This window comes from Enterobacter sp. YSU, from assembly GCF_016082135.1.
Taxonomy (GTDB): domain Bacteria; phylum Pseudomonadota; class Gammaproteobacteria; order Enterobacterales; family Enterobacteriaceae; genus Enterobacter; species Enterobacter hormaechei_C.
On sequence record NZ_CP059487.1, the window covers coordinates 3,001,285 to 3,057,837 of the forward strand.

Here is a 56,553-nt window from a genome sequence, read left to right on the forward strand (position 1 = left end):
CTAACCGATACTAATGAACCGTGAGGCTTAACCTTACAACGCCGAAGGTGTTTTGGCGAAGAGACGAAATTTTCAGCTTAGATTCAGAGTCCGAAGGATTTTGCGCTGAGACAAGGCGGCAAACGAAGGAAAGGAAGGAGCATACTGAGGTATGTGACTGACTTTACGAGAGCAGCCAACGCAGTATCAGTGCGAAAGACACAGGACAGAGCACAAGAATTTGCCTGGCGGCTGTAGCGCGGTGGTCCCACCTGACCCCATGCCGAACTCAGAAGTGAAACGCCGTAGCGCCGATGGTAGTGTGGGGTCTCCCCATGTGAGAGTAGGGAACTGCCAGGCATCAATTAAGAAGAACCCCGTACCGTAAGGTGCGGGGTTTTTTGCTTTGTACGTGGAAAACATGCCGGATGGCGGCTTCCCCTTATCCGGCCTACAATTGTTAAAACAATTTTAACAATGGTGCCGCTTTGACTCGTCCCTTTGATTATCAACAAGATTTTGCCAATATTAATTTTCGCGAACATCCCGAACGGTATCAGGTGGGCCGGGGTGAGCAGGGCGTATTGATGGTCGAGCCTTATAAAAGCGAAATCCTGCCACACTGGCGTTATAAAAATGCTGAAGTCGCAGCGCGTTCGGCAGAAGAGATCTACGCCCTCTTTGAAGAGTACCGCAGGAATAACGATTTTGTAGGTATGGATATGGCGCGTAAATTCATACAGATGGGCTGCACCCGTGCCCGGCGATACGCCAATCATAAAGGCGGTAAAAAGTATGATGAGAAGCGCCAGGTCAAACCCCTCGATCTCGATCCCGTAAAAGCAGAGGCCGCTGCGGTATTCAGAACGTGGTGGGATAAAATTCGTGCCGATGAAGATTATTTGCAGCGAAAAAAGGCGCACCAGCAAGCGTGGGGATAATTACTACGTCCGCTAATAATTCGATACCTGATCGAGTTCACAAAATCCAATGAAACATATTGGAAACATTTTATTTACCTAACGATTCGTTTTAAATCCGGTTTTACTGTTTGTGGGCAATGGCCCGCAATGTGAGACAGGGGATTTTAAAATGACAGAAACCGTAGCCAGTGCAGATACGGATAACACAAGTTTAGCAGGCAAGGATACTCGCCGTCGGGTTTGGGCAATCGTTGGAGCTTCATCGGGGAACCTTGTAGAGTGGTTTGATTTTTACGTCTATTCATTCTGTTCACTCTACTTTGCGCATATCTTTTTCCCGTCAGGGAACACCACTACGCAGCTTCTGCAAACCGCAGGCGTTTTTGCCGCCGGGTTCCTGATGCGTCCCATTGGCGGATGGCTGTTCGGCAGGATCGCCGACAGGAAAGGGCGCAAGACATCCATGCTTATCTCCGTATGCATGATGTGCGTCGGCTCGCTGGTGATTGCCTGCCTGCCCGGATATGACACTATCGGAACATGGGCACCGGCGTTGTTGCTGCTGGCACGCCTGTTCCAGGGGCTGTCAGTAGGTGGCGAATACGGCACCAGCGCGACATACATGAGCGAAGTAGCTGTTGAAGGGCGCAAAGGTTTCTATGCATCATTCCAGTATGTAACCCTCATTGGCGGTCAGCTGCTGGCGTTACTGGTTGTGGTGATCCTTCAACAAATCCTTAGCGATGAAGATTTACGCGCCTGGGGCTGGCGCATCCCGTTTGCCCTGGGGGCTGCCCTGGCGGTTGTGGCGCTGTGGTTACGCCGTCAGCTTGATGAAACCTCCCAGCAGGAGGTCAGGGCGCTGAAAGAAGCCGGTTCGATGAAAGGGCTGTGGCGAAACCGCAAAGCGTTTTTGATGGTATTAGGCTTTACCGCCGCAGGCTCGCTAAGCTTCTATACCTTCACCACCTATATGCAAAAATATCTGGTCAACACCACGGGCATGCATGCTAACGTTGCGAGTGTCGTCATGACGGTGGCGTTACTGGTCTTTATGCTCATCCAGCCGATTGTTGGCGCGCTGTCGGACAAAATAGGTCGCCGCACCTCCATGCTGATCTTTGGTGGCATGCTCACCCTGGGGACTGTTCCGCTTTTGACGGCGCTACAGCATACAACCTCTCCGTATGCCGCTTTCGCTTTGATTATGGTGGCACTTATTATTATTAGTTTTTACACGGCAATCAGTGGCATTTTGAAAGCGGAAATGTTTCCCGCACAGGTGAGGGCGCTGGGCGTAGGCCTCTCTTATGCGGTCGCTAACGCCCTGTTCGGCGGTTCGGCAGAGTATGTCGCGCTATCCCTTAAGTCATGGGGCAGTGAATCGACCTTTTTCTGGTATGTCACCATCATGGGGGCGCTGGCGTTTATTGTCTCCCTGATGCTGCATCGTAAAGGAAAAGGGATCCGCCTTTAATAATGCGCCATCTGCCAGACGGCGTAGCCGGTTGTTGCCCCGGCTACGTCCCAGGCAAAATCTTTCCAGCTCCAGCCGCTTCCCGAGGGGCGGCTATCCCAAAGTTCTTTTGATGCCCCCAGGCTGATGGAGAACATCAGGCCCATTGTGGCACTTCGATCCCGGCTATAACCCTGGTGCAGCGCATATTCATTACCCGCAGCGGACAACATTGCAGACGCCAGAAAGTGTTGAGCTTTATCCTGACCCGACCAGTTATCATTAGCCATATGGCTGCAACCGGTCAGGAAAAGAGGGATTATCAGGAAAGGCGTACGCATTAACAGACTCCATAAAAAAGCCCCGTCGATGACAGGGCTCGTGTATTACAGAATGCGGCTGATGAGGCGGTCGATACGGATCCGACGTAGACGGCGAATCAGCTTGCGAACTTTCACCGGATAATCAGCGATGCTTTGCAGATCGCGATAATGACGAACCACTGTGGTATGCGTGCGTATAAGCTCCAGCTCACGATCGCGTTTCGCGGCTAACGCATGCTGAGGATCGTGAATAAGGATGGCGTTTTCCAGATCCAGACGCCAGGCGCGTGGGTTGAGATTATTACCGGTCAGCAGCATCCACTCATCATCCACCCACATTCCTTTGAGGTGATAGCTGTTATCTTCATCTTTCCAGAGACGCACAACCAGCTGGTCCGTGTTCACATAGTACTGTAAACGGCTCAGGAAGCGGCGCAGGTTAATCTCATAGAGATAAGGCAGTGCGCCGATGATCTTGAAAGGTTGATCTTCCGGAATGAAAAAGTCATTTGCCGTTTTATCCCCGACAATAATTTCCACCTTTTTACCATCACGCAGCAGCTGAATGATATTACGCACCAGAACGGCTGGAAGGTTGAAGTACGGGGTGCAGATGGTGAGCTTATGCTCCGCGCACGGCATCAAATGGAAGATGGTCTTGTTCAGCAGGCTGGATTTTCCCAGGCCTACCAGAGGCGTAACGGACAGTTCTTCATTACTGGCATCCCCCTGAAAACGATAAACCGCATCGCGCAGTTCCTGGCGGAAGGAGCGAACGTCGTTTTTGATTTCCGGGCTTTTCGGACGATGAGGATCGTCAAGACGGTGCACACCCCGGCCATGAACCAGGTTTTTATCAACCCAGTTGAACATGATGTCGGCCATCTGCGGATTGCGGATCAGATGGTAGCGATCGTAACGGTATTTATCGAGCTGATGGAGATACACATCATTCAGGCTGGCACCGCTATAAAGGACGCTGTCATCAATGATAAATCCTTTAAAATGAAGAACGCCAAGCGCTTCACGGGTATTCACCGGTACGCCATACACCGGGATATCAATACCCGGATTTTCCTGGGCCGTGCGGCAATACCAGTCAGCATTGGTATTCGAGGCAGCGGCACCAATACGGCCGCGCTGAGCACGGTGCCAGTCAACCAGCACGCGAACATCCAGTTCTGGACGCTGACGTTTCGCTTCATAGAGCGCGTTCAGGATCGCACGCCCACCTTCATCTTGTTCAAGATAGAGCGCCACAATGCAAATACGTCGCGTAGCGCTGGCAATCTTTTCAAGAAGCGTCTCCCGGAAATGAGCGGGAGCATAAAAGAACTCTACATCATCAACTGACTGAGAAATCTTCGGTAGTTGAGCAAGGTGTTGTTGATGTTTATTACGCTTAAATTTTGACAACATCACAGTGCGTTTCTTCTCTGTTCATTGAAGGGTTGTCTGTACCAGGCAAACAACATAAGCGGACAATGATACCCCAGTGCCGCGAAAAGTGGGTAACATTTCCAGCAGCTTACTCTTGTTTATCCGTCGAAATCAGGCTGAGGGACAGAGAGACAATGCCTTCATCCAGCTGGATATCAACGTCAAAACCGAGCTTCCGCGCCAGGGTCACCATACCCCGATTGTTTGGCATAGTAATGCCATTCAGGCGTGACAATCCGTGATCGCGCGTATAACCAATGAGTTTTTCGAGCAGCCGTCTGCCCAACCCCAAACCCTTAAGATCGGAACGCACCAGTACGGCAAACTCCGCATCCACGTTATCCGGGTCGGAAATGGCACGCGTCACGCCGAGGATCTCCTCTCCCGCTCCGGAACGGCGGACCGCCACAATCGCCATTTCTCGATCGTAGTCGATCTGGGTCATATTGGCTAAATCGTCGTGGGTAAATTCATTGATTTCGCTGAAATAGCGATAGTACAAATCTTCCTTCGTCACCTGCGAGATGAACGCCCGCAGCATCGGCTCGTCTTCCGGCAGGATAGGGCGAAACAGCGCCCGTTCCCCATTTTTCATCTCCACCCACTCTTCCAGATGAAGAGGATAAGGACGAATGGCGAGACGGCTTTCCCGATCACCGATAAAGGGCGCAATATCCAGCGTCACGTCCAGCGCGGTAAATTCATTTCCGGAGGCAAGAAGGGGGTGGATATCCAGGCGCTGGATCTCCGCACAGTCAACAATGAGGTTGGAGACCTTCACCAGAAACTGGCTTAATCCGGCGATATCAAGCGGCCGCAGAGCGCTTCTCCCGCGGATTTTTTTGCTTTTGATGGCCTGAATAATCAAATAACGCGCCAGGTTCATGTTTAGAGGAGGAAGCGCGACAACCGCCTGTTCTTCTGGCCGCCACTCAACGCCGCCTTCACCCAGCATAATGAGCGGACCAAAAACCGGATCGTGTTCGACAACCACGCGTAGCTCCTGCGCACCTGCACGGTTGGCCATGCTCTGCACCAGCAGGCCGTGGATCCGGGCCTGTGGCCACGTCATTTTTACGCGATCGATAATGGCATCCGCGGCCTGTTGTACTTCTGTCGCGGTGCGCAGATACAGCATGACGCCCTGCACATCCGATTTGTGCGGAATATCGGGAGAGCGCAGCTTCAGCGCGACCGGATAACCAATCTGCTCAGCGATATGTACCGCCTCAGCGCTGTCGCCGGCAATCCAGGTGGGCAGGGTTTGCAATCCATAACTGCCAAGAATGGGTTGCACCTCATGTGTGTCAAGAGAAGCGGCGCCCTCTTCGATGGCCTGCTGCAAAAGCCTGTGCACATCCACCGAATTTGCGGTGAGATTGCCCGGCAGGGCAGGCGTTTCACGCAGCTGCTTCTGGTTGCGGCGGTATTCAACCATATGCATAAACGCGGTAATGGTGCCCTCCGGGGTACGGTAGGTTGGCAACCCGGCTTCACTAAACAGACGCCGTGCCTCCTGAGAGGAGAACTCGCCGCACCAGTTGGTCAGCAGGGTAACGTATTTGCCGCGGGGATGTTTTCGGACTGCCTCAATCAGCGCACGCGCACTTTCGCTGCCTGGCGCAACCGCGCTGGGCGAATGGATAATCATCAGCGCATCAAAGTCCTGGCTATCGAGCAAAATCGTGATCGCCTTAATGTAACGATCGCTGCTGGCATCATCGCGCAAATCGAGGGGATTATCGGGAACAACGCTTCCCGGTAACGCGTCCCGCAGGCGCTGAAGCGTCTCTTCACCCAGCATGGACAGCTTGCCGTTGCGTAGCCAGAGCTCGTCCAGCGCCAGGGCGGCGGGAGCGGCACCGTTGCTGACAATCATCAGTTTTTCACCGCGCAGGGGGCGCATGTGGCTTAACGTTTCAACGGCGGAAAAAAGCTCGTGCGTATCCTGTACCCGCAGTAAACCGGCGCGTTGGATCGCTGCATCCCATGCGGGATCCATCCCGGAACGGGAATGTAGCAGGCGCTGAGCCGCGGGGCTGCGCCCGCTTTTGATGACCAGTATCGGTTTATTTCGCGATGCGCTACGCGACGCCGACACAAAACGACGGGCGTCACTCAGGTGTTCAAGATAGAGCAGGATAGCGCTGGTTTTGCTGTCACGCGCCAGGAAATCCAGCAGCTCATCGACGTCAATGTCCAGGCTGTCGCCCAAAGCGATGAAGTAGGAAAAACCCATCTCACGCTGCTGCGCCCAGTCGAGGATGGTATTGGATACCGCAGCCGACTGCGAAATAAAGGCCAGTTTGCCTTTACGGATCGGAACCGGGGAAAAACTGGCATTCAGCCCTTGCCAGGGCGCAAGTAGGCCGAGGCTGTTTGGACCAAGAATGCGCATCTGGTAGCGGCTGGCGCAGGCCAGCAGTTCGGGCTGCTGTTCAGGAGGCGAGGAAAGAATAATGCAGGTTTTACAGCCTTTCTGACCGAGCGACTCAAGCAGTTCGAGGTTTCGTTTCGCATGTGTACAGAGCACGGCGAGATCGGGAACGAAAGGCAGGCTCTGCACATTCGGCCACGCCAGTACCCCCTGTACCGCTTTATAAGCGGGCGTAACGGGCATGACCGGGCCGTTAAACCCGCCAGCCAGCAGGTTACGCATCATCAGATACCCTGCGCGGTCCGGTTTCATCGAGGCGCCAATAACGGCAATGGATTTCGGACGGAGTAGCGCTTCTAACCCTCTCTGGCTCATGCAGGCCTCCCGTGAATGCAAGCGACCTGATGATTTTAAACGCTTTCTGTCTCTGTTGCTGTGACGCTACCCTTATGAACGGTTTTTCCCGCAAGATAACGTTCACGGAAGCAGGAGAAGTGGGAGCCCAGCGCGCCGGCCGCCTGGGTATCGCCCGCCAGATCCAGTAGCGCAATAGCGACTTCAGCGGTGCAATATTGACCGTCGGCATGCGCTTCACGCAAGCGATAGGCCGAAACGCGCGAAAGATCGACGGAAATCACCGGCAGCGCATCAAGGTAAGGGCTTTTGCGAAACATCTTTCTCGCTTCGGTCCAGGTGCCGTCGAGCATAATAAACAGCGGCGGCTTACCGGATGGTGGCGCCGTAAGCACCTGACGTTGTTCGCCTGCATATGATGCCGGGAAAACGACCATGGGCTGATAGTCCCGGCTTGCCACCAGGTCGAGCAGAGCCTGAGGTGGCTCAGTGCGCGACCACTGAAACGCTGCGGTGTTGGGCAGAATATCGGCGATCAAACGCCCCGTGTTGCTGGGCTTCATCGGTTCGGTATCGAACATGACCAGACAAAAGCGGCTTTTCGCCTCGCTCGGTGCAAGCGTTTCGCACAGACACACTTTCAGCGGTAAAAGGCAGCGCTGGCAGCGGCGAATACGATTGCCTCGGGCCAGAAAAGGGCGGGTGGCGCGCGCAAGGCGCTCGGCGCGTAATTGAAGTACAGCGTTATCAGTCATGGGCGAAAAGGCAGGAAAAACCTCATTTTCGCAGAGGAGCGAACGGGGCACAAGGTATGCCCCGTGAATGTTACAGGGATTCGTTTAACCAGCTGTCGAAAGGCGCTTTCGGTACTGCACCATTGAGCATATCGATCACTTCACCATTTTTGAAAATCATAATGGTTGGAATGCTGCGAATGCGAAAACGGGCGCTGAGTTCACGTTCCGCTTCGGTATTCACTTTGACAAAACGCATTTTCCCGCTGCGCTCTTCAGCCACGTCTTCGAAGATGGGCGCAAAGTTACGGCAGGGGCCGCACCACGGTGCCCAGAAATCGACCACAACAGGCAGATCGTCCTTGAGGAGTTTGTCCAGCGTAGCACCCGTCGCGTTAATGACATCGCCATCAAATAATTCGTGGCCACAACGCCCGCATTTCGCACCGTCATCCATCCGGTCGTCCGGAATGCGGTTTACAGCCTGACAGTTGGCACATACGGTATTCATAACTAACCTCTGATAGAGCCGTGGAACAACGGCAGAACGCCGATAATGTTTCTGATATGTTACATATTATCAGTGAGCTTGTATGAAACGACAATGCGTTTTATTCAATGGGAACAATAGTCACAGGCTTTTGTACGAAATTATGGCTATGAGCTTGCACATCGGGTAATCTGCGCGCTTCGCGCAGCGCTGGTGGAGAAAAGCATGAACGACGAAATGAAAAACAAAAGCGGCAAGGTCAAAGTGATGTATGTCCGCAGTGATGATGACTCTGATAAACGCACCCAAAATCCGCGTACCGGAAAAGGTGGCGGGCGTCCGGCGTCTTCTCGTGCAGACGGTGGCCGTCGCCCCGCCCGCGATGACAGAAATAACCGCGGCGATGACCGCAAACGTGATGACCGTAAGCGTGACGATCGCAAACGCGATGATGTTGTCCGTGACGGTGGATCGCCATGGCGTACCGTTTCTCGCGCGCCCGGTGAAGAGGCGACCGAAAAAGCCGATCACGGCGGTATCAGCGGAAAAAGCTTTATCGATCCGGAAGTGCTGCGTCGTCAGCGTGCGGAAGAGACCCGTGTCTACGGTGAGAACGCCTGTCAGGCCCTGTTCCAGAGCCGCCCGGAGTGTATCGTTCGTGCATGGTTTATTCAGAGCGTGACCCCGCGCTTCAAAGAAGCGCTGCGCTGGATGGCGGCGAACCGCAAAGCCTATCACGTGGTTGACGATGCCGAGCTGACAAAAGCGTCCGGGACTGAACACCACGGCGGCGTCTGCTTCCTGATCAAAAAACGTAACGGCACTACCGTGCAGCAGTGGGTCAGCCAGGCGGATGCCGATGACTGCGTGCTGGCACTGGAAGATGTGGGTAACCCGCATAACCTGGGCGCTATGATGCGTAGCTGCGCGCACTTTGGCGTGAAAGGCGTTCTATTGCAGGATGCCGCGCTGCTGGAATCCGGTGCGGCGATTCGTACTGCGGAAGGCGGTGCAGAGCATGTTCAGCCGATCACCGGCGACAGCGTGCTGGAAGCCCTGGAGCAATTCCGTAAAGCGGGCTACACCATTGTCACCACCTCAAGCCGTGCCGCTACGCCGCTGTTTAAAGCGACGCTGCCGCGCAAAATGGTGCTGGTGTTAGGTCAGGAGCGTGATGGTCTGTCTGATGCGGCACTCTCAAGCGCTGACCTGAGCGTCTCTATCGACGGCACAGGCAACGTTGAAAGCCTGAACGTATCCGTTGCGACCGGCGTGCTGCTGGCGGAATGGTGGCGTCAGAACAAGGCATAAGCCTTTTATGTGCCGGGCCTGACCCGGCACATTCAAACCCTACTCGCTCTCTGCGGGTAACACAGGCATCCAGTCAATCGGCTTTTCGCCACGCTTTTCCAGCCACTCATTCGTCAGAACAAAATGATTACTGCCAAAGAAACCGCGATGCGCAGACAGCGGCGACGGGTGCGGTGCCTTCAGCACGTGGTGACGCTGACGATCGATAATCGCCCCTTTCTTTTGGGCATGCGAACCCCAGAGTAAAAACACGACGCCTTCACGATGCTCATTGATCAGGCTGATAACCTTATCGGTAAAGGTTTCCCATCCCAGACTGGCGTGGGAGTGTGCCTGACCCGCCCGGACAGTTAATACGGTATTCAGCAACAGCACGCCCTGGCGCGCCCAGCTTTCCAGATAACCGTGATCAGGGCGGGTGAAACCAGGAATCGTTCCTTCCAGCTCTTTATACATATTCAGCAGAGAAGGGGGGATGGCCACGCCCGGACGCACGGAAAATGCCAGTCCGTGAGCCTGCCCGGGGCCGTGGTACGGATCCTGCCCCAGGATAACCACCTTTACATCACTCAGTTCGGTGTAGCGGAAGGCGTTAAACACATCTTTCTGCGGCGGATAAATTGTCTGGCCGGCCTGCCGTTCAGCCGCAACGGTACTGAGGGTGTTAATAAAATAGGGCTGCTGCTTCTCTTCTGCCAGCACGTCATGCCAGGTTAAAGGTGTTGTCATCTCGCTCTCCTGCGAATCTCATTCTGTGTCTAGCTTACCTGTTAAACCCCAATGAGCAAAATTACCCGCGGAAAAGCAGGCTAAGTGTCTCAATTTATGTTGAAAACCAGGCAGGATAAGTTGAATTGGTAAACCTTTAAAATTGATCTAAAACAAAAAATACAGACCACACTCTTTGTGTGGTTGGTGGTTTTGTTGATTTAAATCAATAAATCACCCGGGTCTGAATGTTATATATACACACAACAAACAATGGTTTTACCAATTGGCCGCAAAAGGCCAGCATCAGTTAATGTAGCCTAAGGGAGGCAACACATGATTACAGGTATCCAGATTACTAAAGCTGCAAATGACGATCTGCTGAACTCTTTCTGGCTGCTGGACAGCGAGAAAAACGAAGCGCGCTGTGTAGTAGCGAAAGCAGGTTTTGCGGAAGACGAAATCGTTCCGGTGAGCAAACTGGGCGAAATTGAATACCGTGAAATTCCAATGCAAGTGCAACCAGAAGTACGCGTGGAAGGCGGTCAGCACCTGAACGTTAACGTCCTGCGTCGCGAAACGCTGATGGATGCCGTTGAGCACCCGGAAAAATACCCGCAGCTGACCATCCGTGTGTCTGGCTATGCGGTGCGTTTCAACTCTCTGACCCCGGAACAGCAGCGCGACGTTATCGCGCGTACCTTTACTGAAAGCCTGTAAGGTTTCAGCTTCGGGGGTGGAATAAAAAAGCCGGGAATGTCCCGGCTTTTTTTACTCTTCCGTTTTTGTCTCTGGCGCAGCAGAACTTGGCTTACGGCGCTTACCAATATTTTTGGTATCGCGGTGGCGCTGTTTAACGCGCGGCTTCTCTTTTTCTTTCTCTTTTCTCTCAGCACGTTTCGCGAGCGCTTTCTTGGACGGTTTACCCGTCATTTTTTCACTCGGCGCACGTGTGGTCGGACGAAGCCCGTCAATCACGCGAGCTTTCAGCGGCTCCTCAACGTAGCGGCCAATTTTCTGTAGCAGCAAATGGTCGTGCGCTTCTACCAGAGAGATAGCAATACCTTTGCGGCCCGCACGGCCGGTACGACCAATACGGTGCAGGTAAGTATCACCGCTGCGCGGCATATCAAAGTTGATTACGTGGCTCACGTCCGGGATGTCGATCCCACGCGCGGCAACATCGGTGGCAACCAGCACATTCACGCGGCCATCGGTCAGGCGCTTAATCCCTTCGGTTCGCTTAACCTGCGCCATTTCACCTTCGAGATAGCAGTTGTTAATGCCGGCGTTGCGCAGCATTTCTGCCAGCTCATGCACGCGCTCACGTTTGCGTACGAAGACGATGGTACGGGTTGCCTCTTCCTGCTTCAGCAGGTGTTTCAACAACTCAACCTTATGCTCAAGGTTATCTGCGCGGTAGTACCACTGGTGGATCTTCTTACGCTCACGGGTCGATGGCGTAGCGGACACTTCCACCGGATCTTCCAGCAGACGTTCGGCGAAATCTTTAATGGCATCCCCTTCAAGGGTTGCCGAGAACAGCATTGTCTGATTACGCCAGCGCGTTTCACCCGCGATGTGTTCGATATCCTGGGCAAAGCCCATGTCCAGCATGCGGTCAGCTTCATCGAGAATCAGCGTTTCCACCGCGCGGCAGTCGAAGTTCTCTTCTTTTATGTATTGCAGCAGACGGCCCGTCGTCGCGACAACGATATCCTGGTTTTCGCTGAACACTTCGGCGTGGTTCATATACGCTACGCCGCCGGTGATGGTCGCGATATCCAGATGGGTGTTCGCCGCCAGCTCACGCGCGTGTTCGGCAACCTGCATCGCCAGTTCACGGGTCGGGGTCAGGATCAAAATGCGCGGCGGGCCTGATTTTTTACGCGGAAAGTCGAGCAAATGCTGCAACACAGGCAGCAAGTAGGCTGCTGTCTTCCCCGTGCCGGTTGGCGCAGAACCGAGCACATCGCGGCCCTCAAGCGCAGGCGGAATGGCCGCGGCCTGAATGGCGGTCGGGCGTGTAAAGCCTTTGCTCTCAAGGGCATTGAGCAGGCTTTCATCGAGTTCAAGTTCGGAAAAAGTCGTTACAGTCATGTTCTACCTCTGTGTGGGGCGCTGATTATAGACGTTACGGCTGTAATCTTCATCTGTTTGTATGGATATCGCTTTTCGACCACTTCGCTTTCCCCTATGCTACTCCAGTTTCACTCAGAAGGTTGTCCTGACATGTCTCAACTCAAAGCGCAGTTGCGCCGCGATGGTTTTACGTTTAAACAGTTTTTTGTGGCGCACGATCGTTGTGCGATGAAAGTCGGCACAGACGGTATTTTACTGGGTGCATGGGCGCCTGTCGCAGGTGTAAAACGCATTCTGGATATTGGTACGGGCAGCGGACTTCAGGCGCTGATGCTGGCGCAGCGAACGGAAGAACACGTCACGATCGACGCCGTTGAGCTTGATCCTCAGGCGTCCCGGCAGGCAAGTGAAAACGCTGCCGACTCTCCGTGGGCAGATCGCATCAGGGTAGAATGCGCCGATGTCCTGACCTGGGCGCCGGAGCAAACCGCGCGTTACGATTTGATTGTCAGCAATCCGCCGTATTTCACGCCAGGCGTGGAATGTGGAACGCCAGAACGCGAGCAGGCACGTTACACCGGCTCGCTCGATCACAAGGCGCTACTGACCAGTGCGGCGGAGCTTATCTCGGAAGAGGGATTTTTCTGCGTGGTCTTGCCTGAAAGCACGGGTAATACCTTCATTGAGATCGCACGGGGGATCGGCTGGAATCTGCGTCTTCGTACCGATATTTCGGATACGGAAGGACGCTTACCGCACCGCGTGTTGCTGGCGCTCTCGCCGAAAGAGGGGGAATGCTTTATCGACAGGATGGTCATTCGTGGGCCAGACCAGCGTTATTCCGAAGATTACACTGCCCTGACCCAGGCCTTTTATCTGTTTATGTGAACCTGCGGCGTCAACACCGACGGGCCGGACATTTCAAGCGGTTCGGGATAGTCCAGCGTATAATGCAGGCCACGGCTCTCTTTGCGCATCACCGCACAGCGCACAATCAGCTCGGCAACCTGCACAAGGTTGCGCAGCTCCAGCAGATTATTAGAAACGCGGAAGTTGGCGTAATATTCATCAATTTCCTGCTGCAACATCATGATGCGGCGTAACGCGCGTTCCAGACGCTTCGTTGTGCGTACAATCCCGACATAATCCCACATGAAAAGCCGCAGCTCGTGCCAGTTATGCTGGATAACCACCAGTTCGTCCGGGTTTTCTACCCGACTTTCATCCCATGCCGGCAAGTGTGTTGTCGGACGTGCATAGGGCATGCGTTTGGTAATATCTTCCGCAGCCGACCACCCATACACCAGACACTCCAGCAGCGAGTTTGAGGCCATGCGATTCGCACCATGCAGGCCGGTGTAGCTGACCTCGCCGATCGCATACAAACCATCCACGTCGGTACGACCATGATCGTCAACCATCACCCCGCCACAGGTATAGTGTGCGGCAGGTACAATCGGCACCGGATCGCGGGTTAAATCAATACCCAGACTCAGCAGCTTTTCATAAATCATCGGGAAGTGCTGGCGAATAAAGTCTTCCGGTTTATGGCTAATGTCCAGATACATACAGTCGACGCCAAGCCGCTTCATCTCGTGGTCAATGGCGCGGGCCACGATATCCCGCGGGGCAAGTTCACCTCGGGGGTCGAAGTCCGGCATAAACCGTGAACCGTCCGGACGCTTCAGATACGCGCCTTCGCCGCGCAACGCTTCAGTTAACAGGAAGTTACGTGCCTGCGGGTGGAACAGGGCGGTAGGATGGAACTGATTAAACTCCATATTCGCCACGCGGCAGCCTGCGCGCCAGGCCATGGCGATACCGTCTCCGGAGGCGATATCCGGGTTTGTCGTGTACTGGTAAACCTTGGAGGCGCCGCCGGTCGCCAGCACAACGGCTTTTGCCTGGCAGGTTTCCACCTTCTCTTTATTCCGATTCCACACCCATGCGCCGACAACACGGCGCGTGCCGGGCAGGCCAATCTTATCGGAAATAATCAGGTCGACGGCGTTGCTGCGCTCCAGCACCCGAATATTAGGATGGCTGAGGGCTTTGCTGACCAGCGTGGTTTCAACCGCTTTTCCGGTTGCATCAGCAGCGTGCAGAATACGGCGGTGGCTGTGCCCGCCTTCACGGGTCAGGTGATAGCTCTCTTCACCATTAGGCTGAACATGCGTATCAAACAGCACGCCCTGATCGATAAGCCATTGCACGCAGTGGCGGGCATTGCTGGCGACAAACTCTGCCGCATGCTCATCCACGATCCCGGCGCCGGCAATCAGGGTGTCTTCTACGTGCGAGGCTATACTATCCGTTTCATCAAACACGGCGGCAATACCGCCTTGTGCATAGAAGGTGGAACCTTCGCTCATCGGCCCTTTACTCAGCACGATTACGTTCTGATGTTCCGCCAGGCGCAGTGCGAGGGATAGGCCGGCAGCACCGCTGCCGATGATCAGTACATCACAATGAAGTTCAGGCGTCGTGTTCATGATGTTTGTTTAATTTACTAAACATGGTGTGGGGAGAATAGCATTGTGATGCGAGATATCGCACGTTTTTTTTGTTGTGTGTTGCAATGACTAAACGGAAGGCCAGAAGTTAAATCTGCGCTAAATGGCCGGAAATATTTTGCGAAGCAGATCGTTAGCTTCAGATTTTGTGGTGAAATAAAGCCTGTGTTGCGTTACTCTTCTGACGATAAAGTTGATGATTCTTGTCAGAAAGCGGGTGCGTATCGTGAACAGACTTATAATGAGAGAAAATGAACGGTCTGCGGCGCGATGAACAAAAACAAAGGCGTTACGGAACTTATTGAAGAACAGACACTCTAATTCGGTGCTTGCTCAAAGTGCAATGTTGTTAGAGTGGCGTTTCGATAACGCGTGGAATTTGGTTTGGGGAGACATTACCTCGGATGAGCGAGCAGTTAACGGACCAGGTCCTGGTTGAACGGGTCCAGAAGGGAGATCAGAAAGCTTTTAACCTACTGGTGGTGCGCTACCAGCATAAGGTAGCGAGTCTGGTTTCCCGCTATGTACCGTCAGGCGATGTTCCTGATGTGGTGCAAGAGTCTTTTATTAAGGCCTATCGCGCGCTGGATTCATTCCGGGGGGATAGTGCTTTTTATACCTGGCTGTATCGTATTGCAGTCAATACGGCTAAGAATTATTTGGTTGCTCAGGGCCGTCGTCCGCCTTCTAGTGATGTCGACGCTATCGACGCAGAAAACTTCGAAAGTGGCGGCGCGCTGAAAGAAATTTCGAACCCTGAGAACTTAATGTTGTCAGAAGAACTGAGACAAATCGTTTTTCGCACGATCGAGTCGCTCCCGGAAGATTTACGCATGGCAATTACGTTACGGGAGCTGGATGGCCTAAGCTATGAAGAGATAGCCGCCATCATGGATTGTCCGGTCGGCACGGTTCGTTCACGAATTTTCCGTGCGCGAGAAGCCATTGATAATAAAGTTCAACCGCTTATCAGGCGTTGACGATAGCGGGATACTGGAAAAGGTATTAGGCATGCAGAAAGAAAAACTTTCCGCTTTAATGGATGGTGAAACGCTGGATAATGAGCTGCTCGATGAGTTGTCTCATTCTCCCGAAATGCAACAGACCTGGGAGAGCTATCATCTCATCCGCGACTCTCTGCGCGGTGATACCAGCGAGGTTCTCCATTTCGATATCTCAGCACGCGTTATGGCGGCCATTGAGAACGAACCTGTTCATCAGACCACGCCGCTGATTCCTGAAGCGCAGCCTGCACCTCACCAATGGCAGAAAATGCCGTTCTGGCACAAGGTGCGTCCATGGGCCAGCCAGCTCACCCAAATGGGGGTCGCTGCGTGCGTATCGCTTGCAGTTATCGTTGGGGTCCAGCACTATAATACTCAGTCTGAAGCCAATCAGCAGCCTGAAGCGCCAGTGTTCAATACGCTGCCGATGATGGGTAAAGCCAGCCCGGTTAGCCTGGGCGTACCGGCAGATGCCTCCGCAAGCGGCGGACAGCAACAGCAGGTACAGGAGCAGCGCCGTCGCATTAATGCGATGTTGCAGGATTACGAGTTGCAGCGCCGTCTGCACTCCGAGCAGCTTCAGTTTGAGCAGGCCCAAACCCAGCAGGCTGCTGTGCAGGTGCCAGGAAACCAAACTTTAGGAACGCAATCGCAGTAATGAAGCAACTTTGGTTCGCCATGTCTTTGATGGCGGGTAGCCTGTTCTTCTCTGCTAACGCCTCGGCTGATGTTTCATCCGGGGCGTTGTTGCAGCAAATGAATCTGGCCAGCCAGTCACTCAATTACGAGTTGGCATTTATCAGCATCAATAAGCAGGGTGTCGAATCGTTACGCTATCGCCACGCCCGCCTTGATAACCAGCCGCTCGCCCAGCTTTTACAGATGGATGGCCCGCGTCGGGAAGTGGTCCAGCGTGGGAACGAAATCAGCTATTTCGAGCCTGGCCTTGAGCCGTTTACGCTCAATGGTGACTACATCGTTGACTCCCTGCCGTCGCTCATTTACACCGATTTTAAACGTCTCGCCCCCTACTATGATTTTATCTCGGTGGGACGAACGCGTATTGCCGACAGGCTGTGCGAAGTGATCCGCGTTGTTGCGCGGGATGGGACACGTTACAGCTATATCGTCTGGATTGACGCAGAGACGAAGCTGCCGATGCGCGTTGATCTGCTCGATCGCGACGGTGAGACGCTGGAGCAGTTCCGCGTGATCTCCTTCGATGTGAACAGTCAGGTTGGCAACAGCATGCAGAATCTGGCCAAAGCCAGCCTGCCGCCTTTGCTTTCCGTGCCTGCCGGCGATTCTGTCAATTTTAACTGGGTACCATCCTGGATCCCGCAAGGGTTCAGCGAAGTTTCCAGCAGCCGTCGCCAGCTCCCAACCATCGAAACACCGGTTGAGTCGCGACTCTATTCCGATGGGCTGTTTAGCTTCTCGGTGAATATCAATCGCGCTACGGCGAACAGTTCCGAACAGATGCTCCGTACCGGTCGCCGGACGGTCAGCACGACGGTGCGCGATAATGCGGAAATTACCATTGTCGGTGAATTACCGCCGCCAACGGCAAAACGTATTTCAGACAGCATTAAATTCAGGGCTGCGCAATGATTAAAGAGTGGGCCACGGTCGTATCCTGGCAGGATGGCGTAGCGCTTGTCAGCTGTGACGTTAAAGCATCATGCAGCAGCTGCGCTTCGCGAGCCGGTTGCGGCAGCCGCGTGTTGAATAAGCTGGGGCCGCAAACGTCGCACACTATTGCTGTGCCGAGCGATCAGCCGCTGGTGGCAGGGCAAAAAGTGGAGCTGGGCATCGCTGAAGGTAGCCTGCTCACTTCCGCCATGCTGGTTTACCTTTCTCCGCTGGCAGGTCTGTTCGTGATGGGCGGGGTTTTCCAGATGCTGTTCGGCACAGATTTGGCCGCCATGTGCGGTGCCGCTTTGGGCGGCGTGGGCGGGTTCTGGCTTGCTAAAGGCGTTTCCCCAAGGCTTGCCGCCCGGGAAGCGTGGCAGCCCGTTATCCTCAGCGTTGCACTGGCACCCGACCAACTTCGTGTTGAGACGCTCTCTTCTGAGGCCCGGTAATCTGCCGGGCTTTATTATTATTTACATCGCAATAAAGAAAACGCCGTCTCTTCGCGCTATACCTGGCTCTAAGTGCATTTCCAGCTGACGAGGATGTAGTGTAGAATGCTGCGTTTTCGCACTGAAAAACGTCAGGCTAAGAACAGCGGCCTCCAGGAATTCGTAAGGCATAATTATTTAACTATATGAAGAACATACGTAACTTTTCGATCATTGCTCACATTGACCACGGTAAGTCGACGCTGTCTGACCGTATTATCCAGATTTGCGGTGGCCTGTCTGATCGTGAAATGGCAGCCCAGGTTCTGGACTCCATGGACCTGGAACGCGAACGCGGTATTACCATCAAAGCGCAGAGCGTGACGCTCGACTATAAAGCTTCCGATGGTGAAACCTATCAGCTGAACTTTATCGACACCCCAGGGCACGTTGACTTCTCTTATGAAGTGTCACGCTCGCTGGCGGCCTGCGAAGGCGCGCTGCTGGTGGTGGATGCCGGGCAGGGCGTAGAGGCCCAGACGCTGGCAAACTGCTACACCGCCATGGAAATGGATCTCGAAGTGGTGCCGGTTCTGAATAAAATCGACCTGCCAGCCGCCGATCCTGAGCGCGTAGCGGAAGAGATTGAAGACATCGTCGGTATTGATGCGACCGATGCAGTGCGCTGCTCGGCGAAAACCGGTGTCGGTGTTCCGGACGTACTGGAACGTCTGGTGCGTGATATTCCGCCGCCGGAAGGCGACCCGGATGCGCCGCTACAGGCGCTGATCATCGACTCCTGGTTTGATAACTACCTCGGCGTTGTCTCGCTGGTGCGTATTAAAAACGGCACAATGCGTAAAGGCGACAAAATCAAGGTCATGAGCACCGGCCAGGTCTACAACGCTGACCGTCTGGGCATCTTCACGCCAAAACAGGTTGACCGTACCGAACTGAAATGCGGCGAAGTGGGCTGGCTGGTCTGTGCCATTAAAGACATCCTCGGCGCGCCGGTGGGTGATACCCTGACCGGTGCACGTAACCCGGCAGATAAAGCGCTGCCAGGCTTCAAAAAGGTGAAACCGCAGGTTTATGCGGGTCTGTTCCCGGTCAGCTCTGACGATTACGAAAACTTCCGCGATGCGCTCGGAAAGCTGAGCCTCAACGATGCCTCCCTGTTCTACGAGCCAGAAAGCTCAACGGCGCTGGGCTTTGGCTTCCGCTGTGGCTTCCTCGGTCTGCTGCACATGGAGATCATTCAGGAACGTCTGGAGCGTGAATACGATCTGGATCTGATCACCACCGCCCCGACGGTTGTCTACGAAGTAGAAACCACATCGAAAGAGGTGATCTACGTCGACAGCCCGTCCAAGCTCCCGCCGCTGAATAATATTCAGGAACTGCGCGAGCCTATTGCAGAGTGTCACATGCTGCTGCCGCAGGAGTTCCTCGGTAACGTGATCACCCTGTGTATTGAGAAGCGTGGCGTGCAGACCAACATGGTTTACCACGGTAACCAGGTGGCGCTGACCTATGAAATTCCGATGGCAGAAGTGGTGCTCGACTTCTTCGACCGTCTGAAGTCTACCTCCCGTGGCTATGCGTCGCTGGACTACAACTTCAAACGCTTCCAGGCCTCGAACATGGTTCGTGTGGACGTGCTGATCAACGGTGAGCGTGTGGATGCGCTGGCGCTGATCACCCACAACGATAACGCACCGTACCGTGGTCGTGAGCTGGTTGAGAAGATGAAAGATCTGATCCCGCGTCAGCAGTTTGACATTGCGATTCAGGCGGCCATTGGTAACCACATCATTGCCCGTTCAACCGTGAAGCAGCTGCGTAAAAACGTTCTGGCTAAGTGCTACGGCGGCGACGTCAGCCGTAAGAAAAAGCTGTTGCAGAAGCAGAAAGAAGGTAAGAAGCGTATGAAGCAGGTCGGTAACGTTGAGCTGCCGCAGGAAGCATTCCTTGCCATCCTTCATGTTGGTAAAGACGGTAACGGTAAATAACCTTAAGGAGTTGGCATGGCGAACATGTTTGCCCTGATCCTGGTCATCGCTACCCTGGTGACAGGTCTGTTGTGGTGCCTGGATAAGTTTATCTTCGCCCCAAAACGCCGTGAACGTCAGGCTGCCGCGCAGGCAGCCACGGGCGATGCGCTGGACGCGAAAACCCTGAAAAAAGTCGGCCCAAAACCGGGATGGCTGGAGACAGGGGCATCGGTATTCCCGGTGCTGGCGATTGTGCTGGTGGTGCGTTCATTTATCTATGAACCGTTCCAGATCCCGTCAGGATCGATGATGCCAACGCTGCTGATCGGTGATTTCATTCTGGTTGAAAAGTTTGCCTATGGCATCAAAGATCCGATCTACCAGAAAACGCTGATCGAAACGGGTCATCCGAAACGTGGCGACATCGTGGTGTTTAAATATCCGGAAGATCCGCGGCTGGATTATATTAAACGCGCGGTAGGTCTGCCGGGCGATAAAGTGACCTACGATCCGGTGGCGAAAGAGGTGACCATTCAGCCAGGCTGTAGCTCTGGCACCGCATGTGAAAATGCGCTGCCAGTCACTTACTCCAACGTTGAGCCAGCTGATTTTGTGCAGACCTTCGCCCGCCGTAACGGCGGTGAAGCGACCAGCGGATTCTTCCAGGTGCCAAAAGGTGAAACCAAAGAGAATGGCATTCGTCTGGTTGAACGCAAAGAGACGCTGGGCGATGTTACTCACCGCATTCTGACCGTGCCCATCGCACAGGATCAGCTGGCAATGTACTACCAGCAGCCAGGCCAACAGCTGGCGACCTGGATTGTGCCGCCGGGACACTACTTCATGATGGGTGACAACCGCGATAACTCTGCGGACAGCCGTTACTGGGGCTTTGTGCCGGAAGCGAATCTGGTCGGTAAAGCAACCGCTATCTGGATGAGTTTTGAGAAGCAGGAAGGCGAGTGGCCGACCGGCGTTCGCCTGAATCGTATTGGCGGAATTCATTAATTTTCGCCAAAAATAACACGTAGCGGCTTTTATTCGCCGCTACGTGAATTATTTCAGCGATAAATCTCTTTGAACTAACGACATCCCCTGTCGTTGTGTATAGAATATTCCCCCGAAGTTTAAGGTTGGCCCTGCAAGGGTGCCACGGCACACGAAACCGCGTTGGTTTTCTCAGGTCGGTTTCGTGTGCTGCATTTTTGACGCATTCATTTATTGGTATCGCATGAACCCCATCGTAATTAATCGGCTTCAACGGAAGCTGGGCTACACTTTTCATCATCAGGAGTTGTTGCAACAGGCATTAACCCATCGCAGTGCCAGCAGCAAACATAATGAGCGTCTCGAGTTTTTAGGCGACTCTATTTTAAGTTTCGTGATTGCAAATGCGCTTTATCATCGTTTTCCGCGTGTGGACGAAGGTGATATGAGCCGCATGCGCGCCACGCTGGTGCGCGGCAATACCCTCGCTGAAATCGCACGCGAATTTGAGCTGGGTGAATGCCTGCGTCTGGGGCCAGGTGAGCTGAAAAGTGGTGGTTTCCGTCGTGAATCCATCCTTGCCGATACGGTCGAGGCATTGATCGGTGGCGTGTTCCTGGACAGCGATATCCAGACCGTAGAAAAGCTGATCCTTAACTGGTATCAGACCCGCCTGGACGAAATCAGCCCGGGCGATAAACAAAAAGATCCTAAAACGCGTCTGCAAGAATATTTGCAGGGTCGTCATCTGCCGCTGCCATCCTATCTGGTGGTGCAGGTGCGTGGCGAAGCCCACGATCAGGAATTTACCATCCATTGCCAGGTCAGTGGCCTGAGTGAACCGGTGGTCGGCACGGGTTCAAGCCGTCGTAAGGCTGAACAGGCTGCCGCCGAACAGGCGTTAAAAATGCTGGAGCTGGAATGAGCATCGACAAAACCTATTGCGGATTTATTGCCATCGTCGGACGTCCGAACGTTGGCAAATCCACCCTGCTGAATAATCTGCTTGGGCAGAAGATTTCTATCACCTCGCGTAAGGCGCAGACCACGCGTCACCGCATCGTCGGTATCCATACTGAAGGCGCGTATCAGGCGATCTACGTCGATACACCGGGCCTGCACATGGAAGAGAAGCGCGCCATCAACCGTCTGATGAACAAGGCGGCGAGCAGCTCCATTGGCGACGTAGAGCTGGTGATTTTCGTTGTGGAAGGCACCCGCTGGACGCCGGACGACGAAATGGTCCTGAACAAGCTGCGCGACGGCAAAACGCCGGTGATCCTCGCAGTCAATAAAGTGGACAACGTGCAGGAAAAAGCCGATCTGCTGCCGCACCTGCAATGGCTGGGCAGCCAGATGAACTTCCTGGACATCGTCCCGCTGTCTGCGGAAACGGGTCTGAACGTTGATACCATCGCGGGTATCGTGCGCAAGCATCTGCCGGAAGCGACTCATCACTTCCCGGAAGACTACATCACCGATCGCTCTCAGCGTTTTATGGCGTCTGAAATCATCCGTGAGAAGCTGATGCGTTTCCTGGGCGCTGAACTGCCGTACTCTGTGACGGTGGAGATCGAGCGTTTCCAGAGCAACGAGCGTGGCGGCTACGATATTAACGGTCTGATCCTCGTTGAGCGTGAAGGGCAGAAGAAGATGGTGATCGGCAATAAAGGCGCCAAGATCAAAACTATCGGAATCGAAGCCCGTAAAGACATGCAGGACATGTTTGAAGCACCGGTTCACCTGGAACTGTGGGTGAAAGTGAAATCTGGCTGGGCCGATGATGAGCGTGCGCTGCGCAGCCTCGGTTACGGCGAAGATCAGTAACCTAAGACGACGAGCATATGGATGGATGGCAGCGCGCCTTTGTCCTGCATAGTCGTCCCTGGAGCGAAACCAGCCTGATGCTGGACGTCTTCACGGAAGAGTCCGGTCGCGTGCGCCTTGTTGCCAAAGGCGCACGTTCCAGACGTTCTAATCTGAAAGGTGCCTTGCAGCCTTTCACCCCGCTGCTGGTCCGCTTTGGCGGGCGAGGGGAAGTCAAAACCCTGCGCAGTGCTGAAGCCGTCTCCCTGGCGCTTCCTCTTTCTGGTATCACGCTCTACAGCGGTTTGTATGTTAACGAACTCATCTCACGGGTTCTTGAACATGAGACCCGCTTCTCTGAACTTTTCTTTGATTACCTGCACTGTATTCAGGCACTTGCTGGCGCAACCGGCACCCCTGAGCCTGTTCTGCGTCGTTTCGAACTGGCGCTGCTCGGGCACCTTGGTTACGGCGTCGATTTTCTGCACTGTGCGGGAAGCGGAGACGAGGTAGAAGACACCATGACCTATCGCTATCGTGAGGAAAAGGGCTTTATTGCCAGTGTCGTCGTCGATAACAGCACCTTTACCGGGCGCCAGCTCAGAGCACTGTATGAACGCGAGTTCCCGGACGCCGACACTCTGCGTGCGGCAAAACGCTTTACCCGAATTGCGCTCAAGCCGTATCTTGGGGGCAAACCTTTAAAGAGCCGCGAATTATTCAGGCAGTTTATGCCGAAACGCTAATGTTTTACCCCTCACCCCAGCCCTCTCCCGGAGGGAGAGGGAGAAGGTAAATGAACAAAAATACCGAGGATTGTCATGGCTGAATTACTTTTAGGCGTCAACATCGATCACATCGCCACGTTACGTAATGCACGCGGTACCGCGTATCCCGATCCTGTTCAGGCGGCGTTTATCGCTGAGCAGGCTGGCGCCGACGGCATTACCGTTCACCTGCGTGAAGATCGTCGCCACATCACCGACCGGGACGTGCGCATCCTGCGTCAGACGCTGGACACCCGCATGAATCTGGAGATGGCGGTCACCGAAGAGATGCTGGCGATTGCCTGCGAGACCAAACCGCATTTCTGCTGCCTGGTGCCGGAAAAGCGTCAGGAAGTGACCACCGAAGGCGGTCTGGATGTGGCCGGGCAGCTCGACAAAATGCGCGATGCCTGCAAACGCCTGGCGGATGCCGGTATCCTGGTTTCTCTGTTTATCGACGCCGATTTCACCCAGATTAAAGCCGCTGCCGACGTGGGTGCGCCGTATATTGAAATTCACACCGGCTGCTATGCCGATGCCGAAAACGATGCAGCGCAGGCGAAAGAGCTGGAGCGAATCGCCAAAGCGGCAACCTACGCCGCGAGCCTGGGACTGAAGGTTAACGCCGGTCACGGCCTGACCTATCACAACGTAAAAGCCATCGCTGCCCTGCCGGAAATGCACGAGCTGAACATCGGCCACGCCATCATTGGCCGCGCGGTGATGAGCGGTCTGAAAGAAGCGGTTTCCGAGATGAAGCGCCTGATGCTGGAAGCGCGTCAGTAATGGCTATTCTGGGCTTAGGCACCGACATCGTTGAAATAGCCCGCATTGAAGCGGTGATCGCCCGGAGCGGCGATCGCCTCGCAAGACGCGTGCTGAGCGATAACGAATGGGCTATCTGGGAGGCGCATCAACAGCCGGTGCGCTTTCTGGCAAAGCGTTTCGCGGTAAAAGAGGCGGCGGCGAAAGCGTTCGGCACGGGCATTCGTAACGGCCTGGCGTTTAACCAGTTTGAAGTGTTTAACGATGAGCTGGGTAAGCCACGTCTGCGTTTATGGGGCGAGGCGCTTAAGCTGGCGGAAAAGCTGGGCGTGGCGCACATGCACGTAACGCTTGCAGATGAACGCCACTACGCCTGTGCGACGGTGATCATCGAGAGTTAAATTTTGTCCGCATGGTGCATCAGGACAAACTTATCCCACAGCTGTTCTTCGTTCTCGACGTGTGCCGGATCTTTTAAGATCGTATTGGGAATGGGGCACACCTTCTGGCAGGTCGGCGTCTCATAGTGGCCGATGCATTCGGTGCAGCGGTCGCTGTTAATCTCATAAATGCTGTCGCCCATCGAAATCGCCTCGTTCGGGCATTCGGGTTCGCACATATCGCAGTTGATGCATTTTTTGGTGATTAACAGCGCCATCATGAAATTCTCAGAAACATCACAAACAGGGCGGGCATTATACGCTCATTCGTTGTTCAGACCAGTTTTTTTACCAGCTCTTCGCTGTGACGAATACGCTCTGGCGCACGCTCCAGATCCTGCTGAACCAGCGCCATAAACAGCAGGTCCGTCAGCATCATCTGCGCACTCGTCGACGAAATCGCCGCACTGCGAGTGGCCTGTTCCTCGGCAATGGTATACAGACAGCGGGTGGCCCGCTGCTGGAGCGCATTCGGGCTGAAGCCAGTAATCGCCAGAATTTTTCCTCCTACGCGCAGGGCTTCGTCGGTAGCCATATTAATTTCACGACGCTCGCCGGAATAGGAGATGGCCAGCAGTAAATCGTCAGGATCCATGGCCTGCACGGTCGCCAGCAGCGCGTGCATATCCTGTTCAACGATGGCGTTATAGCCGATTTTTGTCAGCTTCCAGCCAAAGTTACGCGCAACCAGTCCGGAGGCGCCGATCCCGGTCAACACAATACGCCGCGCGTCGCGAAGCATGGCTACGCTTTCCAGCAGCTTCTCTTCCGTGTTCACATCCAGCGTGGCATGCATTGCCGCCACGTTCTCTTTGATCAGCTTTTCGCCGACCAGACGCATCGGATCGTCGCCGCGGATCTGGTTATGCACCGGCATTGACTGCGGATTAGGGTTGCTTACCAGTGCTTCACTGATCGCCAGTTTTAGCGCCGGAAAGCCTTTATAGCCTATCTTCTGGGCAAATTTCACCACGCTCGACTGGCTCACCCCGGCTTCGCCTGCCAGCTGCTGGGAGCTGAGGTGTCGCGCGCGATCGGGCTGGGAAAGTAAATAATCCGCCAGCTTTTTGTCACTCTGGGCAAACCCTGCGTAGCGCTGGCGAATACGAATTAAACAGTTCATACGGTCTCCTGGCGAAAATGTGATTACCCGCGCAAATACGAATTTTGCTCGCCTGAATGAATTTTATATTCCATTATAGTGCGTTTATTATGAATTAAAAATTCCAGAGGTAAATAACATGAATCTAGGCTCTCTTGTTTCTGAAACGCGTAACCCGCAAACCATGGATCTTGATGCACTGTCCACGCTGGAGCTGGTAAACCGCTTTAATCAACAGGATACCCTCGTCGCGCTGGCAGTCAAAGAGACATTGCCCGAGGTGGCGAAAGCCGTAGACGCCGCTGCCGACGCTCTGAAAGCAGGAGGACGCATTATTTACATGGGGGCGGGTACCAGTGGGCGCCTCGGTGTGCTGGATGCCTCAGAGTGTCCCCCGACCTTTGGCGTTCCGCATGGTCTGGTCGTTGGCCTGATTGCCGGTGGCCCCGGCGCGCTGCTGAAAGCGGTGGAAGGGGCAGAAGACAATAAACAGCTTGGGGAAGACGATCTCAGGGCGCTGAACCTGACCGCGCAGGATCTGGTCGTCGGGCTGGCGGCTTCTGGTCGTACGCCGTACGTCATTGGTGGGCTGGAATACGCCAGACAGACGGGATGTACCACGGTGGCCATCTCCTGTAACCCGGGTTCGCCGATTGCGCAGGTGGCTGCCATTGCCATCTCTCCGGTCGTCGGGCCGGAAGCGCTCACCGGCTCCACGCGCCTGAAATCGGGAACCGCGCAGAAGCTGGTGCTCAATATGATCTCCACCGGCGCGATGGTGAAATTCGGCAAGGTCTACCAAAACCTGATGGTGGATATGCAGGCCACCAACGTCAAGCTGGTGGACAGAGCCTGCCGCATGGTGATAGAGGCGACAGGGGCAGGTCGGGAAGAGGCGGAAGCGGTACTCAAACAGACCGATTACGACGTCAAACCCGCCATTCTGATGATATTAACCGGGCTGGATGCAGCCGCGGCCAGAGCCAGGCTCGAAGCCCATCACGGGTTTTTACGGGCGGCATTAGAACACCAATAAGAGGCGTGTATGGACAAAACAGCAGCGCTCGCCAGCGACATCCTGCTTGGGATCGGTGGGGAAAAAAATATTCAGCGTCTGGAAAACTGCATGACGCGTGTACGCGTCGAGGTGCACAACGACGAAAAGCTTGATTTAACGCGCCTGAAGCAGCTCCCCGGCGTGAGCGGGTACGTTAAACAGGGGCAACAGCACCAGCTGATTGTCGGTCCGGGCAAAGCGGCGCAGGTGGTTGATGCCATGCGCGCCCTGATGACGGGCAGTGAAACGGCTCCCGCCTTTGACGACGCGGAACGCACCAAAGCGCAGGCGAAAGCCAAATACAAAGCCCCCATGAGCGATGCGCTGCGCCAGCTGGCAAACGTCTTTATTCCTCTGATCCCGGCGTTTATCGCATCGGGGCTGATCACCGGGATTATCAATATCCTCAAGCGTCCGGATATTGTCGGGAATTTCGCCACCCAGTATCCGAACCTGCTGGGTATTCTGGCGATTTTCGGCAGCGCGGTGTTTGCCATCATGAACATTCTGGTGGGGGTAAACACGGCCAAAGTGTTCGGCGGCTCGCTGGCGATGGGCGGCGTAATGGCGGGTATCCTCTCCAGCCCGCAGCTGGCGCAGATTACGCTGTTTGGCGAGGCGCTTCAGCCAGGCCGCGGTGGGGTGATTGCCGTGCTGCTGGTGGTCATTCTGATGTGCTGGATCGAGAAAAAGCTGCGCGCGTTGCTGCCAGGCTCGATTGAGCTGATCCTCAACCCGCTGCTGACCACATTGATTACCGGGAGCGTGGCGATTGTGGCGCTACAACCGTTAGGCGGCGCGATCTCTGAAGCCATCGCCCACGGCGCGTCTCTGGCGATCGATCGCGGCGGGCTGCTGGTGGGGGCCGTGCTGTCCGGGACCTTCCTGCCGTTAGTGCTGACCGGTCTGCATCAGGGGCTGGTGCCGATCCACGTCGAACTGGTACAGGCGCACGGCTATAACGCACTGCTGCCGATCCTGTCGATGGCGGGCGTTGGGCAGGTCGGCGCGGCCATCGCGGTGCTGATGAAAACCCGCAACGCGCGTCTGAAAAAGGTCATTAAAGGGGCGCTGCCGGTCGGGTTACTCGGTATCGGCGAACCGTTGATTTTCGGCGTGACCTTGCCACTGGGTAAGCCGTTCCTGGCCGCCTGCCTCGGTGGCGCGGTGGGCGGGGCGTTAATCAGCTACTGGAAAGTGGCGACCGTCATTACCTTCGGGATCTCCGGTTTACCGCTGGCATTAACCATCGTGACCGGAAAAGTGATGCTCTATCTGTTAGGCTATCTGGTAGCGGTGATCGCCGGGTTCCTGTTTACCTGGCTGTTAGGATTCAACGACCCAGAGGAGTAAGGTTTGGCCAGTCACGAGCGTCGCGTTGTCTTTTTTGATCTGGATGGAACGCTGCATCAGCAGGATATGTTCGGCACCTTTATGCGCTACCTGCTGCGGCGCCAGCCCCTTAACGCGTTGCTGGTATTACCCCTGTTACCCGTTATTGGTATCGCGCTGCTGGTGAAAGGCCGTGCAGCGCGCTGGCCGATGAGCCTGCTGCTCTGGGGATGCACGTTTGGTCATAGCGAAGCGCGCCTTAAGCAGCTCGAACAGGATTTTGCGCACTGGTTTCGCGGGCACGTCGCCGCGTTTCCCGTGGTACAGGCGCGCCTGACCAGCTATCTCGACGCCAACGATGCCGATATCTGGCTGATTACCGGCTCCCCGCAGACGCTGGTGGAGCATGTCTATTTTGATACGCCCTGGCTGCCGCGCGTGAATCTTATCGCGACACAAATCGCGCGCGGCTACGGCGGCTGGGTGCTGACTATGCGCTGCCTCGGACATGAAAAAGTGGTGCAGCTGGAGAAACGCATCGGTACGCCGCTGCGTCTGTACAGCGGCTACAGCGACAGCAAGCAGGACAACCCGCTGCTCTATTTTTGCCAGCATCGCTGGCGCGTCACGCCTCTGGGCGAACTTCAGCAACTCGAATAGTCTTATCTGTACCGGCTGTGTATAATGCCGCCCGCTTTTCGACTGGAGTATCAGCCCTTGTCCAACCCTGAACACAATCATGAATACTGGATGCGCCATGCGCTGGCGCTGGCTCAGCGCGCCTGGGAAGAGGGCGAAGTGCCCGTGGGCGCGGTACTGGTCCATAACAATCAGGTGATTGGGGAAGGATGGAACCGTCCGATTGGCCGTCACGATCCTACCGCGCATGCTGAAATTATGGCGCTGCGTCAGGGCGGACTGGTGCTGCAAAACTATCGTCTGCTTGATACCACCCTGTATGTCACCCTTGAGCCGTGCGTAATGTGCTCCGGGGCGATGGTGCACAGCCGAATCGGTACGCTGGTGTTTGGCGCGCGGGATGAAAAGACGGGCGCTGCTGGTTCACTGATGGACGTACTTGGGCATCCGGGGATGAACCACCAGGTGAAAACTATCGGCGGGGTACTTGCACCAGAATGTTCGGGTCTGTTAAGTGACTTTTTTCGAATGCGTCGGCAGCAGAAAAAGCAACAAAAGGCAGAATTGAAACCGCAGGATGATTAAGCTCGTCCGGTGCGACCACCGGATAGCTTTCAGCCAGCTGTTGCGCCTCGGCTGCCTCTTTTTCTTTCTCCAGCAGATATCCCACCAGGCTTATCTGGTACTTACGAATATTTTCCACGTAGGCATACGCTTCATGCCCGCGCGCATAGCCGTACGTCAGCTTCTGGTACCACTGTTTCTGGCTAAGCAGCGGCAGGCGCTGTTTTACATCTGACCAGCTGTCCGGGTTACCTTTGGTTTTCGCCGTCAGCGCCCGCGCGTCGAGCATGTGCGCATAACCCATGTTATAGGCGGCCAGCGCAAACCAGATACGCTCCCCTTCCGGGACCGTCTCCGGCACTTTCGCCATCATATCCTGTAAATACTGCGCGCCGCCGCTGATGCTCTGTTCCGCATCGGTCCGGTCGCTGATGCCGAGGCTCTGGGCGGTATTTTTGGTCAGCATCATCAACCCACGCACGCCCGTGGGGGAGGTGGCCTGAGCATCCCAGTGCGATTCCTGGTAGGAAATTGCCGCCAGCAGCTTCCAGTCAATCTCCTCGGCGTACTTCTCAAACAGCGGTTGCAGGTCCGGCAGCACGCTGTCCACCGCGCGCAGGAAAGTGCGGGTGTCAACGTAATCAAAATCGTCCCCGTGACCGAGATATTTCTCTTCCAGGCGCGCCAGGGTGCCGTCTTCATTGATGGAATTAAAGAAATCGAGCATAGCCGCAGAGACGGTTTGATCGTCGTCTAGCTGGGTAAACCAGGTCACCGGCTGTTCGTCGGTCACATCCAGCGCCACGGCGATTTCAGGATGAACGCGCTGGAAAAGGCTGATCGCCACCGAATCAGCAATGGTATAGGCCAGCTTTTTATCTTTTACCTGCTCCAGCAATTCAGTCGTGCCGAGTTTAGGATCGACCGTCCAGCTGAGGTTAGGGTATTTTTTCTCTTTCAACGCCCGCAGATCGTCAATCACCACATGGCCTGGCGCAATGGTCAATTGCTGGTCGGTGATGTCGGCCAGTGAGCGTGGGCGCAGGCTACCCACACGATAAACCACCTGCTGCGACACGGAGTAATAGGTCGGGCCCGGTTGATAGTTTTTGCTGCGTTCGCTGTTGTACACCAGACCTGCGGCGAGAATATCGGCACGGTCATGGTCCAAATCATCAAACAGCTGGTTGATGTTCTGCCGCACGGTAACTTTCAGCTTCACGCCCAGATAGTCCGCAAACAGCTGTGCCAGTTCGTAATCAAGACCGATGGTTTTACCGTTGATATCGTCGTAAATAAGCGGGGAGGAGAGGGTACTGACGCGCAACTCCCCCCGCTCCTGAATGGCGGCGATACGGTTTTCGGCCTTGCCGAACCAGGGGATAGACGGCCAGAGGGCCACTGCCAGCAGCAACGTAACAATGCCGATGAGCAGATAATTAATCTTTAATTTTTTCAATTAGTTAATTCTCTGCGACGCCGGTTGCCTCAGTGTGCTGTAGTCATGTTAAGAGTAGAGTTTGCCATTGATTGAGCGGCATTTTGCGCAAAGTAGCGCCAGTTGGCAACCAATTAGAGAGACAGGTCACATCTATTGTTAAACATAAAGGATGATTTTATTTCGACGCAAACGGTTTCGTCGGCGCTCAGGATTCTCTATAATGACGCCCGTTTTCCCCCCTTGCGCACACTGTAAGCGCCCCGGCGCTTCGAAGACGAGAGACTTATGATGGAAATTCTGCGTGGTTCGCCTGCACTGTCTGCCTTCCGTATTAACAAACTGCTGGCACGTTTTCAGGCGGCCGACCTTCCGGTAAGCAATATTTACGCTGAGTATGTCCATTTTGCTGACCTGAACGCCCCCCTGAATGCAGAGGAGCGCGTACAGCTGGAACGCCTGCTTAAATATGGCCCAAGCCTGAGCAGCCATACGCCGACCGGCAAATTAATCCTCGCCACGCCACGCCCTGGCACCATCTCCCCCTGGTCTTCCAAAGCCACCGACATCGCTCACAACTGCGGCCTGAGCCAGATTAACCGTCTGGAGCGCGGTGTGGCGTACTATGTGGAAGCGTCAACCCTGAGCGACGCGCAGTGGCAGGTGGTTGCCGCAGAGCTGCACGACCGCATGATGGAGAGCGTGTTTGATTCTCTGGATGATGCGCAGAAACTGTTCTCCCACCATCAGCCTGCGCCGGTACAGAGCGTGGATTTGCTGGGGCAGGGGCGTCAGGCGCTGATCGACGCAAACCTGCGTCTTGGTCTGGCGCTCGCAGAAGATGAAATCGACTACCTTCAGGATGCATTCGTTAAGCTGAATCGCAACCCGAACGACATCGAACTGTATATGTTCGCGCAAGCCAACTCCGAGCACTGCCGCCACAAGATTTTCAACGCCGACTGGATTATCGACGGCGAACAGCAGCCGAAGTCGCTGTTCAAAATGATCAAAAACACCATGGAGCAAACCCCTGACCACGTGCTGTCTGCCTATAAAGACAACGCCGCGGTGATGGAAGGTTCCGAGGTGGGCCGCTTCTTCGCCGACCGCGAAGCGGGGCGCTATGACTTCCACCAGGAGCCTGCGCATATCCTGATGAAAGTGGAAACCCACAACCACCCGACGGCGATCTCCCCGTGGCCGGGTGCAGCGACCGGCTCCGGCGGTGAAATCCGTGACGAAGGTGCGACCGGTCGCGGCGCGAAACCAAAAGCGGGTCTGGTCGGTTTCTCCGTTTCCAACCTGCGTATTCCGGGCTTTGAGCAGCCGTGGGAAGAAGACTTCGGCAAGCCAGAGCGCATTGTCACCGCGCTGGATATCATGACCGAAGGCCCGCTGGGCGGCGCGGCGTTCAACAACGAATTTGGTCGTCCGGCGCTGAACGGTTACTTCCGTACCTACGAAGAGAAAGTGGACAGCCACAACGGCGAAGAGCTGCGCGGCTACCACAAACCGATCATGCTGGCGGGCGGGATCGGCAACATTCGCGCCGATCATGTGCAGAAAGGCGAGATCGTCGTCGGCGCGAAGCTGATCGTGCTCGGCGGCCCGGCAATGAACATCGGTCTGGGCGGCGGGGCAGCCTCGTCTATGGCTTCCGGCCAGTCTGATGCGGATCTCGACTTCGCGTCCGTGCAGCGCGACAACCCGGAAATGGAGCGCCGTTGTCAGGAAGTGATCGACCGCTGCTGGCAGCTCGGCGATGCCAACCCGATTCTGTTCATCCACGACGTGGGCGCGGGTGGACTCTCTAACGCCATGCCTGAGCTGGTGAGCGACGGCGGTCGCGGCGGACGCTTCAACCTGCGCGATATCCTGAGCGATGAGCCGGGCATGAGCCCGCTGGAAATCTGGTGTAACGAATCCCAGGAGCGCTACGTGCTGGCGGTTGCCGCCGATCAGCTGCCGCTGTTTGACGAGCTGTGCCGCCGCGAGCGCGCGCCGTATGCGGTCATCGGTGAAGCGACCGAAGAGCAGCACCTTTCCTTAAGCGACACCCACTTTGACAACCAGCCGATCGATCTGCCGCTGGACGTGCTGCTCGGCAAAACGCCGAAGATGACCCGCGACGTGCAGACTCGCAAAGCGGCGGGCAAAGCGCTGGATCGCCAGGGCATCACCGTGGCAGAAGCGGTTAACCGCGTGCTGCACCTGCCTGCCGTGGCAGAGAAAACCTTCCTGGTGACCATCGGCGACCGTACCGTGACCGGTATGGTGTCGCGCGATCAGATGGTCGGCCCGTGGCAGATCCCGGTCGCTAACTGCGCTGTGACCACCGCGAGCCTCGACAGCTACTACGGCGAAGCGATGGCGCTGGGCGAACGCACGCCAGTGGCGCTGCTGGACTTCGCCGCTTCTGCCCGTCTGGCGGTCGGTGAAGCGCTGACCAACATCGCCGCGACGCAGATTGGCGATATCAAACGTATCAAACTTTCCGCGAACTGGATGGCCGCTGCCGGTCACCCGGGCGAAGATGCCGGCCTGTACGAAGCGGTGAAAGCGGTGGGTGAAGAGCTGTGTCCTGCGCTCGGCCTGACCATTCCGGTGGGTAAAGACTCCATGTCGATGAAAACCCGCTGGCAGGAAGGTAACGAGCAGCGCGAGATGACCTCTCCGCTGTCGCTGGTGATCACCGCGTTTGCGCGCGTGGAAGACGTGCGTCATACCGTTACGCCGCAGCTTTCCACTGAAGATAACGCCCTGCTGTTGATTGACCTCGGCAAAGGCCATAACGCACTGGGCGCCACCGCGCTGGCGCAGGTTTACCGCCAGCTCGGCGATAAGCCAGCCGACGTGCGCGACGTCGCTCAGCTGAAAGGCTTCTACGACGCAATTCAGGCGCTGGTGGCGCAGCGTAAGCTGCTGGCCTACCACGACCGTTCCGATGGTGGCCTGCTGGTGACACTGGCAGAGATGGCCTTCACCGGTCACTGCGGCGTTGAAGCAAACATTGCAACGCTTGGCGAAGACCGCCTGGCGGCGCTGTTTAACGAAGAGCTTGGCGCGGTCATTCAGGTACGCGCCGCAGATCGCGACGCGGTGGAAGCGATTCTGGCGCAGCACGGTCTGGCAGACTGCGTACACTATCTCGGTAAAGCGGTGCAGGGCGACCGCTTCGTGATTGAAGCCGACGGCCACGCGGTGTTCAGCGAAAGCCGCACCACGCTGCGTATGTGGTGGGCGGAAACCACCTGGCAGATGCAGCGCCTGCGTGACAATCCGGAATGCGCCGATCAGGAACACAACGCGAAGGCGAACGACAACGATCCTGGCCTGAACGTGAAGCTCAGCTTCGACATTAACGAAGACATTGCCGCGCCGTACATTGCGACCGGTGCGCGTCCGAAAGTAGCCGTGCTGCGCGAGCAGGGCGTTAACTCCCACGTTGAGATGGCGGCGGCCTTCCACCGGGCGGGCTTTGACGCTATCGACGTCCACATGAGCGACCTGCTGGCCGGGCGTACCGGGCTCGATGATTTCCAGGCGCTGGTCGCCTGCGGGGGGTTCTCCTACGGTGACGTGCTGGGCGCGGGCGAAGGCTGGGCGAAGTCTATTCTGTTCAACAGCCGCGTGCGTGACGAGTTCGAAACCTTCTTCCACCGTCCGCAGACGCTGGCGCTGGGCGTGTGTAACGGCTGTCAGATGATGTCTAACCTGCGCGAGCTGATCCCGGGCAGCGAAGCCTGGCCGCGCTTTGTGCGTAACCAGTCTGACCGCTTCGAAGCGCGCTTCAGCCTGGTAGAAGTGACCCAAAGCCCGTCTCTGCTGTTGCAGGGAATGGTCGGTTCACAGATGCCAATCGCGGTTTCGCACGGTGAAGGTCAGGTTGAAGTGCGTGATGCGGCGCACCTGGCTCAGCTTGAAAGCAAAGGACTGGTGGCGCTGCGCTTTGTTGATAACTTCGGCAAGGTCACCGAAACCTATCCGGCTAACCCGAACGGTTCGGCAAATGGCATTACCGCCGTCACCAGCGAAAGCGGTCGGGTGACGATCATGATGCCGCACCCGGAACGTGTCTTCCGTACCGTGAGCAACTCCTGGCACCCGGAAAACTGGGGCGAGGACAGCCCGTGGATGCGCATTTTCCGCAACGCGCGTAAACAACTGGGTTAAGTTTCAACGCCCTGACTGTAGGCCCGGTAAGCGCGAGCGCCACCGGGCTTTTTTGTACCTGTCGCAAAATCGCGACAATCCTCTGGGTTGAGTGTCTCCAATAAGAGACATTTAACTTATTGATTTATATATGTCAGGACGGGTTCCCGTTAAGGTGTTGCTTAATAGCGACACTTAGCCTGGGAATCATTCACCTGACAATCAATGCATTTTAATAATAAAACGATTATTAATCATAAGGATAGTATCAATTTTTGCAATCTGGCACGCGCGTTGCATTATAGTAACCAGTGGCTCATTCACCTTCTTATGTCAGCCCCTTCGGGACGTGCTACATAAATTTCGAATGACGCACAAAAAGGTGCCTGCCGTCCAACTACTGATTATTGCAATGCTTTATCAGGCCAGGGCGAAACGTCGAGTTAGGCACCGCCTTATTCCATGACAAAGCCGGGTTTTTACCCGGCTTTGTTGTATCTGAAGGGCAGACTCAGTTACGCTCTCCTCAAACCCGGATGATGAGAGTAATGTGTTGAAACGCTGGCCCGCTTTCCCTCGCTCCCTGCGACAGCTCGTTATGATGGCCTTCCTGCTGATCCTGCTACCTTTGCTGGTTCTGGCGTGGCAGGCATGGCAAAGCCTGAATGCGTTAAGTGCCCAGGCGGCCCTGACTAACCGCACCACGCTTATTGATGCCCGCCGTAGCGAGGCAATGACCAACGCCGCGCTGGAGATGGAGCGTAGCTATCGCCAGTACTGCGTGCTGGACGACCGCACGCTGGAGAGGGTCTATCAGAACCAGCGTAAACGCTACAGCGAAATGCTGGATGCCCATGCCGGGGTCTTGCCGGATGACAAACTCTATCAGGCGCTGCGTCAGGATCTGAACGATCTGGCGCAGCTCCAGTGCAAAAACAGCGGTCCTGATGCCGCCGCCGCCGCCCGACTTGAAGCCTTCGCGAACGCCAATACGGAGATGGTGCAGTCCACCCGTACGGTTATCTTTTCCCGTGGCCAGCAACTCCAGCAGGAGATTGCCGAGCGCGGCCAGTTCTTCGGCTGGCAGGCGCTGGTGCTGTTCCTCGTCAGCCTTGGGCTGGTACTGCTCTTTACCCGCATGATTATCGGCCCCGTAAAGGGGATCCAGCGGATGATTAACCGCCTGGGGGAGGGCAAATCTCTCGGGGATACGGTTGTTTTTAAAGGCCCGCGCGAGCTGCGCTCGGTCGGTCAGCGTATCATCTGGCTTTCTGAACGCCTGGCGTGGCTGGAATCGCAGCGTCATCAGTTCCTGCGCCATATCTCACACGAACTCAAAACACCGCTGGCCAGTATGCGTGAAGGCACGGAGCTGCTGGCAGACGAAGTAGCGGGGCCGTTAACCCCTGAGCAAAAAGAGATCGTGGCGATTCTGGATGCCAGTAGCCGCAATTTACAAAAACTTATTGAACAACTGCTGGACTATAACCGCAAGCTGGCGGATGGTGCTGTGGTGCTTGAAAGCGTTGAGATTGAACCGCTGGTGGACATGGTGATCTCCGCCCATAGCCTGCCAGCAAGAGCTAAAATGATGCATACCCAGGTGGATCTCAATGCACCTTCCTGCCTGGCAGAGCCGATGTTGTTAATGAGCGTACTGGATAATCTTTATTCCAATGCGGTGCACTATGGTACTGAATCCGGTACCATTTATATCAGAAGCAATAACAACGGTTCGCGGGTATTTATTGACGTAGCGAATACGGGAAGCCCGATTCCGGATGATGAAAAAACGATGATCTTTGAGCCCTTCTTCCAGGGGAGTCATCAGCGAAAAGGTGCGGTAAAAGGAAGTGGTCTGGGGCTGAGTATTGCCCGCGACTGCATACGACGCATGCAGGGTGAGCTTAACATCGTGAGTGATGAACGCGCCGATGTCTGTTTTCGTATCGAACTGCCTCTTGAGCCGGAAAAATCAATGAAATGAATAACAACCTGGTGAGTATGTCACACGTCTTTTACCGCGCACTGCGCGCGGTGTTTTCCAGCAAAAATGTGCGCCTGAGCCTGCCCTGCTTACTGCTGGCCGGCTGTGTAACCCATGCGCCGAAAAGTGCAATTAGCCACAAACAGGAAGATAAATGGCCGCAAAAACAGCTGGCCGATTTCCTTTCAACACGTTGCGATGATATCTGGAACCTGTCGGGGCGTGATGTTGAATCCAATCCGCTGTTCTGGCTGCGCGGAATAGACTGCGCCCAGCGGCTGGCGCCCGCCGAGGCCCGTGCCCATGCGGCGATGCTGGTGGACGATACCTGGCAGGACGCGTTTAAACGTGGGATCGTGATGGCGGATGCCAGAATCACGCCTGTCGAACGCCGCGCCAACGTGACGCGGCTGGATACTTACGTGATCAATATTCCCCCGCAGGTGCGCCCGGTCTATCAGCTCTGGCGGGATGGACAAACCCTGCAATTACAGCTGTCTGAAGAGCGTTTCCGCTACAGTAAATTGCAGCAGTCGAGCGACAGCGAGCTTGATGCGCTTCGCCAGCAGCAGGAGTCGCTGCGCGAGCAGCTGGAAACCACCACCCGCAAGCTCGAAAATCTGACCGATATCGAAAGACAGCTCTCGACGCGTAAGCCGGCAGGCAGCTATCTGCCCGATGGGTCGAAAGGCAACTCTGCCACGACGCCAGACAGTGAGACGCCGAAACAAGAGGATGTGAAGCCATGACAAGCCGTAAACCTGCCCATCTGTTACTGGTGGATGACGATCCCGGGCTGTTAAAGCTGCTGGGAATGCGTCTGGTCAGCGAAGGCTACAGCGTGGTCACCGCTGAAAGCGGGCAGGAGGGGCTGAAAGTGCTCAGCCGCGAGAAAATCGATCTGGTGATCAGTGATTTGCGCATGGATGAAATGGATGGCCTGCAACTGTTCACGGAGATCCAGAAGCAGCAGCCCGGGATGCCGGTGATTATCCTCACCGCTCACGGATCTATTCCTGATGCGGTGGCCGCGACGCAGCAGGGGGTATTCAGCTTCCTCACCAAACCAGTGGATAAAGACGCCCTCTATAAAGCAATCGACAGCGCCCTTGAGCATGCGGCGCCATCCGGCGACGACGCCTGGCGTGAATCCATCGTGACGCGTAGCCCTGTGATGCTGCGCCTGCTGGAACAGGCGCGGATGGTGGCGCAATCCGACGTTAGCGTGCTGATCAACGGCCAGAGCGGGACCGGGAAAGAGATCCTGGCCCAGGCGATCCACAACGCCAGCCCGCGCAGTAAAAATGCCTTTATTGCCATCAACTGTGGCGCGCTGCCGGAACAGCTGCTTGAGTCTGAGCTCTTCGGCCATGCCCGCGGCGCCTTTACCGGCGCGGTGAGCAGCCGTGAAGGGCTGTTCCAGGCGGCTGAGGGGGGCACGCTGTTTCTTGATGAAATTGGCGATATGCCCGCGCCGTTGCAGGTCAAACTGCTGCGCGTGTTGCAGGAGCGAAAAGTGCGTCCGCTTGGCAGCAACCGCGATATCGATATCAACGTGCGTATTATTTCCGCTACCCATCGCGATTTACCCAAGGTGATGGCGCGCAACGAGTTCCGTGAAGATCTTTACTATCGACTGAATGTCGTCAACCTGAAAATCCCGGCGCTGGCCGAGCGTGCGGAAGATATCCCGCTGCTGGCAAATCACCTTTTGCGCCAGGCCGCTGACCGCCACAAACCATTCGTGCGCGCGTTCTCCACCGATGCGATGAAACGCCTGATGACCGCAAGCTGGCCGGGCAACGTACGCCAGCTGGTGAACGTGATTGAGCAGTGCGTGGCGCTGACTTCATCACCGGTGATCAGCGATGCGCTGGTGGAGCAGGCGCTCGAGGGGGAAAACACGGCCTTACCGACGTTTGCGGAAGCGCGAAACCAGTTCGAGCTGAACTATCTGCGCAAGCTGCTGCAAATCACCAAAGGCAACGTGACCCACGCGGCGCGCATGGCCGGGCGTAACCGTACCGAGTTTTATAAATTGCTCTCACGTCACGAGCTGGAAGCGAACGATTTTAAAGAGTAATACCGCAAAATTCGCCTGAATATGATACTGTGAGCAACCGATTACGAGGCTGCTTACTGGCAAGAGTTTAAGGACCCACCATGAAAAAGATTGATGCGATTATTAAACCTTTCAAACTGGATGATGTACGTGAAGCGCTGGCAGAAGTAGGCATCACCGGGATGACCGTAACTGAAGTGAAAGGTTTTGGTCGTCAGAAGGGCCACACCGAGCTATACCGTGGCGCAGAGTACATGGTGGACTTTCTGCCGAAAGTGAAAATCGAGATCGTGGTGAGCGATGATATCGTCGATACCTGTGTGGATACCATCATCCGCACGGCGCAGACCGGTAAAATTGGCGACGGGAAAATCTTCGTCTTTGACGTGGCGCGCGTGATCCGTATCCGTACCGGCGAAGAAGACGACGCGGCGATTTAACATTCTTGCCGGGTGGCGCTGCGCGTACCCGGCCTAAAAAACCCTTCGTAGGCCCGTGCAAGCGCAGCGCCGCCGGGCGATTACAGCACTTTATGCGGGCCGAAACATTCGTAATGAATGTTGTCTTTATTCACGCCCAGGTCTACCAGCTGCTTCGCGGCATACTGCATAAACGCTACTGGCCCACAAACGTAGAACTGCATCCCCGGTGCGCTGAACGCCCCTTCATGCTGCCCTAAATTCATCAGGCCTTCGCTGTCGAAACGAGCCGCTGCGCGGTCTGCCTCCGTCGGCAGGCGATACCAGGTATGCGCGGTGAAACGCGGCAGGGTCGCTCCGAGCGCTTTGACTTCATCCGCAAAGGCGTGCACATCACCGTTCTCCGCCGCGTGGAACCAGTTAACCTGCGCGCTGTGGTTTGCTTTCGCCAGCGTATCCAGCATCGCCAGCATTGGCGTCTGACCTACGCCTGCGGAGATCAACGTCACCGGGGTATTCGTTTCAACGGCCATAAAGAAATCGCCCGCCGGTGCCGCCAGATGGACCACGTCGCCCACGCTGGCTTCGTTATGCAGCCAGTTGGATACCTGACCGCCTTCCTCACGTTTAACCGCAATGCGATAGCCTTTGCCGTCTGGCTTGCGGGTCAGGGAATACTGGCGAATCTCCTGGTGCGGGAAGCCTTCAGGCTTCAGCCAGACGCCCAGATACTGGCCCGGCTGGTAATCGGCAACCGGCTGACCGTCCACTGGCTCAAACTCAAAGCTGGTGATCAGTGCGCTGCGCGGGGTTTTCTCAACGATGCGGAAGGCGCGCGTGCCTTCCCAGCCGCCATTCTTGCTGGCGTTTTCGCTGTAGATCTGCGCTTCACGGTTGATGAATACGTTTGCCAGCACGCCATAGGCCTTACCCCAGGCATCCAGCACTTCCTGGCCCGGGCTGAACATTTCGTCCAGGGTTGCCAGCAGGTGACTGCCGACGATGTTGTACTGCTCAGGTTTGATCTGGAAGCTCGTGTGCTTCTGGGCGATTTTTTCCACCGCAGGCAGCAGAGCCGGCAGGTTTTCGATGTTGCTGGCATAGGCGGCAATAGCGTTAAACAGCGCTTCGCGCTGATCGCCGTTACGCTGGTTGCTCATGTTGAAAATCTCTTTGAGCTCCGGGTTATGCGCGAACATGCGATCGTAGAAATGGGCGGTCAGTTTAGGACCCGTTTCAACCAGCAGGGGGATTGTGGCTTTCACGGTAGCGATGGTTTGGGCGTCGAGCATAGCAGCTTCCTTCTGATGTTACTTTAATGATGTATTTTAAATGCATCTTATAAAAATACCCATGCAATGTAAATGGTTCTTTGCATCGTGAAAAATATGCATCACAAAGCTGAAAAGAAATCCGTTGAAAATGGCGAGAGCTTTATTGCTCAAACCCTTGCGTGGCGTGGAGGTAAACGTTTGCGTAAAATCGTTTGTCAAGACCTGTTATCGCAGAACTATTCAGTTATACTGTTGCCCGTCGTCCAACAGGACTGCCTTTTCAGGCCAAAAATTTACTTGTTAGCTGAGTCAGGAGATGCGGATGTTAAAGCGTGAAATGAACATTGCCGATTATGATGCCGAACTGTGGCAGGCTATGGAGCAGGAAAAAGTACGTCAGGAAGAGCACATCGAACTGATCGCCTCCGAAAACTACACCAGCCCGCGCGTAATGCAGGCGCAGGGTTCTCAGCTGACCAACAAATATGCTGAAGGTTATCCGGGCAAGCGCTACTACGGCGGTTGCGAATACGTTGATATCGTTGAGCAGCTGGCGATTGACCGTGCGAAAGAACTCTTTGGCGCTGACTACGCGAACGTCCAGCCGCACTCTGGCTCTCAGGCTAACTTCGCTGTTTATACCGCGCTGTTGCAGCCGGGCGATACCGTTCTGGGTATGAACCTGGCGCAGGGCGGCCACCTGACTCACGGCTCCCCGGTTAACTTCTCTGGCAAACTGTACAACATCATCCCTTACGGTATTGATGAGTCCGGTAAAATTGACTACGAAGACATGGCGAAGCAGGCCAAAGAGCACAAGCCGAAGATGATCATCGGTGGTTTCTCTGCTTACTCCGGCATCGTTGACTGGGCAAAAATGCGTGAAATTGCTGACAGCATCGGCGCGTACCTGTTCGTCGACATGGCGCACGTTGCCGGTCTGATTGCGGCAGGCGTTTATCCGAACCCGGTTCCACATGCGCACGTTGTGACCACCACCACCCACAAAACCCTGGCGGGTCCACGCGGTGGCCTGATCCTGGCGAAAGGCGGTGACGAAGAGCTGTACAAAAAGCTGAACTCCGCAGTGTTCCCAAGCGCCCAGGGCGGCCCGCTGATGCACGTTATCGCCGCGAAAGCCGTCGCGCTGAAAGAAGCGATGGAGCCAGAGTTCAAGGTTTATCAGCAGCAGGTTGCTAAAAACGCCAAAGCGATGGTGGAAGTGTTCCTGAACCGTGGCTACAAAGTGGTCTCTGGCGGGACTGAAAACCACCTGTTCCTGCTGGACCTGGTTGATAAGAACCTGACCGGTAAAGAAGCTGACGCAGCCCTCGGCCGCGCCAACATTACCGTCAACAAAAACAGCGTGCCAAACGATCCGAAGAGCCCGTTCGTGACCTCCGGTATCCGTATCGGTTCTCCGGCAGTGACTCGCCGTGGCTTCAAAGAAGCGGAAGTGAAAGAGCTGGCGGGCTGGATGTGTGACGTTCTGGACAACATCAATGACGACGCGGTTATCGAGCGCGTTAAAGGTAAAGTTCTGGACATCTGCGCACGCTTCCCGGTGTACGCATAATTCTCTGCGTCGCAGAACTGAAAAAGGCCGCTCATGCGGCCTTTTTTTATGGGCTAACGTCGGTCGAGGGAGATGGCCCCCGGCCCGGTAATCGCCAGCAAAATAAAGCCGCCAGCGATACTCACATTTTTGTAGAAGTTAATCATATTTGGCAGAACCGCATCGCCCGTCATATCCCAGTAGTGGTGACCAATCACCGCCGTTCCCAGCGTATAGAAGACAAAGATCACCGCGAGGGGGCGGGTGAAAAAGCCCAGCACGATCAGAATCGCGGCGGGGACTTCCATCACCACCGCAACAATGGCGGCCAGCATGGGCATGGGGGCGCCGAGCGACGTCATATACTGAACGGTGCCGCTAAACCCCGTCAGCTTGGGATAACCGAAAATAATAAACAGGACCACAATAGCAATGCGGGCAATTAAAAGCAGGAAAGAACGAGAGGAGCCGAAATCGAAATAACGTAAGTTGTTCATGGCAAACGACCTCTTCAGGCGATGTTCTTTAAACGTAATACAATTTTGCCGCTCTCGCCATACGCCGACCGGCTGTCCATGATGTTAATTTATCGTTAATTTATAGCGCGCTAACGACTTGCTAAAGTCAGGGATTAACGCCAGACTATCGCCTCCATTTCGGGAGGGATTCATGGTCTTGCATTCCACGCGCTGGCTGGCGCTCAGCTATTTCACCTATTTCTTTAGTTACGGTATTTTTTTGCCTTTCTGGAGCGTCTGGCTCAAGGGAATTGGTCTGACGCCTGAGACCATTGGCATCCTGCTGGGCGCGGGGCTGGTGGCACGTTTCCTGGGTAGCCTGCTGATTGCGCCCCGCGTCAGCGATCCCTCCTTACTGATTAAAGCGGTGCGAATTCTGGCCCTGCTGACGCTGGTCTTTGCGGCCTGTTTCTGGGTCAGCCATCAGTTTGCCTGGCTGATGGTGGTAATGGTTGGCTTTAATCTGTTCTTCTCCCCGCTGGTGCCGCTGACGGATGCCCTGGCGAACACCTGGCAAAAGCAGATCACCATGGACTATGGCCGCGTGCGCCTGTGGGGATCGATTGCCTTCGTGATCGGCTCTGCGCTGGTCGGGAAACTGGTCAGCCTCTATGACTATCGTGCCATTCTGGCGCTGTTAACGCTCGGCATCGCCTCGATGCTGCTCGGTATGTTGCTGCGTCCGTCGGTAATGCCGCAGGGCGAAAGCCGCCATCAGGAGAGCGCCGGCTGGCCCGCCTGGCGCTCGCTGGTGGCGCAAAGCTGGCGTTTCCTGGCCTGCGTCTGTCTGCTCCAGGGGGCACATGCGGCCTATTACGGCTTCAGCGCCATCTACTGGCAGGGGGCGGGCTACTCGGCTTCTGCGGTAGGCTACCTGTGGTCGCTCGGCGTGGTAGCGGAGGTCATTATCTTCGCGCTGAGCCAAAAACTTTTCCGTCGTTTCGGGGCGCGTGACCTGCTGCTGCTTTCCGCCGTTTGCGGCGTGGTGCGCTGGGGCATCATGGGCTGGACGACGGAGCTGCCGTGGCTGATTGTGGCGCAAATTCTGCACTGCGGAACCTTCACCGTGTGCCATCTGGCGGCGATGCGCTACATCGCGGCGCGAGAGGGGGGGGACGTTATTCGTCTTCAGGCGGTCTATTCAGCGGTGGCGATGGGCGGCAGTATTGCGGTGATGACCGTATTTGCCGGTTTCCTCTATCAGCACCTGGGGCACGGTGTGTTCTGGGTGATGGCGCTGGTCGCTTTACCTGCCATCGTCATCCGCCCAAAGGTGGCTGCTCGCTCGTAACTATGATTCGAGCATAACGCGAATATGTTCCTGCTGCTGCGTGTTCAGGGCCTCAACGGCATGAATGAGCGGCGGCGAGAACAGCGGCAGGGCGGTTGGATAAGGCGTAATGACCAGCGCCGCCTCGCGGGGGGCGCCCTCCTTCTTAAACGCCTCCAGGCTAAGATAACGAATATTGAGCGGCAGCAGCGTCAGCTCGCGAAGCTGCTGCTCAATTAACGCTTCACAGGCTTTATCTTCCCCCGTTAACAGGACCACCTGTTTTTCATGCAGGTCGGTCTCCTGCATTAGCCAGGCACCAAAAATCACCGCCACCAGAGCCATCTCTTCACCGGAGAATCGCAGACCAAATTCGGCTTCCAGCTCAAACAGCGCCTCTTTAGTGGTGCGCAGCAGCCGGGGGTATAAACGGTGGATCTCTTCCGGCAGACTGTTGTCGATGCCGATGTCAAATAAGGAGCGGTCCAGCGCCTGAGCCAGATGAATATAAAGCTGATCGGTCAGCCCTTGCTCATCGCTGAAGTTCATCCCGGTTTGCGCCCGGAAACGGGCAATCATACGCACGATGGCGCGACGCAGGCGCTGATCCTGCTGGTGTTTATCCATCACCGGGTCGGGTGTGCGAAGCATCATAAACAGCAGTGCCAGGAACAGCTGTTCATCGCTGTGAGTTCCCTGCGGGACGCGCCGTTTCCAGTGGCGGACAATTTCCTGCGCCGTAAAGTATTCCCCTCGGGACTGCGTCCAGCTGCGCTGAACGGGCGAAAACTCTGGCGTATTGCCCAGATGATGCTGAATCAGACAATATTGCAGATAAAGCTGTAAAAACTGTACGTCGCGGGACTCAAACTGGCGCTGAAGCTTGCGCGCACAAAAGTTGATAAGCGCCCGAAGGTTCGCATCGTCATAAAGCGGGCGGGCAATGCCGTGCTGTTTAAGCGCGGTTTTTAAGGCAGGGGTAAACTGTTGGGCAACAAAATGTGGACACAGCCGAAGCGCCCTGCGCAGCCAGTGCAGCAGGCACAAACGTTGATTCAGGGCGGAACCCTCAATTCGGTAGCAGCCATCATGGTGCGTGACAATATCAAGCCGATGATAGCGCTGGATTTCATCGCGCGTCTCGGCTATATCTTGCCGTGCCATGACGTCGTCCACGCCGTTGGCAGCGATTATGCTCTGTGCGGTGATGGCAGCATCGGGCAGGTAAAGCATCAAAAGCACCTGGCAGCGGCGCTGCGAACTGGAAAGCACAGATGGAATTTCAAGCGTCGTCATCATCTGTCGGGTATCCAGTGTGAATGTTTGATAAGAATAGCTAAAGGATGGGCGCTGAAAAGCGCACCGGCAGGCCTTTCACTCAGGATTGCTGGCGAACATCACAGAATTTTTGACGTGAGGAACAGATGCAAATAGTTAAACAAAGCGCGGTAGCGTTATTTTTGGCGGTTTTCACTTTTGCCGCCGGCGCACATCCTCACAGTTTTATCAGCCTGAAAACCGAACTGGTGACGGACGGCACGCAGCTCAGCGGCCTGAAAATGCGCTGGACGATGGATGAAATCACCTCCGCCGACCTGCTGTACGATGCCGGAAACGCAAAGCCCGGCGATGAGATCTGGAAAAAGCTGGCGGCGGAAGTGATGGCCAACGTGCTGGGTCAGCACTACTTCACCGAGTTCTGGCACAACGGACAAAAGGTGAAATTTCTCAACCGTCCCACGGTGTACGGTATGACCCGCGACGGACATCAGGCGGTGCTGACCTTTATCCTTCCGCTGGCGCACCCTCAACCGCTGGCCGGGCAGAAGTACAGGTTTTCCACGTTTGACCCAACCTACTATGTCGATATGCGCTATGACAATGACAGCGACGTACGGCTGCCGGACGCGCTGCAAAAAAGCTGCAAAATTGCCGTGCACACCCCGAAACCCAGCGAAGAGATGCTGAACTTTGCCGTTTCTCTTGATAAAGAGGATGCGCCCCCCGAAGACATGGAGTTAGGTAAACAGTTTGCGCAGGAGGTGACGTTACAATGTCAGTGATCTCCTCTCCCGTCAGTAAGCCGCGTCGCTGGCTGCACCTCTGGCCTCTGGCGCTCTTTTTGTTGTTAGCGGTTGGCGGCGCGCTCTGGCTGTGGCAGGCATGGCCGCAGGTGATGATGAAAAGCATCCTCTGGCAGCGGGAAGTTAATCAGCAGATGAGCGGTCTGCTGAAAGCCGTGGCGGAAAATCCGACCAAAGCGGGCGGCGCTCTTCTGGCGTTCAGCTTTATCTATGGCGTGCTGCATGCCCTGGGACCGGGGCACGGCAAAATCGTCATCACGACCTGGCTTGCCACGCACCCGTCGAAGCTGAAATCGAGTATCGGCCTGACGCTGGCTTCTTCTTTACTTCAGGGCGGTGTGGCGATTGCGCTGGTCGTGGTCGTCCTTTCGCTGCTACAGCTGCCGGCCCGCCAGCTGCATATGAGCAGCTTCTGGCTGGAGAAGGGGAGTTACGCGCTGGTAGGCGTGCTGGGGCTGATCCTCTGCTGGCGGGCGCTGAAAAAATTGCGCGCGTTACTGCGAAAACCAAAATTCAAATCCTTTACACCGCATCACGTTCACCATGAAAACTGCGGGTGCGGGCATCAGCATCTGCCGACGCAGGAACAATTACAGAACGGTGAGGACTGGCGTGCGCGCCTGATGATTGTTCTCTCAATGGGGATGCGTCCATGCTCGGGCGCAATCATGGTGCTGTTGTTCAGCAAAGTGACAGGCGTATTTGGCTGGGGCATGCTCTCGGCGCTGGCGATGGCGGCGGGAACGTCTCTGACGATCTCTTCGTTAGCCCTGCTGGTGCACAGCTTCCGTCAGCTGGCGGTAAAACTCAGCGGCAATAAAACGCCGGTATTGTGGCGACAGGTTGGCTGGACGACTCTGGCGCTGGCGGGCGGGGTGATTCTGCTGGTGGCTGCGGTGACAATGTGGATGAGCGCGGTGCCGGTGGGAAGGGGGGTGCGGCCTTTCTAGCCGTATCTGAGGCGTGTTGTAGGCCCGGTAAGCGTGGCGCCACCGGGCTTAACAGACTGAATTAACGCTTCAGCGCATCGCTCAGTTCATCACGCATGTTTGCCAGCATGGCTTTAACAACGCGCGGGTTACCTGCAACGATGTTGCCGGTAGACATATAGTTATGGCCGCCGGTGAAGTCGCAAACAATCGCGCCAGCTTCACGAGCGATCAGCTCGCCCGCCGCGAAGTCCCACGGCTTCAGAGACAGCTCAAAGTAACCGTCAACGCGGCCGGTCGCGACGTAGGCCAGATCCAGTGCAGCAGAGCCGGTGCGACGGAAGTCCGCGCATTCGGTGAACAGCTTGCCCAGGATATTCATATAAGTGGTTGCGTGCTGCTTCGCCTTGAACGGGAAGCCGGTCGCCAGAATCGTGCCGTCCAGATCGCGTGCATTGCTGCAACGCAGACGGTAGCCGTTCAGCTGCGCGCCCTGACCGCGGGTCGCGGTGAACAGTTCGTTACGCATTGGATCGTAAACAACGGCGACTTCAGTACGGCCTTTGATGCGTACTGCGATAGACACAGAGAAGTGTGGCAGGCGTTTGACGAAGTTGGTGGTGCCATCCAGTGGATCGATAACCCATTGAACATCCTGATCGGTACCTTCATGTTCACCGCTTTCTTCGGTGATGATGGTGTGCTGCGGGTAAGATTTGCGGATCGTTTCGATAATAATCGCTTCTGCGGCTTTATCTACGTTCGTCACGAAATCATTGCTGCCTTTCTGGCTGGTTTCTACGGAGTCTGGGGTTTCGTAGTGTTTGGCAATTACATTACCCGCCTTGCGCGCTGCGCGCACGGCGATGGTCAGCATCGGATGCATCGGTCTCTCTCACTGGATGTTAAAGAACAGGAAAATCGGCGCAGAGTATAGCAGCGGGATCGGATTATGTCTCTCGTTTATGATAATATGCCCGAATATTCTTCAGACACTGAATCCAGACATTTAAAAATTATGCTGCAAAACATTCGAATCGTGCTGGTCGAAACATCGCACACCGGCAACATGGGCTCTGTGGCCCGCGCTATGAAAACCATGGGCTTAACGAACCTGTGGCTGGTGAATCCGCTGGTGAAACCAGACTCTCAGGCTATTGCTCTGGCGGCCGGCGCCAGCGACGTGATCGGGAATGCGCAGATCGTGGACACTCTGGATGAAGCCCTGGCCGGTTGCAGCCTGGTGGTGGGGACCAGCGCGCGCTCCCGTACGCTGCCCTGGCCGATGCTGGACCCGCGCGAATGCGGCCTGAAAAGCATCTCAGAAGCGGAACAGGCGCCGGTTGCGCTGGTGTTTGGCCGTGAACGCGTTGGCCTGACCAACGAGGAATTACAGAAGTGCCACTATCACGTGGCGATTGCCGCCAACCCGGAATACAGCTCGCTGAATCTGGCGATGGCGGTGCAGGTGATTGCCTATGAAGTGCGCATGGCATGGCTGGCGACGCAGGAGAAACCGGTCGAACCTAAAGAAGAGACGGCCTACCCGCTGGTGGACGACCTCGAGCGCTTCTACGGTCATCTGGAGCAGACGCTGCTCTCAACCGGCTTTATCCGTGAAGGCCACCCGGGCCAGGTGATGAACAAGCTGCGCCGTATGTTCACCCGCGCGCGTCCGGAAAGCCAGGAGCTGAACATCCTGCGCGGGATTCTGGCGTCGATTGAGCAGAAGAATAAAGAGTAGTGCAGTGTGTTCGCCGGGCGGCGCTGCGCTTACCCGGCCTACAAAGCCCGTAGGCCCGGTAAGCGCAGCGCCGCCGGGCAAAATACGGCACAGAAGGTTAAATACCTGACTAAAACAGTCAAGTAAATAGTTGACCAATTTAGTCAGGAATGTCAGACTTGGCCCTGCTATGCAACACCCCCATTTTACAATAAAAAACCCCGGGCAGGGGCGAGTTTGAGGTTAAGTAAGACATGAGACTGACATCTAAAGGGCGTTATGCCGTGACCGCGATGCTGGACGTTGCGCTCAACTCCGAAGCGGGCCCGGTTCCGTTGGCTGATATTTCTGAACGACAAGGGATCTCCCTCTCTTACCTGGAACAGCTGTTCTCCAGACTGCGTAAAAATGGACTGGTGTCCAGCGTTCGTGGCCCGGGCGGCGGTTATCTGCTGGGTAAAGACGCAGGCAGTATTGCGGTTGGCGAAGTGATTAGCGCCGTTGACGAATCCGTCGACGCGACCCGTTGCCAGGGTAAAGGCGGCTGCCAGGGCGGCGATAAGTGCCTGACCCACGCGCTGTGGCGCGATCTGAGCGACCGTCTGACCGGCTTCCTGAACAACATCACCCTGGGTGAACTGGTGAATAACCAGGAAGTTCTGGACGTGTCGGGTCGTCAGCAAAGCCATGAATCACAGCGCAGCACCCGTTCGCAGGACGCCATCGACGTTAAACTGCGCGCGTAATAAAAAGATAAGTATTTCAGAATCAGGCCGGGGCGTTAGCTCGCCCCGTGTACTCGGTCGTACATCCAGCCGGTTGCCTGATTCCTTGCATTGAAGCGATGTACGGAGTTTATAGAGCAATGAAATTACCGATTTATCTCGATTACTCCGCAACCACGCCGGTGGACCCGCGTGTTGCCGAGAAAATGATGCAGTGTCTGACCCTGGACGGAAACTTTGGTAACCCAGCTTCCCGTTCTCACCGTTTTGGCTGGCATGCTGAAGAGGCGGTTGATATCGCCCGTAATCAGATTGCTGACCTGGTTGGTGCCGATCCGCGTGAAATTGTTTTCACCTCTGGCGCGACCGAATCCGACAACCTGGCGATCAAAGGTGCTGCCAACTTTTATCAGAAAAAAGGCAAGCACATCATCACCAGCAAAACCGAACACAAAGCCGTGCTGGACACCTGCCGTCAGCTGGAGCGTGAAGGGTTCGAAGTGACTTACCTGGCGCCGCAGAGCAACGGGATCATCGACCTGAAAGAGCTCGAAGCGGCCATGCGTGATGACACCATTCTGGTTTCCATCATGCACGTTAACAACGAAATCGGCGTTGTGCAGGACATCGCAACCATCGGCGAAATGTGCCGTGCGCGCGGCATCATCTACCACGTGGATGCGACCCAGAGCGTGGGCAAACTGCCTATCGACCTGAGCCAGCTGAAAGTGGACCTGATGTCCTTCTCCGGTCACAAAATCTATGGTCCGAAAGGTATCGGCGCGCTGTACGTTCGTCGTAAGCCACGTATCCGCATCGAAGCACAGATGCACGGCGGTGGTCACGAGCGCGGCATGCGTTCCGGTACGCTGCCTGTTCACCAGATCGTGGGCATGGGCGAAGCGTATCGCATCGCGAAAGAAGAGATGGAAACCGAGATGGCACGCCTGCGTACGCTGCGTAACCGTCTGTGGGACGGCGTGAAAGATATGGAAGAAGTGTATCTGAACGGCGATCTCGAGCAGGGCGCGCCAAACATCCTCAACGTCAGCTTCAACTATGTTGAAGGTGAATCGCTGATCATGGCGCTGAAAGACCTGGCGGTTTCTTCCGGTTCTGCCTGTACGTCTGCAAGCCTGGAGCCATCCTACGTGCTGCGCGCGCTGGGTATGACTGACGAGCTGGCACACAGCTCTATCCGTTTCTCTTTAGGTCGTTTTACTACCGAAGAAGAGATTGACTACACCATCAAACTGGTTCGTAACTCCATTGGCCGTCTGCGCGACCTTTCTCCACTGTGGGAAATGTTCAAGCAGGGCGTGGATCTGAACAGCATTGAATGGTCACATCACTAATCGGTACATAAGGAGAATTCAATCATGGCATACAGCGAAAAAGTTATCGATCATTACGAGAACCCGCGCAACGTTGGCTCTTTTGACAACAGCGATGAATCTGTCGGTAGCGGCATGGTCGGTGCACCGGCATGTGGCGACGTGATGAAGTTGCAGATTAAAGTCAACAATGAAGGTATCATTGAAGACGCGCGCTTCAAGACCTACGGCTGCGGTTCAGCTATCGCGTCCAGCTCCCTGGTCACCGAATGGGTGAAGGGCAAGTCTCTGGACGAAGCACAGGCAATCAAGAACACGGATATTGCTGAAGAACTCGAACTGCCGCCGGTGAAAATTCACTGCTCAATTCTGGCAGAAGACGCGATCAAAGCCGCCATTGCGGATTACAAAAGCAAACGTGAAGCAAAATAATTGAGGTTTGAGTATGTCGATTACCCTTAGCGACAGCGCTGCCGCGCGAGTAAGCTCTTTTCTGGCGAACCGTGGTAAAGGCTTTGGCCTGCGACTGGGCGTACGTACCTCCGGCTGTTCTGGTATGGCTTACGTACTGGAGTTTGTTGACGAACCGGCGTCTGATGACACCGTGTTTGAAGACAAGGGCGTGAAGGTGGTGGTCGATGGCAAAAGCCTGCAATTCCTCAACGGCACTCAGCTGGACTTCGTAAAAGAAGGCCTGAACGAAGGGTTCAAATTCACGAATCCGAACGTCAAAGACGAGTGTGGTTGCGGCGAAAGCTTCCACGTTTAACCGCGCGTCATCCGAAACCCCACCGTGGCTTTGCTACGCGTGGGGTTTGTTCTAACAGGCTACCCCTGAGATTGTTATGGATTACTTCACTCTCTTCGGACTACCCGCTCAATACCCGATCGATCTCCAGGCGCTGACGGTCCGTTTTCAGGATCTCCAGCGTCAGTACCATCCGGATAAATTCGCCAGCGGGACGCAGGCAGAGCAGCTGGCTGCGGTATCACACTCCGCAACCATCAACCAGGCCTGGCAAACGCTGCGTCATCCGCTGGCGCGTGCAGAATATCTGCTCTCGCTCCACGGTTTCGATCTGGCGAGCGAACAGCATACCGTGCGCGACACCGCCTTTCTGATGGAACAGCTGGAGCTGCGCGAAGAGCTGGATGAAATTGAACAGGCTAAAGACGAAGCGCGCCTGGAAAGCTTTATCACGCGCGTAAAGGGCATGTTCGATACCCGCCATCAGCAGATGGTGGAGCAACTGAACAACGAGACCTGGGACGTGGCGGCAGACACTGTGCGCAAACTCCGTTTTCTCGATAAACTGCGAAGCAGTGCTGAACAACTCGAAGAAAAGCTGCTCGATTTTTAATTTCGGAAGCAATTATGGCCTTATTACAAATTAGTGAGCCAGGCTTAAGCGCCGCACCGCACCAGCGTCGTCTGGCGGTCGGTATTGACCTGGGCACCACCAATTCCCTCGTGGCGACCGTGCGCAGCGGCCAGGCGGAAACGCTGGCTGACGAGCAGGGCCGCCATCTGCTGCCTTCCGTGGTCCACTACCAGCAGCAGGGTCACGCGGTCGGGTTTGATGCCCGCACCAACGCCGCGCGCGATCCGGCCAACACCATCAGCTCGGTTAAGCGCATGATGGGCCGCTCGCTGGCTGATATCCAGACCCGTTACCCGCATCTGCCGTATCAGCTACAGGCCAGCGAAAACGGCCTGCCGATGATCGCGACGTCTGCCGGTCTGCTGAACCCGATTCGCGTTTCCGCTGACATCCTCAAAGCGCTGGCGGCGCGCGCCACGGCGACGCTCGGCGGCGATCTCGACGGCGTGGTAATCACCGTTCCGGCCTACTTCGACGATGCACAGCGTCAGGGCACCAAAGACGCCGCGCGTCTGGCGGGCCTGCATGTGCTGCGTCTGCTGAACGAACCGACGGCGGCGGCCATTGCCTACGGCCTCGATTCCGGTCAGGAAGGGGTGATTGCGGTTTACGATCTCGGCGGCGGGACGTTTGATATCTCAATCCTGCGCCTGAGCCGCGGCGTGTTCGAAGTGCTGGCGACCGGCGGGGATTCCGCGCTCGGCGGCGATGACTTCGACCATCTGCTGGCAGACTACATCCGCGAGCAGGCGGGCATCAGCGATCGCAGCGATGCGCGCGTACAGCGTGAACTGCTGGATGCGGCCATCGACGCCAAAATCGCCCTGAGCGACGCGCAATCGGTCACGGTTAACGTTGCGGGCTGGCAGGGTGAGATCACCCGCAATCAGTTCAGCGAACTGATCGCGCCTCTGGTTAAGCGTACCCTGCTGGCCTGCCGTCGCGCATTGAAAGATGCGGGCGTGGAGGCCAGCGAGGTGCTGGAAGTGGTCATGGTTGGCGGCTCAACCCGCGTGCCGCTGGTGCGCGAGCGCGTGGGCGAATTCTTTGGCCGCACGCCGCTGACCTCTATCGACCCGGACAAAGTGGTTGCCGTGGGCGCCGCTATCCAGGCCGATATCCTGGTCGGCAACAAGCCGGACAGCGAAATGCTGCTGCTGGACGTCATCCCGCTGTCTCTGGGTTTAGAAACCATGGGCGGCCTGGTGGAGAAAGTCATTCCGCGTAACACCACCATTCCGGTGGCGCGCGCGCAGGAGTTTACTACCTTCAAAGACGGCCAGACCGCGATGTCCATCCACGTGATGCAGGGCGAGCGCGAGCTGGTGCAGGACTGCCGCTCTCTGGCGCGCTTTGCGCTGCGCGGAATTCCGGCGCTGCCGGCGGGCGGGGCGCATATTCGCGTTACCTTCCAGGTGGATGCGGACGGCCTGCTGAGCGTCACGGCGATGGAAAAATCGACCGGCGTGGAATCGTCCATCCAGGTGAAGCCGTCCTACGGCCTGACCGATGGCGAAATCGCCTCCATGATTCAGGACTCAATGAGCTACGCCGAGCAGGATGTGAAGGCGCGTATGCTGGCCGAACAAAAAGTGGAAGCCGCACGCGTGCTGGAAAGCCTGAACGGCGCGCTCGCTGCCGATGCCGCGCTGTTAAGCGCCGCTGAGCGCCAGGTGATTGACGATGCTGCCGCGCGCTTAAGCGCAGTCGCCGAAGGCAATGACGCTGACGCAATAGAAGAAGCCATTAAAAACGTTGATAAACAAACCCAGGACTTCGCTGCTCGCCGCATGGACAAATCTGTCCGCGTCGCGCTGAAAGGCCAGTCCGTGGACGAGGTTTAATATGCCAAAAATTGTAATTTTGCCTCATGCGGATCTCTGTCCGGATGGCGCTGTTCTGGAAGCGAAGACCGGTGAAACCATTCTCGATGTAGCCCTGCGTGCAGGTATCGAAGTGGAACACGCCTGTGAAAAATCCTGTGCCTGCACAACGTGCCACTGCATCGTGCGTGAAGGTTTCGACTCTCTTGCAGAGAGCACCGAAGACGAAGACGACATGCTGGACAAAGCATGGGGTCTGGAGCCCGACAGCCGCTTAAGCTGCCAGGCCGCGGTGACCGATGAAGATCTGGTCGTGGAGTTCCCACGTTACACCATCAACCACGCACGCGAGCATTGATATGGGACTGAAGTGGACAGACAGCCGTGAAATCGGCGAGGCGCTCTACGACGCGAACCCGGATCTCGATCCGAAGACCGTACGATTCACCGATATGCATCAGTGGATTTGCGATCTGGAAGATTTTGACGACGATCCAAACGCATCCAATGAAAAAATTCTGGAGGCGATTCTGTTAGTCTGGTTAGATGAAGCAGAATAGATAACATAAACGGGCTGCCTTCAGGCGGCCCGTTTGCTAGTTGCTAATAAGGATAAATAAAATGACCGAAGCGATGAAGATTACGCTCTCCACGCAGCCAGCCGACGCACGCTGGGGCGAAAAAGCCACCTACAGCATCAACAACGACGGTATTACCCTGCACCTGACGGGCAATGATGATTTGGGCCTGATCCAGCGCGCCGCGCGTAAAATTGACGGCCTTGGCATTAAGCATGTGTCGCTGGAAGGCGAAAGCTGGGACACCGACCGCAGCTGGGCGTTCTGGGCAGGCTACAAAGGCCCGAAAGGCACCCGCAAAATCGAGTGGGCGAACCTCGACGAAGCCGGTCAGAAAGAGCTGGAAAGCCGCCTGCAAATCATCGACTGGGTGCGCGACACCATCAACGCCCCGGCGGAAGAGTTAGGCCCTGAGCAGCTGGCGCAGCGCGCGGTTGACCTGCTGTGCGGCGTAGCGGGCGACAAGATGTCTTACCGCATCACCAAAGGTGAAGACCTGCGCGAGCAAAACTACATGGGCATTCACACCGTGGGCCGTGGCTCCGAGCGTCCTCCGGTCCTGCTGGCGCTGGATTACAACCCAACCGGCGATAAAGAAGCGCCGGTCTTTGCCTGTCTGGTCGGAAAAGGCATCACTTTCGACACCGGCGGCTACAGCCTGAAGCAGAGCGCGTTTATGGATTCCATGAAGTCCGACATGGGCGGTGCGGCCACCATTACCGGCGCGCTGGCGTTCGCCATCACCCGTGGCCTGAACAAGCGCGTGAAGCTCTACCTGTGCTGCGCGGACAACATGGTGAGCGGCAACGCCTTCAAGCTGGGCGACATCATTCGCTACCGCAACGGTAAAAACGTTGAGGTGATGAACACCGACGCCGAAGGCCGTCTGGTGCTGGCCGATGGCCTGATCGACGCCTCTGCGCAGAAGCCGGAGCTGATTATCGACATGGCAACCCTGACCGGCGCGGCGAAAACGGCGCTGGGTAACGACTATCACGCCCTGTTCAGCTTCGACGACAAGCTGGCCGCTCGCCTGCTGGCCAGCGCGGCGGCGGAAAACGAACCGTTCTGGCGTCTGCCGCTGGCCGAGTTCCACCGCAGCCAGCTGCCGTCCAACTTCGCCGAGCTGAACAACACCGCGAGCGCGGCGTACCCGGCGGGGGCAAGCACCGCAGCAGGCTTCCTGTCTCACTTCGTTGAGAACTACCATGAAGGCTGGCTGCACATTGACTGCTCCGCAACCTACCGTAAAGCGGCGGTTGAGCAGTGGTCTGCGGGTGCGACCGGTCTGGGCGTGCGTACCGTGGCGAACCTGCTGACGGCTGAGTGATCTTTTTTGCCGGGTAGCGCTACGCTTACGCGCGCCTTCGGAGTCATCGTATTGCCCGGCGGCGCTGCGCTTGCACGGGCCTACGGTTTTGTAGGCCGGGTCAGCGAAGCGCCACCCGGCGTTTTTTGAAGTAGCCAAACTATGTCAGAAACCAAAAACGAATTAGAAACCCTGCTGGAGCAGGCGGCGACCGAACCCGCCCACCGTCCGGCCTTTTTCCGCACGCTGCTGGAATCCACCGTCTGGGTGCCGGGCACCGCGGCGGAAGGGGAGCAGGTTGTCGAAGACAGCGCGCTGGATCTGCTGCACTGGGAGAAAGACGACGGCACCTCGGTGATCCCGTTCTTTACTTCGCTCGAGGCCTTGCAGGAAGCGGTAGAAGACGAACAGGCGTTCGTGGTGATGCCGGTGCGCACGTTGTTCGAAATGACCCTGGGGCAGACGCTGTTCCTCAACGCCAAACTGCCGACCGGGAAAGAGTTTACTCCGCGCGAAATCAGCCACCTGATTGGTGACGAGGGCAACCCGCTCAGCACTCAGGAGGTGCTGGAAGGGGGCGAAACGCTGCTGCTGTCTGAAGTGGCCGAGCCGCCCGCGCAGATGATTGACTCCCTGACCACGCTGTTTAAAACTATCAAGCCGGTAAAACGCGCGTTCCTCTGCTCCATCAAAGAGAGCGCTGACGAAAAACCTGTTCTGCTGATAGGGATTGAGGCCGACGGCGATATCGACGAGATCATCCAGGCGGCGGGAAGCG

General features: G+C 55.9%; 55 protein-coding genes and 1 rRNA gene (1 of these 56 only partly in view). 41 read left to right on the forward strand and 15 right to left on the reverse strand.

Annotated elements, in window-relative coordinates; genetic code table 11:
- Nucleotides 1–223: 223 nt before the first annotated feature.
- From rrf to H2Z33_RS14620, 3 genes are all read left to right on the forward strand, one after another.
- Nucleotides 224–339 (forward strand): 5S ribosomal RNA (rrf, locus tag H2Z33_RS14610).
- Between the two features lie 128 nt (nt 340–467).
- Nucleotides 468–920, forward strand: a complete 453-nt coding sequence (locus H2Z33_RS14615; RefSeq protein WP_063134582.1) for a DUF4385 domain-containing protein — start codon at nt 468–470, stop codon at nt 918–920.
- A gap of 151 nt (nt 921–1,071) precedes the next feature.
- The gene (locus tag H2Z33_RS14620; RefSeq protein WP_017383558.1) at nt 1,072–2,379 is read left to right on the forward strand and encodes an MFS family transporter; all 1,308 of its coding nucleotides are present in this window, start codon (nt 1,072–1,074) and stop codon (nt 2,377–2,379) included.
- Here the strand turns inward: H2Z33_RS14620 and H2Z33_RS14625 are convergent.
- The 5 genes from H2Z33_RS14625 to trxC form a co-directional block, all read right to left on the reverse strand.
- Nucleotides 2,376–2,699, reverse strand: coding sequence for a YfiM family lipoprotein (locus H2Z33_RS14625; protein ID WP_003860739.1), 324 nt, complete (start codon nt 2,697–2,699; stop codon nt 2,376–2,378). The genes H2Z33_RS14620 and H2Z33_RS14625 overlap by 4 nt on opposite strands.
- Nucleotides 2,700–2,744: 45 nt before the next feature.
- Nucleotides 2,745–4,100: a CDP-diacylglycerol--serine O-phosphatidyltransferase gene (pssA, locus tag H2Z33_RS14630; protein WP_026094276.1), complete on the reverse strand. Its 1,356-nt coding sequence runs from the start codon at nt 4,098–4,100 to the stop codon at nt 2,745–2,747.
- A gap of 109 nt (nt 4,101–4,209) precedes the next feature.
- Nucleotides 4,210–6,873, reverse strand: coding sequence for a bifunctional acetate--CoA ligase family protein/GNAT family N-acetyltransferase (locus H2Z33_RS14635; RefSeq protein WP_063134581.1), 2,664 nt, complete (start codon nt 6,871–6,873; stop codon nt 4,210–4,212).
- Nucleotides 6,874–6,908: 35 nt separating this feature from the next.
- Nucleotides 6,909–7,607: a tRNA-uridine aminocarboxypropyltransferase gene (gene tapT / locus H2Z33_RS14640; RefSeq protein ID WP_063134580.1), complete on the reverse strand. Its 699-nt coding sequence runs from the start codon at nt 7,605–7,607 to the stop codon at nt 6,909–6,911.
- A 70-nt stretch (nt 7,608–7,677) separates the two neighbouring features.
- On the reverse strand, nt 7,678–8,097 hold the full coding sequence (gene trxC / locus H2Z33_RS14645; protein WP_032649129.1) for a thioredoxin TrxC: 420 nt from the start codon (nt 8,095–8,097) through the stop codon (nt 7,678–7,680).
- A 204-nt stretch (nt 8,098–8,301) separates the two neighbouring features.
- Between trxC and H2Z33_RS14650 the strand changes: the two genes are divergently transcribed.
- A complete protein-coding gene (locus tag H2Z33_RS14650) occupies nt 8,302–9,387 on the forward strand; it encodes a tRNA/rRNA methyltransferase (RefSeq protein ID WP_017383555.1) in 1,086 nt (361 codons plus the stop codon).
- 39 nt (nt 9,388–9,426) lie between these two features.
- On the opposite strand, the gene ung is transcribed toward H2Z33_RS14650, so the two are convergent.
- Nucleotides 9,427–10,116, reverse strand: a complete 690-nt coding sequence (gene ung / locus H2Z33_RS14655) for a uracil-DNA glycosylase (protein ID WP_063134579.1) — start codon at nt 10,114–10,116, stop codon at nt 9,427–9,429.
- A gap of 315 nt (nt 10,117–10,431) precedes the next feature.
- On the opposite strand from ung, the gene grcA reads away from it, so the two are divergent.
- Nucleotides 10,432–10,815: an autonomous glycyl radical cofactor GrcA gene (gene grcA, locus H2Z33_RS14660; protein ID WP_003860727.1), complete on the forward strand. Its 384-nt coding sequence runs from the start codon at nt 10,432–10,434 to the stop codon at nt 10,813–10,815.
- 51 nt (nt 10,816–10,866) lie between these two features.
- On the opposite strand, the gene srmB is transcribed toward grcA, so the two are convergent.
- A complete protein-coding gene (gene srmB / locus H2Z33_RS14665; RefSeq protein WP_017383554.1) occupies nt 10,867–12,195 on the reverse strand; it encodes an ATP-dependent RNA helicase SrmB in 1,329 nt (442 codons plus the stop codon).
- Nucleotides 12,196–12,327: 132 nt separating this feature from the next.
- Between srmB and trmN the strand changes: the two genes are divergently transcribed.
- Nucleotides 12,328–13,065 carry a tRNA(1)(Val) (adenine(37)-N(6))-methyltransferase TrmN gene (gene trmN / locus H2Z33_RS14670; protein ID WP_032649123.1) on the forward strand — a complete coding sequence of 246 codons (738 nt, stop codon included), beginning with the start codon at nt 12,328–12,330 and terminating at the stop codon, nt 13,063–13,065.
- Here trmN and nadB read toward each other — a convergent pair.
- Nucleotides 13,050–14,669, reverse strand: a complete 1,620-nt coding sequence (gene nadB / locus H2Z33_RS14675) for an L-aspartate oxidase (RefSeq protein WP_063134578.1) — start codon at nt 14,667–14,669, stop codon at nt 13,050–13,052. The genes trmN and nadB overlap by 16 nt on opposite strands.
- A gap of 425 nt (nt 14,670–15,094) precedes the next feature.
- Here nadB and rpoE point away from each other — a divergent pair, with 425 nt between their 5' ends.
- The 11 genes from rpoE (at nt 15,095) to acpS (ending at nt 24,477) form a co-directional block, all read left to right on the forward strand.
- Complete coding sequence (gene rpoE / locus H2Z33_RS14680) at nt 15,095–15,670, forward strand: RNA polymerase sigma factor RpoE (RefSeq protein WP_006176728.1); 576 nt, start codon at nt 15,095–15,097, stop codon at nt 15,668–15,670.
- 31 nt (nt 15,671–15,701) lie between these two features.
- Nucleotides 15,702–16,352 (forward strand): anti-sigma-E factor RseA, encoded by a 651-nt coding sequence (rseA, locus tag H2Z33_RS14685; RefSeq protein WP_015572138.1) that lies wholly within the window; start codon nt 15,702–15,704, stop codon nt 16,350–16,352.
- Nucleotides 16,352–17,305: a sigma-E factor regulatory protein RseB gene (gene rseB / locus H2Z33_RS14690; RefSeq protein ID WP_003860717.1), complete on the forward strand. Its 954-nt coding sequence runs from the start codon at nt 16,352–16,354 to the stop codon at nt 17,303–17,305. Before rseA ends, rseB begins: the two co-directional genes overlap by 1 nt.
- Complete coding sequence (rseC, locus tag H2Z33_RS14695) at nt 17,302–17,778, forward strand: SoxR-reducing system protein RseC (RefSeq protein WP_006811609.1); 477 nt, start codon at nt 17,302–17,304, stop codon at nt 17,776–17,778. The genes rseB and rseC overlap by 4 nt, the downstream gene beginning before the upstream one ends.
- A gap of 185 nt (nt 17,779–17,963) precedes the next feature.
- Nucleotides 17,964–19,769, forward strand: coding sequence for a translation elongation factor 4 (gene lepA / locus H2Z33_RS14700; RefSeq protein WP_003860714.1), 1,806 nt, complete (start codon nt 17,964–17,966; stop codon nt 19,767–19,769).
- Between the two features lie 15 nt (nt 19,770–19,784).
- Complete coding sequence (gene lepB / locus H2Z33_RS14705) at nt 19,785–20,759, forward strand: signal peptidase I (RefSeq protein ID WP_006811565.1); 975 nt, start codon at nt 19,785–19,787, stop codon at nt 20,757–20,759.
- Nucleotides 20,760–20,982: 223 nt separating this feature from the next.
- The gene (gene rnc, locus H2Z33_RS14710) at nt 20,983–21,663 is read left to right on the forward strand and encodes a ribonuclease III (RefSeq protein ID WP_003860711.1); all 681 of its coding nucleotides are present in this window, start codon (nt 20,983–20,985) and stop codon (nt 21,661–21,663) included.
- The gene (gene era, locus H2Z33_RS14715) at nt 21,660–22,565 is read left to right on the forward strand and encodes a GTPase Era (RefSeq protein WP_003860709.1); all 906 of its coding nucleotides are present in this window, start codon (nt 21,660–21,662) and stop codon (nt 22,563–22,565) included. Before rnc ends, era begins: the two co-directional genes overlap by 4 nt.
- A gap of 17 nt (nt 22,566–22,582) precedes the next feature.
- Complete coding sequence (gene recO, locus H2Z33_RS14720) at nt 22,583–23,290, forward strand: DNA repair protein RecO (RefSeq protein WP_015572142.1); 708 nt, start codon at nt 22,583–22,585, stop codon at nt 23,288–23,290.
- Between the two features lie 75 nt (nt 23,291–23,365).
- Nucleotides 23,366–24,097 (forward strand): pyridoxine 5'-phosphate synthase, encoded by a 732-nt coding sequence (gene pdxJ, locus H2Z33_RS14725; RefSeq protein ID WP_015572143.1) that lies wholly within the window; start codon nt 23,366–23,368, stop codon nt 24,095–24,097.
- Complete coding sequence (gene acpS, locus H2Z33_RS14730; protein ID WP_015572144.1) at nt 24,097–24,477, forward strand: holo-ACP synthase; 381 nt, start codon at nt 24,097–24,099, stop codon at nt 24,475–24,477. Before pdxJ ends, acpS begins: the two co-directional genes overlap by 1 nt.
- Here the strand turns inward: acpS and H2Z33_RS14735 are convergent.
- Both H2Z33_RS14735 and H2Z33_RS14740 read right to left on the reverse strand, forming a co-directional pair.
- Nucleotides 24,474–24,734, reverse strand: a complete 261-nt coding sequence (locus H2Z33_RS14735) for a YfhL family 4Fe-4S dicluster ferredoxin (protein ID WP_003860704.1) — start codon at nt 24,732–24,734, stop codon at nt 24,474–24,476. The two genes, acpS and H2Z33_RS14735, sit on opposite strands and share 4 nt — an antisense overlap.
- 56 nt (nt 24,735–24,790) lie before the next feature.
- The gene (locus H2Z33_RS14740) at nt 24,791–25,639 is read right to left on the reverse strand and encodes a MurR/RpiR family transcriptional regulator (protein ID WP_003860702.1); all 849 of its coding nucleotides are present in this window, start codon (nt 25,637–25,639) and stop codon (nt 24,791–24,793) included.
- Between the two features lie 118 nt (nt 25,640–25,757).
- On the opposite strand from H2Z33_RS14740, the gene murQ reads away from it, so the two are divergent.
- Genes murQ through tadA form a run of 4 tightly spaced genes read left to right on the forward strand, consistent with a single transcriptional unit; the run spans nt 25,758 to nt 29,231 of the window.
- Nucleotides 25,758–26,654 carry an N-acetylmuramic acid 6-phosphate etherase gene (murQ, locus tag H2Z33_RS14745; RefSeq protein ID WP_015572145.1) on the forward strand — a complete coding sequence of 299 codons (897 nt, stop codon included), beginning with the start codon at nt 25,758–25,760 and terminating at the stop codon, nt 26,652–26,654.
- Between the two features lie 9 nt (nt 26,655–26,663).
- Complete coding sequence (locus H2Z33_RS14750) at nt 26,664–28,028, forward strand: PTS transporter subunit EIIC (RefSeq protein WP_015572146.1); 1,365 nt, start codon at nt 26,664–26,666, stop codon at nt 28,026–28,028.
- A gap of 3 nt (nt 28,029–28,031) precedes the next feature.
- Nucleotides 28,032–28,667 (forward strand): phosphatidylglycerophosphatase C, encoded by a 636-nt coding sequence (gene yfhb / locus H2Z33_RS14755; RefSeq protein ID WP_017383550.1) that lies wholly within the window; start codon nt 28,032–28,034, stop codon nt 28,665–28,667.
- A gap of 24 nt (nt 28,668–28,691) precedes the next feature.
- Nucleotides 28,692–29,231, forward strand: a complete 540-nt coding sequence (gene tadA / locus H2Z33_RS14760) for a tRNA adenosine(34) deaminase TadA (protein WP_022649032.1) — start codon at nt 28,692–28,694, stop codon at nt 29,229–29,231.
- Here the strand turns inward: tadA and mltF are convergent.
- Nucleotides 29,119–30,669 (reverse strand): membrane-bound lytic murein transglycosylase MltF, encoded by a 1,551-nt coding sequence (gene mltF / locus H2Z33_RS14765; RefSeq protein WP_017383549.1) that lies wholly within the window; start codon nt 30,667–30,669, stop codon nt 29,119–29,121. The two genes, tadA and mltF, sit on opposite strands and share 113 nt — an antisense overlap.
- A 267-nt stretch (nt 30,670–30,936) precedes the next feature.
- Here mltF and purL point away from each other — a divergent pair, with 267 nt between their 5' ends.
- The 5 genes from purL (at nt 30,937) to glnB (ending at nt 39,292) form a co-directional block, all read left to right on the forward strand.
- Nucleotides 30,937–34,824, forward strand: coding sequence for a phosphoribosylformylglycinamidine synthase (gene purL / locus H2Z33_RS14770; protein ID WP_023295163.1), 3,888 nt, complete (start codon nt 30,937–30,939; stop codon nt 34,822–34,824).
- A gap of 532 nt (nt 34,825–35,356) precedes the next feature.
- A complete protein-coding gene (gene qseE / locus H2Z33_RS14775) occupies nt 35,357–36,790 on the forward strand; it encodes a two component system sensor histidine kinase QseE/GlrK (RefSeq protein WP_003860691.1) in 1,434 nt (477 codons plus the stop codon).
- Nucleotides 36,787–37,539 carry a two-component system QseEF-associated lipoprotein QseG gene (gene qseG, locus H2Z33_RS14780; protein WP_047062469.1) on the forward strand — a complete coding sequence of 251 codons (753 nt, stop codon included), beginning with the start codon at nt 36,787–36,789 and terminating at the stop codon, nt 37,537–37,539. The genes qseE and qseG overlap by 4 nt, the downstream gene beginning before the upstream one ends.
- The gene (gene glrR / locus H2Z33_RS14785; protein WP_015572150.1) at nt 37,536–38,873 is read left to right on the forward strand and encodes a two-component system response regulator GlrR; all 1,338 of its coding nucleotides are present in this window, start codon (nt 37,536–37,538) and stop codon (nt 38,871–38,873) included. Before qseG ends, glrR begins: the two co-directional genes overlap by 4 nt.
- 80 nt (nt 38,874–38,953) lie before the next feature.
- A complete protein-coding gene (gene glnB / locus H2Z33_RS14790) occupies nt 38,954–39,292 on the forward strand; it encodes a nitrogen regulatory protein P-II (RefSeq protein ID WP_003860685.1) in 339 nt (112 codons plus the stop codon).
- Nucleotides 39,293–39,372: 80 nt separating this feature from the next.
- Here glnB and hmpA read toward each other — a convergent pair whose 3' ends face one another.
- Complete coding sequence (gene hmpA / locus H2Z33_RS14795; protein ID WP_017383546.1) at nt 39,373–40,563, reverse strand: NO-inducible flavohemoprotein; 1,191 nt, start codon at nt 40,561–40,563, stop codon at nt 39,373–39,375.
- A gap of 304 nt (nt 40,564–40,867) precedes the next feature.
- Between hmpA and glyA the strand changes: the two genes are divergently transcribed.
- Entirely contained in the window at nt 40,868–42,121 is a 1,254-nt protein-coding gene (gene glyA, locus H2Z33_RS14800) for a serine hydroxymethyltransferase (protein ID WP_003860678.1), read from the forward strand.
- Nucleotides 42,122–42,174: 53 nt separating this feature from the next.
- Here the strand turns inward: glyA and H2Z33_RS14805 are convergent, their stop codons facing one another.
- A complete protein-coding gene (locus tag H2Z33_RS14805) occupies nt 42,175–42,597 on the reverse strand; it encodes a DoxX family protein (protein WP_015572152.1) in 423 nt (140 codons plus the stop codon).
- A 172-nt stretch (nt 42,598–42,769) separates the two neighbouring features.
- On the opposite strand from H2Z33_RS14805, the gene H2Z33_RS14810 reads away from it, so the two are divergent.
- Complete coding sequence (locus H2Z33_RS14810; RefSeq protein WP_032669382.1) at nt 42,770–43,909, forward strand: 3-phenylpropionate MFS transporter; 1,140 nt, start codon at nt 42,770–42,772, stop codon at nt 43,907–43,909.
- Here the strand turns inward: H2Z33_RS14810 and csiE are convergent, their stop codons facing one another.
- Nucleotides 43,910–45,187, reverse strand: a complete 1,278-nt coding sequence (csiE, locus tag H2Z33_RS14815) for a stationary phase inducible protein CsiE (protein WP_015572154.1) — start codon at nt 45,185–45,187, stop codon at nt 43,910–43,912.
- A 125-nt stretch (nt 45,188–45,312) separates the two neighbouring features.
- Here csiE and H2Z33_RS14820 point away from each other — a divergent pair, with 125 nt between their 5' ends.
- A complete protein-coding gene (locus H2Z33_RS14820; protein WP_048973745.1) occupies nt 45,313–45,951 on the forward strand; it encodes a DUF1007 family protein in 639 nt (212 codons plus the stop codon).
- Nucleotides 45,942–46,922 (forward strand): nickel/cobalt transporter, encoded by a 981-nt coding sequence (locus H2Z33_RS14825; protein ID WP_032669384.1) that lies wholly within the window; start codon nt 45,942–45,944, stop codon nt 46,920–46,922. The genes H2Z33_RS14820 and H2Z33_RS14825 overlap by 10 nt, the downstream gene beginning before the upstream one ends.
- 61 nt (nt 46,923–46,983) lie before the next feature.
- Here H2Z33_RS14825 and suhB read toward each other — a convergent pair whose 3' ends face one another.
- Nucleotides 46,984–47,787 carry an inositol-1-monophosphatase gene (gene suhB / locus H2Z33_RS14830; protein WP_003860668.1) on the reverse strand — a complete coding sequence of 268 codons (804 nt, stop codon included), beginning with the start codon at nt 47,785–47,787 and terminating at the stop codon, nt 46,984–46,986.
- A 132-nt stretch (nt 47,788–47,919) separates the two neighbouring features.
- Here suhB and trmJ point away from each other — a divergent pair, with 132 nt between their 5' ends.
- From trmJ to sseB, 11 genes are all read left to right on the forward strand, one after another.
- The gene (gene trmJ, locus H2Z33_RS14835) at nt 47,920–48,645 is read left to right on the forward strand and encodes a tRNA (cytosine(32)/uridine(32)-2'-O)-methyltransferase TrmJ (protein ID WP_015572157.1); all 726 of its coding nucleotides are present in this window, start codon (nt 47,920–47,922) and stop codon (nt 48,643–48,645) included.
- Nucleotides 48,646–48,878: 233 nt separating this feature from the next.
- Nucleotides 48,879–49,370 (forward strand): Fe-S cluster assembly transcriptional regulator IscR, encoded by a 492-nt coding sequence (gene iscR, locus H2Z33_RS14840; RefSeq protein WP_015572158.1) that lies wholly within the window; start codon nt 48,879–48,881, stop codon nt 49,368–49,370.
- A 119-nt stretch (nt 49,371–49,489) separates the two neighbouring features.
- Nucleotides 49,490–50,704, forward strand: a complete 1,215-nt coding sequence (gene iscS / locus H2Z33_RS14845; RefSeq protein WP_003860663.1) for a cysteine desulfurase — start codon at nt 49,490–49,492, stop codon at nt 50,702–50,704.
- Between the two features lie 24 nt (nt 50,705–50,728).
- Entirely contained in the window at nt 50,729–51,115 is a 387-nt protein-coding gene (gene iscU / locus H2Z33_RS14850) for a Fe-S cluster assembly scaffold IscU (RefSeq protein ID WP_003860661.1), read from the forward strand.
- Between the two features lie 13 nt (nt 51,116–51,128).
- Nucleotides 51,129–51,452, forward strand: a complete 324-nt coding sequence (gene iscA, locus H2Z33_RS14855; RefSeq protein ID WP_003860659.1) for an iron-sulfur cluster assembly protein IscA — start codon at nt 51,129–51,131, stop codon at nt 51,450–51,452.
- A 76-nt stretch (nt 51,453–51,528) separates the two neighbouring features.
- A complete protein-coding gene (gene hscB / locus H2Z33_RS14860; RefSeq protein ID WP_003860657.1) occupies nt 51,529–52,044 on the forward strand; it encodes a co-chaperone HscB in 516 nt (171 codons plus the stop codon).
- 14 nt (nt 52,045–52,058) lie between these two features.
- Complete coding sequence (gene hscA / locus H2Z33_RS14865; protein ID WP_032654486.1) at nt 52,059–53,909, forward strand: Fe-S protein assembly chaperone HscA; 1,851 nt, start codon at nt 52,059–52,061, stop codon at nt 53,907–53,909.
- A 1-nt stretch (nt 53,910) separates the two neighbouring features.
- Nucleotides 53,911–54,246, forward strand: a complete 336-nt coding sequence (gene fdx, locus H2Z33_RS14870) for an ISC system 2Fe-2S type ferredoxin (RefSeq protein WP_003860652.1) — start codon at nt 53,911–53,913, stop codon at nt 54,244–54,246.
- A gap of 1 nt (nt 54,247) precedes the next feature.
- Nucleotides 54,248–54,448, forward strand: a complete 201-nt coding sequence (gene iscX / locus H2Z33_RS14875; RefSeq protein ID WP_003860650.1) for a Fe-S cluster assembly protein IscX — start codon at nt 54,248–54,250, stop codon at nt 54,446–54,448.
- Nucleotides 54,449–54,509: 61 nt separating this feature from the next.
- Complete coding sequence (gene pepB, locus H2Z33_RS14880) at nt 54,510–55,796, forward strand: aminopeptidase PepB (protein ID WP_032654483.1); 1,287 nt, start codon at nt 54,510–54,512, stop codon at nt 55,794–55,796.
- A 141-nt stretch (nt 55,797–55,937) separates the two neighbouring features.
- Nucleotides 55,938–56,553 carry the 5' portion of an enhanced serine sensitivity protein SseB gene (gene sseB, locus H2Z33_RS14885; protein WP_023325069.1) on the forward strand. It continues 161 nt past the right edge of the window, so the window shows 616 of its 777 coding nt (coding positions 1–616); its start codon is at nt 55,938–55,940; its stop codon lies off the right edge, out of view.

Excerpts from the sequence above, each read along its gene's own strand:
- H2Z33_RS14620 (WP_017383558.1), top strand. The coding sequence starts at position 1,072 with ATGACAGAAACCGTAGCCAGTGCAGATACGGATAACACAAGTTTAGCA.
- H2Z33_RS14625 (WP_003860739.1), bottom strand. The coding sequence starts at position 2,699 with ATGCGTACGCCTTTCCTGATAATCCCTCTTTTCCTGACCGGTTGCAGC.
- pssA (WP_026094276.1), bottom strand. The coding sequence starts at position 4,100 with ATGTTGTCAAAATTTAAGCGTAATAAACATCAACAACACCTTGCTCAA.
- H2Z33_RS14635 (WP_063134581.1), bottom strand. The coding sequence starts at position 6,873 with ATGAGCCAGAGAGGGTTAGAAGCGCTACTCCGTCCGAAATCCATTGCC.
- tapT (WP_063134580.1), bottom strand. The coding sequence starts at position 7,607 with ATGACTGATAACGCTGTACTTCAATTACGCGCCGAGCGCCTTGCGCGC.
- trxC (WP_032649129.1), bottom strand. The coding sequence starts at position 8,097 with ATGAATACCGTATGTGCCAACTGTCAGGCTGTAAACCGCATTCCGGAC.
- H2Z33_RS14650 (WP_017383555.1), top strand. The coding sequence starts at position 8,302 with ATGAACGACGAAATGAAAAACAAAAGCGGCAAGGTCAAAGTGATGTAT.
- ung (WP_063134579.1), bottom strand. The coding sequence starts at position 10,116 with ATGACAACACCTTTAACCTGGCATGACGTGCTGGCAGAAGAGAAGCAG.
- grcA (WP_003860727.1), top strand. The coding sequence starts at position 10,432 with ATGATTACAGGTATCCAGATTACTAAAGCTGCAAATGACGATCTGCTG.
- srmB (WP_017383554.1), bottom strand. The coding sequence starts at position 12,195 with ATGACTGTAACGACTTTTTCCGAACTTGAACTCGATGAAAGCCTGCTC.
- trmN (WP_032649123.1), top strand. The coding sequence starts at position 12,328 with ATGTCTCAACTCAAAGCGCAGTTGCGCCGCGATGGTTTTACGTTTAAA.
- nadB (WP_063134578.1), bottom strand. The coding sequence starts at position 14,669 with ATGAACACGACGCCTGAACTTCATTGTGATGTACTGATCATCGGCAGC.
- rpoE (WP_006176728.1), top strand. The coding sequence starts at position 15,095 with ATGAGCGAGCAGTTAACGGACCAGGTCCTGGTTGAACGGGTCCAGAAG.
- rseA (WP_015572138.1), top strand. The coding sequence starts at position 15,702 with ATGCAGAAAGAAAAACTTTCCGCTTTAATGGATGGTGAAACGCTGGAT.
- rseB (WP_003860717.1), top strand. The coding sequence starts at position 16,352 with ATGAAGCAACTTTGGTTCGCCATGTCTTTGATGGCGGGTAGCCTGTTC.
- rseC (WP_006811609.1), top strand. The coding sequence starts at position 17,302 with ATGATTAAAGAGTGGGCCACGGTCGTATCCTGGCAGGATGGCGTAGCG.
- lepA (WP_003860714.1), top strand. The coding sequence starts at position 17,964 with ATGAAGAACATACGTAACTTTTCGATCATTGCTCACATTGACCACGGT.
- lepB (WP_006811565.1), top strand. The coding sequence starts at position 19,785 with ATGGCGAACATGTTTGCCCTGATCCTGGTCATCGCTACCCTGGTGACA.
- rnc (WP_003860711.1), top strand. The coding sequence starts at position 20,983 with ATGAACCCCATCGTAATTAATCGGCTTCAACGGAAGCTGGGCTACACT.
- era (WP_003860709.1), top strand. The coding sequence starts at position 21,660 with ATGAGCATCGACAAAACCTATTGCGGATTTATTGCCATCGTCGGACGT.
- recO (WP_015572142.1), top strand. The coding sequence starts at position 22,583 with ATGGATGGATGGCAGCGCGCCTTTGTCCTGCATAGTCGTCCCTGGAGC.
- pdxJ (WP_015572143.1), top strand. The coding sequence starts at position 23,366 with ATGGCTGAATTACTTTTAGGCGTCAACATCGATCACATCGCCACGTTA.
- acpS (WP_015572144.1), top strand. The coding sequence starts at position 24,097 with ATGGCTATTCTGGGCTTAGGCACCGACATCGTTGAAATAGCCCGCATT.
- H2Z33_RS14735 (WP_003860704.1), bottom strand. The coding sequence starts at position 24,734 with ATGGCGCTGTTAATCACCAAAAAATGCATCAACTGCGATATGTGCGAA.
- H2Z33_RS14740 (WP_003860702.1), bottom strand. The coding sequence starts at position 25,639 with ATGAACTGTTTAATTCGTATTCGCCAGCGCTACGCAGGGTTTGCCCAG.
- murQ (WP_015572145.1), top strand. The coding sequence starts at position 25,758 with ATGAATCTAGGCTCTCTTGTTTCTGAAACGCGTAACCCGCAAACCATG.
- H2Z33_RS14750 (WP_015572146.1), top strand. The coding sequence starts at position 26,664 with ATGGACAAAACAGCAGCGCTCGCCAGCGACATCCTGCTTGGGATCGGT.
- tadA (WP_022649032.1), top strand. The coding sequence starts at position 28,692 with ATGCCGCCCGCTTTTCGACTGGAGTATCAGCCCTTGTCCAACCCTGAA.
- purL (WP_023295163.1), top strand. The coding sequence starts at position 30,937 with ATGATGGAAATTCTGCGTGGTTCGCCTGCACTGTCTGCCTTCCGTATT.
- qseG (WP_047062469.1), top strand. The coding sequence starts at position 36,787 with ATGAATAACAACCTGGTGAGTATGTCACACGTCTTTTACCGCGCACTG.
- glrR (WP_015572150.1), top strand. The coding sequence starts at position 37,536 with ATGACAAGCCGTAAACCTGCCCATCTGTTACTGGTGGATGACGATCCC.
- glnB (WP_003860685.1), top strand. The coding sequence starts at position 38,954 with ATGAAAAAGATTGATGCGATTATTAAACCTTTCAAACTGGATGATGTA.
- hmpA (WP_017383546.1), bottom strand. The coding sequence starts at position 40,563 with ATGCTCGACGCCCAAACCATCGCTACCGTGAAAGCCACAATCCCCCTG.
- glyA (WP_003860678.1), top strand. The coding sequence starts at position 40,868 with ATGTTAAAGCGTGAAATGAACATTGCCGATTATGATGCCGAACTGTGG.
- H2Z33_RS14805 (WP_015572152.1), bottom strand. The coding sequence starts at position 42,597 with ATGAACAACTTACGTTATTTCGATTTCGGCTCCTCTCGTTCTTTCCTG.
- H2Z33_RS14810 (WP_032669382.1), top strand. The coding sequence starts at position 42,770 with ATGGTCTTGCATTCCACGCGCTGGCTGGCGCTCAGCTATTTCACCTAT.
- csiE (WP_015572154.1), bottom strand. The coding sequence starts at position 45,187 with ATGATGACGACGCTTGAAATTCCATCTGTGCTTTCCAGTTCGCAGCGC.
- H2Z33_RS14820 (WP_048973745.1), top strand. The coding sequence starts at position 45,313 with ATGCAAATAGTTAAACAAAGCGCGGTAGCGTTATTTTTGGCGGTTTTC.
- H2Z33_RS14825 (WP_032669384.1), top strand. The coding sequence starts at position 45,942 with ATGTCAGTGATCTCCTCTCCCGTCAGTAAGCCGCGTCGCTGGCTGCAC.
- suhB (WP_003860668.1), bottom strand. The coding sequence starts at position 47,787 with ATGCATCCGATGCTGACCATCGCCGTGCGCGCAGCGCGCAAGGCGGGT.
- trmJ (WP_015572157.1), top strand. The coding sequence starts at position 47,920 with ATGCTGCAAAACATTCGAATCGTGCTGGTCGAAACATCGCACACCGGC.
- iscR (WP_015572158.1), top strand. The coding sequence starts at position 48,879 with ATGAGACTGACATCTAAAGGGCGTTATGCCGTGACCGCGATGCTGGAC.
- iscS (WP_003860663.1), top strand. The coding sequence starts at position 49,490 with ATGAAATTACCGATTTATCTCGATTACTCCGCAACCACGCCGGTGGAC.
- iscU (WP_003860661.1), top strand. The coding sequence starts at position 50,729 with ATGGCATACAGCGAAAAAGTTATCGATCATTACGAGAACCCGCGCAAC.
- iscA (WP_003860659.1), top strand. The coding sequence starts at position 51,129 with ATGTCGATTACCCTTAGCGACAGCGCTGCCGCGCGAGTAAGCTCTTTT.
- hscB (WP_003860657.1), top strand. The coding sequence starts at position 51,529 with ATGGATTACTTCACTCTCTTCGGACTACCCGCTCAATACCCGATCGAT.
- hscA (WP_032654486.1), top strand. The coding sequence starts at position 52,059 with ATGGCCTTATTACAAATTAGTGAGCCAGGCTTAAGCGCCGCACCGCAC.
- fdx (WP_003860652.1), top strand. The coding sequence starts at position 53,911 with ATGCCAAAAATTGTAATTTTGCCTCATGCGGATCTCTGTCCGGATGGC.
- iscX (WP_003860650.1), top strand. The coding sequence starts at position 54,248 with ATGGGACTGAAGTGGACAGACAGCCGTGAAATCGGCGAGGCGCTCTAC.
- pepB (WP_032654483.1), top strand. The coding sequence starts at position 54,510 with ATGACCGAAGCGATGAAGATTACGCTCTCCACGCAGCCAGCCGACGCA.